Source organism: Actinoplanes sp. NPDC021490, from assembly GCF_055562135.1.
The window spans coordinates 226381-283406 of sequence record NZ_JBVHFW010000009.1 but is presented as its reverse complement, the minus strand read 5'-3'; the positions used below and the strand labels follow the sequence as shown (position 1 = coordinate 283406).

Here is a 57026-nt window from a genome sequence, read left to right as displayed (position 1 = left end):
TGGCCCCGCTGGAGGTGCGGGCCGAACCGGGCACGCTCTTCCACGCGGTCTACCCGCAGCCCACGTTCACGTTGTGGACCGGCATCGTCGCGTTCGAGCTGATCCTCAAGGCCCTGGCCCAGGGCATGCCCGAGCGGCTGCCCGCCTCCAGCGGCGGCGACGTGCCCGGTTTCATGATGGTCGGCGTGCACCCCGACACCGGGGCCATGTTCGCGGTCAGCAACAACGAGCTGGTCGGCTGGGGTGGCACGGCCGATCACGACGGCATGGACGCGGCCACCCACGTGTCCGGCAGCACCGGGCGCGGCACCCCGATCGAGGTGCTGGAGGCCCGCACCGGGATGTTCATGGAGCGGGTCGAGATCCGCACCGACTCGGGCGGCGCCGGCAAGTTCCGCGGCGGCAGCGGCCTCCGGCGGGACATCCGGTTCGTCACCCCGGGCGAGTTCCTCATGGTCATCAAGAAGACCAAGACCCAGCCGTGGGCGCTGGCCGGCGGGCTGCGGCCCGACCCCAACCAGATCATCGCGTTCCCCGGCACCGACCGCGAGGAGCGGATCAGCACCAAGCGACTGACCGTCGAGCCGGGCGACCGGGTCACGCTGCTCACCGCGGGCGGCGGCGGTCACGGCGATCCCGCCGATCGGGACCCGGCCCTGGTGGAGCGGGATGTCGCCGAGGGATACGTCTCGGCGTCGGCCGCGCGGGAGATCTACCGGGCCGGGCGCGATGACTGACGGGGCCACCGTCGAGGTCATCCGCAACCACCTCGTGTCGGCGGCCGAGGAGATGCGGGCGGCGCTGGTCCGCACGGCGTTCAACCCGGTCATCTACGAGGTGCACGACTTCGGCATCTCGATCTACGACCGGTCGTTGCGGCTGATCGCCGAGTCCACCGGCCTGTCCCGGTTCCTGGGGGCCAACGACTACTCGATCCGCAAGGGCGTCGACTACGTCGAGACGCTGGAGAAGGGCGACATCGTCCTCCTCAACTACCCGTACTGGAACGCGGCCCACTCGTACGACGCGACGATGTTCGCGCCCGTGTACGCCGGGGACGAACTGGTGGCGTACCTCTGCATCCGCGCGCACTGGATGGACCTGGGCGCCAAGGATCCCGGCTACGTGCTCGACTCCACCGACATGCACCAGGAAGGCCTGATCTTCCCGGGCACCAAGGTGTACTCGCGCGGCGAGCCGGTGAACGACATCCTCGAGCTGATCCGTTTCAACTCGCGGATGCCCGACCTGGTGCTGGGCGACCTCAACGCCCAGATCGCGGCCCTGCGCACCGGCGAGCGGCGGGTGGCCGAGCTGTTCGTCCGCTACACCGCGCCGGTGGTGGACGAGGTCGTCGACCGGTTCGTCCAGGCCGCGGCCGACTCCGCCGCGGAGGCGGTGGCCCGGCTGCCCCAGGGCAGCTGGACGGCCGAGGACTGGCTGGACGACGACGGCGTCACCGAGGACCCCATCCTCATGCGGGCCACGGTGACCATCCAGGACGGCACCTTCACGGTCGACTTCGCCGGTTCCTCGCCGGCCGTGCCCGGCCCGGTCAACCTGCCGATCGGCTCGACCATCGCCACCTGCCGGGTCGCGTTCAAGGCGATCACCACTCCGGACGAGCAGACCAACGCCGGCCACTTCGCTCCTCTGCGGGTGGAAGCTCAGCCGGGCACGCTCTTTCATGCGGTGTATCCGTCGGCGACGTTCACCCAGTGGACCGGCACGGTCGCGCTCGAACTGATCTACAAGGCCCTGGCTCAGGGGATGCCTTCGCGCCTGCCGGCCAGCAGCGGAGGCGACGTGCCCGGCTTCATGATGGTCGGACTGCACCCCGACACCGGTGCGATGTTCGCGGTCAGCAACAACGACCCGGTCGGCTGGGGCGGCGCACCCGACCACGACGGCATCGGCCCGGCCAACCACCTGTGCCAGACCCAGGCCCGCAACACCCCGGTCGAGGTGCTCGAGGCCCGGACCGGCATGTTCTTCGAACGCGTCGAGGTGCGTACGGACTCGGGCGGCGCCGGGAAGTTCCGGGGCGGCTGCGGGCTGCGCCGCGACATCCGGTTCGTGACCGACGGCGAGTTCCTGTCGGTCATCAAGAAGACGAAGAGCGCGCCGTGGGCGCTCGACGGCGGCCGGCGGCCCGAGCCGAACCAGGTCGTCGTCTTTCCCGGCACCGGCCGCGAGAAGCGGGTCAGCACCAAACGCACCCCCGTGCGCGCCGGTGACCGGGTCACGCTGCTGACCGCCGGTGGCGGCGGGCACGGCGACCCGGGCCTGCGGGACCCGGACGCGGTGCGCCACGACGTTCAGGAGGGCTACGTCTCGCCGGAGGCGGCCCGCAAGGTGTACGGGGTGATCGTGTGAACCAGCTTCTCGGCAACTGCACCGTGGTGGACGCCCGGGTCAACGAGGGCGTGCTCCCGACCAAGGACGCCGGCGTCTGGATCACCGGCGACCGGATCGCCGCGGTCGGCCCGTACGGGGAGATCGCCGCGCGGGCCCGGACGGCCGGACCGGTCGTCGAGCGCGACCTCAACGGCGCGTTCGTGACGCCCGGCCTGGTCAACATGCACACCCACTTCTCGCTGTCCCTGCCCGGCCCGGGCGGCAACGCGGTCAAGGACATGGGCCCGCACGACCTGGCCCTCTACATGGCCGACGGGGCCCGGCGCACCCTGGACTGCGGCGTCACCACCGTGCGCAACGTGGCCGAGAAGGACCACGCCGACTTCGCGCTGCGCCGGGCCATCCAGGCCGGGCGCGTCCCGGGGCCGCGCATGTTCACGGCCGGGCGGGCGCTGGTCTGCACCGGCGGGCACGGGCACGAGAGCGGCGACACGATGGAGTGCGACGGCCCGGTCGGGTTCCGGCACGGCGTCCGCAGCCAGATCAAGGCCGGCGCCGACCTGATCAAGGTGATGATCTCGGGCGGGATCGCCGGCGAGCACGAGGGCATCGCCACGCCGCAGCTGTTCGCCGACGAGATGGCCGCGGTGATCGAGACCGCGCACGCCTGGGGCCGCAAGGTGACCGCGCACGCCGGCCCGGCCGAGGTGATCGGCGCGGCGGTCGAGCTGGGCCTGGACTGCGTCGAGCACGGCTACCAGCTGACCCCGCAGGTCGCGGCGCGGATGGCCGAGAAGGGCACCGCGCTGGTGCCGACCCTGCTCGTCACCCGGTGCAAGGAGTTCTTCGACGAGCTCGGCGTCCCGGAATGGATGCAGTGCCGGTCGCTGGGCGCGGGCCCGCGGCATCTGGAGAGCTTCGCGATGGCCCTGGAGGCCGGCGTGGAGATCCTGCTCGGCAGCGACATGCCCCCGTTCTGGTCGTTCGAGGGCACCAACGCCACCGTACGGGAGCTGGAAAATCTGGCCGACCAGCTGGGGCCGCAGCGGGCGCTGCACGCGGGCACCCGCGGCCCGATCCGCTGGCTCGGCCTCCAGGACGACCTGGGCACGGTCGAGGAGGGCAAGTACGCGGATCTGATCGCCATGGACGCCGACCCGCTCGACGACACCTCGGCCTTCCGGGACGTGCGGTTCGTGATGAAGGGCGGCGTCGTCCGCCGGGAGGAGCAGCGATGAGTTTCGCCGAGATCGGGGCCGCGGCCATCGCGGCCGGCATCGACGACATGTACGCGTCGTTCCTGGCGGGCGACCGCACGGGCTTCGACGCCCACCTGCACGAGGACGTCACCACCTGGGAGACGCACCTGCCGGGCCCGCTGCGCACGCGGCGCGAACTGGACTCCTACCGGGACACCCGGGACGCGGCGGGGGAGCGGCCGGTGCTCGACGTGATGATGGCGACCGACAAGCGGATCGACGTCTGGGGCGACACCGGCGTGGCCCGCTACGTGCTGGTGACGCGGGTCGCGAACGACAGCGAGGAACAGCACACACGGGTCACCGACGTGCTCCGCTGCCTGGACGGCCGCTGGCGCATCGTGCACCACCACGCGGAGCTGGTCCGCCCGTGATCCGGCGGCTGATCGCGACATCGACCGGCGAGCCGCGGGACGTGCTCCGGCTCGCCCCGGTCGCCGACGACCCGCCGCCCGGGCCCGGGCAGGTGCGGCTGGCGGTGCACGCGGTCGGCCTCAACTTCCTCGACGTGTCGCTGTGCCGGGGCGACTATCCGGTGCGGCCCGACCCGCCGATGACCCCGGGCGTCGAAGCGACCGGCCGGGTGGTGGAGGCCGGGCCGGGCGCCTCGGAATGGCTGGGCCGGGAGGTCGTGGCCTGCCCGGCTCTGCCGCACGGCGCGCTCGGCGACACCGTCACCATCGACGCCGGCCTGGTCGTCGAGCGGCCGGCGACGGTGGATCCGATCACGGCGGCGGCGCTGCCGGTGACGTACCAGACCTCGTGGTTCGCCCTGGAGCGGGCGCGCCTCGCCAAGGGCGAGACCGTGCTGGTGCACGCCGGGGCGGGCGGGGTCGGCATCGCCACCATCCAGCTGGCGGTGGCCCGGGGCGCCCGCGTCATCGCCACCGCGGGCTCCGCCGCCAAACTCGACCGGTGCCGGGCCGAGGGAGCTTCGGTGGCGGTCGGCTACGACGACTTCGAGTCGGTGGCCGCGGACGTCGACGTGGTCATCGACCCGGTCGGCGGCGACCTGCTCGGTCGCTCGATCGACTGCCTGGCCTTCGAGGGGCGGCTGGTCAGCGTGGGCATGGCGGCCGGGCCGCCCCCGCCGGTCGACCCGGCCCGGCTGATCGCCCGCAACGCCGACCTGATCGGTGTCTCGTGGGGATCGCGGTACCCGTGGGCCCGCCCGGCCGAGGTGCGGGCCGCCTACGACGAGTTGTTCCGCCGGTGCGCCGCGGGCGAGCTGCGGCCGCCGGTCACCCGGGTCGTGCCGCTGGCCGAGGCGCCCGCCGCGCTGGCCGACCTGGCCGCCCGGCGCACCACCGGCAAGGTCATCGTGCAGGTCAACGGCTTCACCGAGGAGGCATCGTGAGCGAGATGGACATCTACGACCTGCGGGTCAGCGTCGACCGGATCGAGGGCCGGTCGGTGTGCGGCATGAACGTGGGCGACCACTTCGAGCTGACCGACAGCGCGCACCTGAAGATCCCCGAGGGCAAGCACTTCTGCGTGTACGCCCTGGCCTCGGTGCTGCCGTTCCTCGCGGCCAAGCAGCGTGACCTGCCGTCCGGCGACTGGCTGGCCCAGGACTCGCACTTCATCTGCCCCGACCCGGAGGAACGGCTGGTCATGAAGGTCGAGCGCACCTGCCGCCGCACGATGAACTCGGAGGACCTGACCTGATGCGTACGGAGATCGGGCTGGGCCTGCAGAGCGACAAACCGGCCGGCACGTACGCCCGGCTGGCCCGCTCGGCCGAGGCGGCGGGCTTCGACGTGCTGACGGTGTTCGGCGACCTGATGTACCAGCCGCCGATCTTCCCGCTGCTGGAGATGGCCGGCGCGACCACCCGCGTACGGCTGGGCCCGGCCTGTCTCAACCCCTATTCGATGGCGCCGTACGAGATCGCCGGGCAGATCGCCGCCCTCGACCTGGCCTCGCACGGCCGCGCCTATCTCGGGCTGGCCCGGGGCACCTGGCTCGGCGCGGTCGGCCTGCCCCAGCCGCGCCCGCTGACCGCGCTGGCCGAGTCGGCCGAGGTCGTGGCCCGTCTGCTCCGGGGCGACCGCGAGGGCTTCCGCGGCCGCATGTTCACCCTCGAACCGGACACCACCCTGCGGTACGAGCGCCGGCGCCCGTCGGTTCCGCTGCTGATCGGCGCGTGGGGCGAGCAGGGCGCGGCGCTGGCCGGGCGGATCGCCGACGAGATCAAGGTCGGTGGCAGCGCGAACCCCGACATGGTCCCGGTGATCCGCGAGCGGCTGCGGCCGGGCGCCGACAAGGCCGGGCGCGACGCGGACGAGGTCGGCATCGTGCTGGGCGCGGTCACCGTGGTCGACACCGACGGCGAGGCCGCCCGGGCCAAGGCCCGCACCGAGGTGGCCATGTATCTGGCCGTGGTGGCCGATCTCGACCCGACCGTGAGCCTGCCCGACGGCCTGGTGGCCGAGGTCGGCGCCCTGGTCGCCGACGGGCGGGACGCCGACGCGGGCAAGCTCGTCCCGGACGACGTGCTGGACCGGTTCGCGTTCTCCGGCTCCCCGGAACAGGTCGCGGCCCAGGCCCAGAAACTGATCGACGCCGGCGTGCGGCGGGTCGAGTTCGGCACCCCGCACGGCCTCACCGATGACCGCGGTGTCACGCTGCTCGGCAGCGAAGTTCTGCCCCGCTTGTCCCGTTAGGAGCGTGTCCGATGGACGTCCTGCTGGTTCTCGGCCCCGATCTGGTGGCCGACCGCGGCCTGCTCACCTCCCTGGCCGGCACCACGGCCTGGGACCTGGACGCGGGTCTGCAGGTGGTGCCGTCCGCGACCGCCGCCGACCTGGCCGCCCACGACGGGCCGGTCGTCGTCGTGCCGGCCGACCCGGCGCTGATGGCGGCGGCCCCGGCCAACACGGTTTTCTACGACCTGACCGTCGCGGCCGAGCCCGCCTCGCCGCAGCATCTGCACGGCCGGGGCGTGTGGGGCCTGGCCTGGGCGATCAAGCATGCCGTGCACCGGCTCCGGCACCCGGCCGAGCGGGTCGCCTACGGCGCGCACCCGGAGCAGTGGGCCGACGAACGACTTCCGATCCGGGCCGACGCTGTGGCCGGCCAAGACGTCCCGACCGGCGCCTCGGACGCCCCCTCCCAGGCGCCGGTCGGGATCCTCGTCCACGGCGGGTTCTGGCGGTCGATCTGGGCCGCCGACCTGATGGACGCGCTCGCCATCGACCTGGCCACCCGCGGCTGGACCAGCTGGAATCTCGAATACCGCCGCCCCGACCGCCACGGCTGGGCGGCCACCACGGCCGACCTGGCCGCGGGCGTGGCCCAGGCCCGCGAACGCCACCCGGGCGCCCCGATCGTGCTGTTCGGCCACTCCGCCGGTGGTCAGCTCGCGCTGCGCCTGGCCGCCGACGACCCGGGTCTGACGCTGGCCGTGTCGCTGGCCGGCGTGCTCGACCTGCACGAGGGCCAGCGGCGGTTCATGGGCGAGGGGGCGATCACCACCGCGCTCGGTGGCACCCCGGCCGAGCATCCGGAGGTCTACGCGGCGAGCGACCCGATGACCCGGCTGCCGCTGGCCTCGCCCGCGCTGCTGGTGCAGGGCAGCGGCGACGGCCTCGACCTGGTCGACATCAACCGGCGGTTCGCCGCGGCGTCCGGCGTCACGCTGCTGGAGCAACCGGGCGACCACTTCGACGTGATCGCGCCGGCCTCGCCGATCTGGGCCGCGACCATGGCCGAGGTCGAGCGGATTATTTCACGTACGTGAACAGAGTGTTCAGAACAGGCGCGGGGTGACCACCGAGACCACCGTGGTCACGTCGCCGGTGTCGTTGTACATGCTGTGCGGCACCGACGAGCGCAGGTGCACGCTGTCGCCCGGGTGCAGCCGGTGCTCGACGCCGTCGACCTCGTAGAGCAGTTCGCCCGAGATGACGTACGCGAACTCCTCACCGGCGTGCCCGTACGCGTTCTCCCGCCGCCCGCCCGGCGCGATGTGCACGACCATGGGCTCGAGCACCAGGCCCGCCCCGCGATCCGAGAGCATGCGGTAGGTCTGCTGGCCCGACACGTATTGCACGGCCGCGTTCTCGCCCCGGGTCAGCGTGAAGTGCCGGGGCATCGGCACCACGACCGGGTCGCCGGCGCCGGGGGCGGGCGGGGTGTCGAAGAAGTCGGCCACCGAGTGCCCGAGCGCGCTCGCCACGCTGCCCAGCGCGGTCAGCCCGATCGACGAGATGCCCCGCTCGACCTGCGACAGGAACCCGATCGACAGGCCCGAGCGGGCGGCCAGGCTGCGCAGCGTCAGCCCGCGCTGCTTGCGGAACTCGCGAATGCGCGGACCGACCTGCGCGGACGTGGAGTCTTCGATCGGCTCCGTCACGTGCCCTCCCCGTGGACAACCTTCTTGTTCGATCGTACTAAACGCGGGGCGGCGGCGCGATGGGCTGCCAGTCCAGCGGGGTGGCCAGGATCATCGTGCTGGACGGGGTGCCGTAGTTGCCGAGCCGGTCGGTGACCTCCGCGAACGCCTCCATCGAGACCGCCGCCACCTTGAGCACGCAGCAGGTGTCGCCGGTGACCCGGTTGATCTCCAGCACCTCGGGCCAGGTGGCCACCTTGTCGTCGCGCAGCACGCACGTCGGCCCGTAGCAGGACATCCGGATCAGGCCGAGCACGGTGCGCCCGGCCTTGGCCAGGTCGACGTGGGCGTGATAGCCGGTGATCACCCCGGTCTCCTCCAGGCGGCGCACCCGCTCGGCCACCGCGGGCGGGGACAGGTGCACCCGCCGGGACAGCTCGCTGTAGGACAGCCGCGCGTCGCCCTGCAGCTCGCGCAGCAGCGCCCAGTCCATCGCGTCCATCCCCGTCACCTTCCGATCGCAAACCGATTCCGCAAATCTAGCCACCGATCACTTGTTTCCTGAGGTCAGGGCCGTTGATTGGGCATTCCGGCCGGGCCCCCGGCAGCGAAATCATGTACCGGTCCCCAGCCGAGAACCGCAGGCGAGGAGAACTCGTGGATTCCGTGGATACCGCCGTCGTGCGGCCGACCACCGCCGAGGAGCGCGACGCCCGTACGGCGCGCAACGGCGGGGCGCCCACGCTGGAGTTCGGGCGGCGCGTGCCGTACGACTCGTACGTGCACGCCAGCACCCTGCACACCCTGCAGCGCACGCTGAGCGGCGACCCCGGCGAGATGTCGTTCCTGGTCGTCAGCCAGATCATGGAGCTGTACTTCAACCTGATCCGGCACGAGCTGGAGCTGGCCCGCGAGCACGTGGGGTCCGATCGGATCTGGCCCGCGCTGGCTCCGTTACGACGGGCCGCGCTGCACCTGGAGGGTCTCAACGCGGCCTGGCAGACGCTGCGCTGGATGACCCCGGCCGACTTCAACAAGTTCCGGGACCTGCTCGGCGAGGGCTCCGGCTTCCAGTCGGCCATGTACCGCCAGGTCGAGTTCCTGCTCGGGCTCCGCACCAAGTCGCTGATGCGCCCGTTCAAGGGCACCGCCGCGTACGAGGAACTGGAGGCCGCGCTGCACCGGCCGAGCCTGTGGGACGAGGTGATCGCGCTGCTCGCCCGTCAGGGCCACGACATCGCGCCGCACCTGCTGGAACGGGACGTCGCCGACGAGCACGAGGCCGATGCGACGGTCTCGGCCGCTCTCGTGCGCGTCTATCGCGATACGAGCCCGGAGAACCACCTTAGGCTGCTGGGCGAGGCGCTGACCGAGGTGGCCGACCGCTTCGGCGACTGGCGTTATCTGCATCTCAAGGCGGTGCAAAGAACAATGGGGGCCAAGAGTGGCACCGGTGGCTCGAACGGCCTGGCCTTCCTGCAGCGCAGCATGAGCCGGCCGGTGTTCCCGGAGCTGTGGACCTCGCGGACGGAGATGTGATGGAGCTCGATCGGCAGGACCCGGGGCACCGGCACCTGTTCCATATCCCCCCGGCCGAGGGCGGTGACCATCCCGAGGTGGCGTATTTCGCCGGCAACTCGCTCGGGCTCCAGCCTAAAGCCACCCGGGTCGAGCTGAACGAGGACCTCGACGAGTGGGCCCGGCTCGGCGTCGAGGGCCACCTGGACGCGGCCCGGCCCTGGCTGCCCTACCACGAGCTGCTCACCCAGCCCGCGGCCCGGCTGGTCGGCGCGCTGCCGTCCGAGGTCGTGGTGATGAACTCGCTCACCGTCGACCTGCACCTGCTGATGGTGTCGTTCTATCGCCCGGCCGGCGCCCGCACCCGCATCGTCATCGAGGACGCGGCCTTCCCGTCGGACAGCTACGCCGTACGCAGCCAGGCCCGGTTCCACGGCCTCGACCCCGACACCGCGGTCGTCCGCCTGCGGCCGCGCGACGGCGAGGACACGCTGCGCACCGAGGATGTGATCGCCTACCTGGAGAAGGAGGGCGACACGGTGGCGCTGCTGATGCTGGGCGGCGTGAACTACCTGACCGGCGAGCTCCTGGACATGCCGGCGATCACGGCAGCGGGAAAGCGGGCCGGGGCGGTCGTCGGCTGGGATCTCGCGCACGCCGCGGGCAACGTGCCGCTGGCCCTGCACGAGTGGGGCGCCGACTTCGCCGCCTGGTGCTCGTACAAATACCTGAACTCGGGGCCGGGCGCGCTGGCCGGCGTGTTCGTGCACGAGCGCCACCACGGCGCCGGCCTGCCCCGGTTCGAGGGCTGGTGGAGCACCGAGTCCGCCACCCGGTTCGAGATGACCCCCGAGTCGCGGCCGCCGCGCAGCGCCGACGCCTGGCAGGTCTCCAACCCGCCGATCTTCGCGATGGGTCCGGTACGCACGTCGCTGCGCATCTTCGACGAGGTCGGCATGCCCGCCCTGCGCGAGCGCAGCCTGCGCCTGACCGGCTATCTGCGCGAGCTGCTGGACGAGGTGGTGGCCACCCGCCCGCTGTCGGTGATCACGCCGCTCGAGCCCGAACGGCACGGCTGCCAGCTCTCCGTACGGCTGCACGGGGGCAACGCGGGCGCGCTGACCAAGCGGCTGCGCTTCGAGCACGGGGTGATCGCCGACGCGCGCCAGCCCGATATCGTGCGGTTCGCGCCCGTCCCGCTGTACTCCTCCTATGAGGACTGCCGACGGGCGGCCGAGGCTCTCGCCGCCTGTGTAGAGGAGACCAAGTGACACACATCGCCGTCGTCGGCGCCGGGCTCTGCGGCAGCCTGCTCGCCTGCTACCTGGGCCGCCGGGGCTACACGGTCGACCTCTACGAGCGCCGCCCCGACCCGCGCGTCACCGGGGCCGAACGCGGCCGCTCGATCAACCTGGCCCTGTCCGAGCGCGGCCTCGACGCGCTGCGCCGGATCGGCCTCGACGAGCAGGTGCTCGCGGACGCGCTGCCGATGCACGGCCGCATGGTGCACCCGCTCGCCGGCGAGACGAACTTCCAGCCGTACAGCCTCTCGGGCGACCGGGCGATCAACTCGATCGGCCGCGGCACGCTCAACGACGCGCTGCTCGACGCGGCCGGCGCCACCCCGGGCGTGACCCTCCACTTCGACCGCGCGCTGACCTCGCTCGACCCCGCGGTGGGCACGCTCGGGTTCGCCGACGGCAGCCAGGCCAAGGCCGACATCGTGCTCGGCGCCGACGGGGCCGGCTCGGCGACCCGGGGGCTGCTGATGGCGTACGCCGGGGAAAGCTTCACCGAGACGGTCAGCTTCCTCGACTACGGCTACAAGGAGCTGACCATCCCGGCCCGCGACGGCGAGTTCGCGCTCGACCCGGGCGCGCTGCACATCTGGCCGCGCGGCACCTCGATGATGATCGCGCTGCCCAACCCGGACCGCTCGTTCACCGGCACGCTGTTCTGGCCCAACGCGGGCGCCGGCAGCTTCGCCTCGCTGGGCAGCCCGGCCGCGGTCGAACGCCACTTCCGCGAGCAATATCCGGACCTGCTGGAGCTGATCCCCAACCTGGCCGACGACTACCGGCACAACCCGGTCGGCCTGCTCGGCACCGTGAAGTGCGCGCCCTGGCAGATGCTGGGCCGGGTGGCGCTGATCGGCGACGCCGCGCACGCCATCGTCCCGTTCTACGGCCAGGGCGCCAACGCCGCGTTCGAGGACGTCGTCGAGCTGGACCGCTGCCTCGACGCCACCGGCGGCAACTGGGCCGAGGCGCTGCCGCTGTACGAGCGGGGCCGCCGGCAGAACTCCGAGGCGATCGCCGAGATGGCCCTGGCCAACTTCGTCGAGATGCGCGACAAGGTGGCCGACCCGCTGTTCAAGATGGGCCGGAGCGTCGAGCACACCCTGGAACGGCTGCTGCCCGGCCGATACGTGTCGCGCTACGAGCTGGTGTCCTTCTCCACCACCCCGTACGCCGAGGTCCGCCGCCGGGTCCGGCAGCAGCACCAGGTCGTCGGCGCGGTGGCCGGCGTGCTCGGCGCCCTCGGGGTGGCCGCGCTGATCCGCTGGGCGGTGACCCGATGAGCCTCTGGCGCCCGACCGGCGACCCCCCGGTGCTGCGCAATTTCGTGGCCGGCGAGTTCCGTTCCCCCGTCTCCACGTTCGCCAAGGCCTCCCCGGTCAGCGGCGAGACGGTCTTCACGGTCACCGAGTCGCAACGGTCCGACGTGGACGACGCCGTGGCCGCCGCCCGCGCCGCCGTGCGCGGACCCTGGGGCCGCACCACCGAGCAGGAACGGGCCACCGTGCTGCGGCGCATCGCCGACGAGTTCGAGCGCCGCTTCGAAGACCTGGTCACGGCCGAGGTCACCGACACCGGCAAGACCCTGACCCAGGCCCGTACGCTCGACATTCCGCGCGGCGCGGCCAACTTCCGGGCCTTCGCCGACGTCGTGGCCGCGACCGGCACCGAATCGTTCACCACGGCCACCGCCGGCGGCGGGCGCGCGCTCAACTACGCGGTCCGCAAGCCGATGGGCGTCGTCGCGATCATCGTGCCCTGGAACCTGCCGCTGCTGCTGCTCACCTGGAAGGTCGCGCCCGCGCTGGCCTGCGGCAACGCCGTCATCGTCAAGCCCAGCGAGGAGACCCCGGCCTCGGCCACCGTGCTGGCCGAGGTGATGGCCGCGGCCGGAGTGCCCGAGGGCGTCTTCAACCTGGTGCACGGGCACGGCCCGGACGCGGCGGGGGAGTGGCTCACCACCCACCCCGGCGTCGACGCGATCACCTTCACCGGCGAGTCGGCCACCGGCGCGGCCATCATGCGCGCCGCCGCCCCGGGAGTGAAGCCGGTGTCGTTCGAGCTCGGCGGCAAAAACGCCGGGCTGGTCTTCGCCGACGCCGACCTCGACGCCGCGGTGGCCGGCAGCGTCCGGTCCAGCTTCACCAACGGCGGCCAGGTCTGCCTGTGCACCGAGCGGCTGTACGTGCACCGGTCGATCTTCGACGAGTTCGCCGAGCGGCTCGCCGCCCGCGCCCGCGAGCTGACCTTCGGCTGGCCGTCCGACGAGGCCACCGGCACCATGCCGCTGATCTCCAAGGCGCACCGGGACAAGGTGCTCGGCTACTACGACCTGGCCCGGTCCGAGGGCGCGACCGTGCTGGCCGGCGGCGGCGTGCCGCACTTCGGCGACGAGCGCGACGGCGGGTCCTACATCGAGCCCACCGTGATCACCGGGCTCGGCCAGGACGCCCGTACGGTGCGGGAAGAGATCTTCGGACCGATCTGCCACCTCGCGCCGTTCGACGACGAGGACGAGGCGTTCGCGCTGGCCAACGACAGCGCGTACGGGCTGGCCGGCACGGTCTGGACCCGCGACGTGGGCCGGGCGCTGCGGGCCGGCGCGCAACTCGACGTCGGCCTGGTCTGGGTCAACACCTGGTTCCTGCGCGACCTGCGCACCCCGTTCGGCGGGATGCGGGCCAGCGGCGTCGGTCGCGAGGGCGGCCGGCACTCGCTCGACTTCTACTCCGAATACACCAACGTCTGCCTGGACATGTCATGACATCGCTCGCTCTTGCCCTCGACAACGCCCTGACCACGGCCACCGAGCTCCCGGGTGGACAGCACGAGATCACCGACCCGTACGCGGTGCAGCGCGAGCTGGTCGGCCTGCGGCTGGCCCGCGGCGAGACGGTCGCCGGAATCAAGCTGGGGCTGACCAGCAAGGCCAAGATGCGGCAGATGGGGGTCGACTCGGTCATCTGGGGCCGGCTGACCGACGCGATGCGCATCGAGGACGGCGGGGTGCTCGACCTCGGCCCCCGCATCCACCCCAAGGTCGAGCCCGAGGTCGCGTTCCTCGTACGCGACGGGGCGATCGCGGCCGTCGCGCCGGCCCTCGAGGTGATCGACTCGCGGTGGCTCGACTTCAAGTTCACGCTGGACGAGGTCATCGCCGACAACACCTCGGCCGCCGGGTTCGTGGTCGGCGCCTGGCAGCCGGTGCCGGCCTCGATCGACGATCTCGAGGTGCGGTTGCTCCTCGACGATCAGGTGGTCGAGACCGGCTCCACCGCGGACATCCTGGGTGACCCGCGCGAGGCCTTCGCCGAGGCGCTGCGGCTGGCCGGCACCCTAGAGGACGACTGGATCGTGCTCGCCGGGGCGGCCACCGCGGCCGTGCGGGTGGGTCCCGGTCAATCCGTACGGGCCGAAGTGGAAGGTCTTGGAACCGCCTCACTGAAGGCCTCGTCGTGACCGGGCGGCTGGTCGACGGCAAGGCCACCCCGCGCGGCAAGTTCCCGCACGTCAAGGTGGCCAACGGGTTCGCCTTCGTGAGCGGCACGAGCAGCCGCCGGCCGGACAACACGATCGCCGGGGCCGCGGTCGACGCGATGGGCACGGCCACGCTCGACATCGCCGTGCAGACGCGCGAGGTGATCAAGAACATTGCCGACATCCTGGCCTCGGTCGGGGCCGGCCTGGACGACGTCGTGCAGATCACCACCTACCTGGTCAACATGAACGACTTCGGCGGCTACAACCAGGTCTACTCGGAGTTCTTCGACTTCAACGGCCCCAGCCGTACGACCGTGGCCGTGCACCAACTGCCGCATCCCCATCTGCTGATCGAGATCCAAGCCGTCGCCGCACTGCCCGTTCCGTCGTCGAAGGAGACGTCATGACCGACCCGATCAACTTCCCGGGCTGGATCGAGGACAACAAGCACCTGCTCAAGCCGCCGGTCGGCAACAAGCAGATGTTCCCGACCGGCGACGACTTCATCGTCATGGTGGTCGGCGGCCCCAACTCGCGTACGGACTTCCACGTCGACCCGTACGAGGAGTTCTTCTATCAGGTCAAGGGCAACATGCACGTCAAGACCATGACCCCGGACGGGCCGAAGGACGTGCACGTCCGCGAGGGCGAGATGTGGGTGCTGCCCGGCAACACGCCGCACTCGCCGCAGCGTCCCGAGCCCGGCTCGATCGGCCTGGTCGTCGAGCGGGTCCGCGAGGAGGGCACGCTCGAGAAGTTCCAGTGGTACTGCTTCGAGTGCAACGCGCTGGTCCACGAGGTCGAACTGCAGGTGCGCGACATCGTCGAGGACCTGCCGCCCGTCTTCACCGCCTTCTACTCCGACGAGAAGGCCCGCACCTGCGACAACTGCGGCGCGCTGCACCCCGGGAAGGGCTGACGCTTGGCCTCCGTGATCGACGTGCACACCCACGTCGTGCCGAAGGGCTGGCCGGACCTTTCCGTCGCGTGCGGGGGGACCGGCTGGCCCTGGTTGAAGATCGAGTCGGAGCGGGAAGCGATCATCATGATCCGCGACACCGAGTTCCGCCGGGTCGACTCGTCGTGCTGGGACCCGGCGATCCGCCGGGCCGACATGGACGCGGACGGCGTCGCCCGCCAGGTCGTCTCGCCGACGCCGGTCTTCTTCGGCTACGACCGCACGCCCGCCCAGGCGGTGGCGCTGTCGCGGATCTTCAACGATCTGACCTTGGAGATCACCGCCGGCGACGACCGGTTCATCCCGTTCTGCCAGGTGCCGTTGCAGGACCCGGCGGCGGCCTGCGCCGAACTGGACCGTTCGATGGCGGCCGGCCACGCCGGCGTCGAGATCGGCAACCACGTCGGCGACCAGGACCTCGACGCGGCCGGCATCGTCGAGTTCCTGCAGCACTGCGCGGCCGTGGGCGCTCCGGTCTTCGTCCACCCGTGGGACATGCCGGAAGGGCCGCGCCTCGACCGCTGGATGGCCCGCTGGCTCACCGGCATGCCCGCCGAGACCCACCTGTCCGCGCTGGCCCTGATCCTGGGCGGGGTCCTCGACCAGGTGCCATCATCGCTGCGGCTGTGCTTCGCCCACGGCGGGGGGAGCTTCCCGTACTGGCTGGGCCGGGCCGACAACGCCTGGGAGCGCCGGGGCGACCTGGTGCGGGGCCGGTCGACCCGCCCGCCCAGCGCCTATGTGGACCGCATCTTCGTCGACTCGGTGGTCTTCAGCGAGCCCGCCCTGAGGCTGCTGGTCGACACGATGGGCGAGGACCAGGTCGTGGTCGGCAGCGACTACCCGTACCCCCTGGGCGAGCGCCCGGCCGGTCAGGTCGTCCACCAGGCCGCTTTCCTCACCGAGCCGCAGCGCGAGAAGCTGCTGACGTCCAACGCCACCCGGTTCCTGTTCGGCTGATTGTGACGTACGCCATTTTTTGGCCAAGGTGTCGTCCAAGACAGGCCCGATGAGCGTCTGGCCGACGTGAGCTTCAGTCGTGTGCGCGCGTTAATCGTCGTCGGCTTTCTTCTGGTTGCCGCGATCGTCGTTGTGGTGGTCGCCGTGGTCCGTGACACGCAGGCCAACGCCTCGGCCGGCGAGGCCTGCCCGGCCGGCGCTCCCCGGGTCACCCTGGTCCTGCCCGCCGAGGCCGCCGAGGTGAAGTTGCGGGTGCTCAACGGCACCCGCACCCCCGGCGTGGCCGAGCAGGTCACGGAGGAATTCAAGAACCGTGGCTTCGTCATGCAGAAGCCGGCCGACAGCAAGAGCAAGCTGAAGGACATCGCGGTCGTCCGCTACGGCCCCAAGACGGTCGGCGCCGCCCAGTGGATTCGCGCCTACTTCCTGGGCGAGGCCGAGCCGCAGTTCAGCGCCAAGCGCACGAGCGACGTCATCGACATCGTCATCGGCCCCCGGTACCGCCAGCTGGCCACCTACACCGAGGTCAACCAGTCCCTGGCCCAGCTGAGCGTCCCGACCCTGCCGCCGGGCACGTGCGAGGCCCCGCCGGCCCGCTGACGACCATGGACCTCTTCCTGGGCAGTCAAGGCCTGGGCGCGCTGGGCGGCTGGCTCGACAGCCTGGCCCGGCGGCCCCGCCGGGCGGTTCTCGTTCCGACCGCCGGCAACCCGATGCCGGCGATGCCGTGGGTCGACGTGGCCGAGGCGGCGATGGCGGCCGCGGGCCTGACGGTGCGCCGTCTGGACCTCGAACCGGCGTCGCCCGGCGAGGTGTCCGAGGCGCTGGCCGGGGCGGATCTGGTCTTCCTGACCGGCGGCTATCCGATCTTCCTGCTTCAGCACGCGCAGCGAACCGGGTTCCTCGGCATGGTCGCCCGGGGCGTCGCCTCAGGGCGGCTCGCCTACGCCGGAATGTCCTCCGGGGCCGCTCTCGCGGCGCCCGACCTCGCGCGCTACCGCGGCGACGACGACCCGGGCGAGGTGACCGACACGGCGGGGCTGCGGCTCGTGCCCTTCTACCCGCTGTCCCACGCCGACCGCGGGCGCGAGGAACTGTATGCGCGGATCATCGCCGAAGAGGGCGGCCGCTACGACTTCGTCCCCCTCCGCGACGACCAGGCCGTGATCGTCCGGGACGAGGTTCGGCAGATTCTGCCCAGCTGAGGCGCCCATCGGGCGGGCGGCTTGGCTACGGTTCAGCGATGGCGAACTTCGTACTGGTTGCGGGTGCGCGACTCGGGGCGTGGGCGTGGGCCGACGTCGTGCCCCTGCTCCGCGCGGCCGGTCACGGTGCGCATCCGATGACACTGTCCGGGCTGGCCGGCAAGCGGGGTGTGCCGGCCGGGCAGCAGACCCACGTCCGCGACATCGTGCACGAGGTCGAGGGCCGGGACCTGCGCGAGGTCGTCCTGGTCGGCCACAGCTACGCGGGCATCCCGGTGGGTCAGGCCGCGGAACGCATCGGTGACCGGCTGACCCGGGTGGTCTTCGTCGATTCCAGCGTTCCGGCCGACGGGGCCTCGTTCGTGTCCGGCCGGCCCGACGGCGGGGCGGCGGTGCGGGCGTCGATTGCCGCGAACGGAGGTTTCTGGCCGGTCATGCCCGCGGCCCACTACGAGGGCCACGGCCTGACCGACGAGCAGGTCACCCGGATCGTGAACGGCGCGACGCCGCACCCGGGGGCCACGCTGACCGAGCCCGCCGTGCTGGCGCGGCCGCTGGGCGAGCTCCCGGCCACATACATCCATTGCCGGCTCGCCGGTGACGACCCGGCCGGCGACGAGCTGAGCGACGACGTGGCCGAGCTGCTGACCAGCGAGTCCTGGCGGCTGGTCGAGATGGACGCCGGCCACTGGCCGATGTTCTCCCGCCCCCGCGACCTGGCCCGAATCCTTCTCGACGCCGCCGCCACGCCATAAGGACGCCCCCGCCGCGCTGCCGGGTGCCCGGCCGCGCAGCCGTGGACGGCGTGCATCGACGACCAGCGTCGCTGACCACATCACCGGACCCGGCCTTGTGCGGGATGAACCCGGGCCGCTAACGTACCCACCGATATCAATCCCCCTGCCGTGCGGCGATTCTGGCATGCCCAGCAAAAGCGCAGGTCAGGGGGCGACTGACCAACGGGGACAATTTCATGACATCGATGTACCGTGCCCACTGGGCGCGGCCGGTCCTGGCTGCCGGTATCGCGGTGGCCGCTCTGACCGCCACCACTTCGGGGGTCGCGTACGCCGCTCCCGCGCCCGTCCGGGCTGCTCAGGCCGCCGCCGCCGCGGCGGATCAGGCGTCGTACTCGCAGAAGCTCGCCGTCGCCGTGAAGTTCGGCCGCGGTGACGACTTCGCCCTGATCGAGCGGGCCGACCGTGACTTCGTGATCGAGATCTGGAAGCACGTCAAGGACAACTCCGACTACCTCGAGGTGCGGGCCGCCGCCGAGCAGGCCTTCGGCACCGTCTCCGACGAGACCAACCCGGAGGCCTCCGACCTGGCCTCCTACGAATTCATCGTCACCGGCGTGTTTGCCGCGTTCGACCGTGACGTCGAGCGCGAGCGGCACGAGGCCGAGGTCAAGCGGCTCTCCGACCAGGCCCGCGCGGCCGCCGCGGCCAGCATCGACATCGTCGCCGGGACCGACCTGCTGGGCGGCTCCGACGCCGACTTCATCCGGCTGATCTGGGAGCGCGTCGCCGAGGACGACAAGTGGCGCGAGGTCAAGGAGGCCGCGGCCGCCGCCCGCAACGGCACGCCCGAGCAGCAGGCCGAGTTCATCGCCTCCGGCCTGGCCGCCGCGGCCAAGCAGGCCGTCGACCGCCGCATCCGTGAGGACGAGACCCGCACCGAGGCCGAGAAGGCGGCCGCTCTGGCCCGCGCGGCCAAGCAGCTGGCCGCCAACCGCATCGGCCTGGCGGTCACCGAGCAGCTGCTGGCCCTGCCCGACCGCGACTTCGTGACCGAGGTCTGGAACTTCGCCGTCGAGGGCAGCGAGGTCGAGGCGGCCGCCATCTCCACCGCCCGCAGCAACGACCCCGCGGTGTGGAAGGCGTTCATCGACAGCGGCATCCACGAGGCCAAGAACCGCGACATCCAGAAGGCGCTGGCCGCGGCCGAGGCCGCCGACCGGGTGGCCGCCAACGGCGTGCTCACCCGCGCCGAGAAGGCCGCGAACCGCAACCTGGCCCTGGCCGCGCGCAACGCGCTGGCCGGCAACGCTCAGGCGGTCAGCGACTTCCTGCGCATCGGCCAGTACGAGGTGCGGCCCGACCTGCCGCAGCGCCTGCAGGCCGGCCACACCGGTCTGTGCCTCGGCGTCCCCAAGGGCTCGCTCGAGACCAACACCCAGCTCATCCAGTGGCCGTGCAGCGCCGCCAAGGACCAGGGCTGGACGTTCTTCCCGAAGGCCGACGGCACCTACGAGCTGCGTAACGTCAACAGCAACCAGTGCCTGGCCGTCGCCGGCGGCTCGACCGCCGACGAGGCCCGCGTCATCCAGTGGACCTGCAACAACGGCGACGAGCAGTCGTGGGCGCCGCAGCAGGACAGCACCGGCCTGACCCGGCTGAAGAACAAGAAGAGCTCCAAGTGCCTGTCCGTCCTCGACGCGTCGACGGCGAACGGCGGGCTGATCACGCAGCTGGGCTGCTCCACCACCGTGCCGTCGACGGGCTGGAACATCCGGGCCCGTGGCCTGGTCAACATCGAGGCCGTGTCGTTCAACAACGACGCGTACCAGGATCTGATCGCGGTCGAGGTCTCCACCGGCCGGCTGTGGCTCTACCCCGGCACCCGCACCCGGGACGCGTTCGGCGCCCGGGTCATGATCGGCACCAGCGGCTGGAACGGCATGGACAAGCTGTCCACCGGCCGCATCGACGGCGACCAGTACGACGACGTCGCCGCGGTCGAGAAGTCCACCGGCAAGCTGTGGCTGTACCCCGGCACCGCGGCGGGCACCCTGGGCGCCCGCGTCCAGATCGGCAACAGCGGCTGGAACTTCATGGAGAAGCTGGCGTACGGCCGGTTCAACGCCGACGCGTACGAGGACATCACCACGGTGGACTCGCGGGACGGCAAGCTCTACCTCTACCCCGGCACCGCGACCGGCATCCCCGGCGCGCGGGTCGTGCTGCACTCCGGCGGCTGGAGCGGCAACACCGAGCACACCGTGGGCCGTTTCAACCGTGACAACTTCGACGACATCGTCTCGGTCGAGGCCTCCACCGGCAAGCTGTGGTTCTATCCCGGCACGGGCAACGGCACCCTGGGCGCCCGCGTCCAGATCGGCAGCGGCGGCTGGAACGGCATGAGCGAGCTCACGGCCGGCCGTTTCAACGCCGACGAGTACGACGACGTCCTCGCCACCGAGAACGGCTCGGGCAAGCTGTGGGTCTACCCCGGCACCGCCGCGGGCAGCGCCGTCGGCGGCCGCGTCGAGCTCGGCATCGGCGGCTAGCACCGGACACACCGACCGGCCCGCACCCCTTCCGGGGGTGCGGGCCGTTCTGCTTCTTCCGGCCGGGCCGGCCCGGGTGCTCGGGGGAATCGAACCGCGACGCGGCATCTGTCCGTACTCCTCGGCGACCAGCAGCCGCGGCGAAGGGACAGCGATGGACGAGGACACCTATCCGTTTCTGTCCGGGGCGGCCGGCTTCGCCTACCAGGAGGAGCCATCGCCGGCGACCCCCGACGATCAAGCCCTCGCCGGACCGGCGCAGGCCGGATCGGGCCTCGCGGCCGAGGGTGACGAGCCGCCGACCGAGGAGATCGAGCTTCCGCTGCCGCCCGGGCAGCCGGTCACGTACGGGCGGGGAAAACGCCGGCTGCGGGTGGCGGCGATGGTGGTCGGGGCGGCTGTCGTGGCCGGAGGAGGCCTGCTCGTCGTGGCCGGACCCGGAAGCGGCGGCAAGCAACCCACCCCGCCGCAGACCGGCGCCGCGCCGCAGCCCGGCGTCCCGTCGCCGGCTGGCGTTCCACCGCAGGCCGGCGAGTCCCCGCCGGTGTTCGTCGATCCCGGCAGCCCGAGGTTCGCCGCCGGCACCTTCGAGCTGGACGGCGACGTGCCCGAGCTCAATCTGACGCTGGGCCGGCCCGGCGACGACGGCCCGGTCCAGGTCAGCGACGGGCCCGGCCGCGACCGCACCCCGTCGGCCACCGTGGAGGGCACCCGGGTGCGGCTCGCCGCCCAGGCCGGTCCGGGACGGCTCGATGTGCTCCTCGACGAGCGGATCACGTGGACCATCCGGATGAACGGCGGGGTCCGCGTGGCGACGTTCGTGCTGACCGGCGGCACGGTCGACGAGGTCGTGCTGTCCGGCGGGGCCGACTCCGTCTTCCTGGCGCTGCCCCGCACCGACCGGGCGCTGCCCATCCGGATGTCCGGCGGGGTGCGCGAGTGGAGCATCCGCACCGAGGGCGAGGTCCCGGTGCGGGTGCGGGCGCAGTCCGGTGCGGGCGAGGTGAGCCTCTACGGCAAGCGGGAGCGCGGCATCGGCCGCAACACGACGCTCACCGCCGGGGACGGATCCGGCCTGGAAGTGACGGCGGCCGCCGGCTTCGGTCAGCTCGAGGTCAGTGCGTCAGCGTCGTAGCGAGCGGAACTTGCGGGCCCACTCGCGGGCTACGAACGCAGCCTCGCAGGCGGTCGCGGCCCGGGCGCAGAGTTCGGCCGCGTCCGCTTGCAGCTTCCGGGCCCGTGCCATCGCCTGCTGGTTCCCCACCATCAGCCTTCCCCCGGAGCATGTGCGGACAACGCGTTCATCGGGTATTAGAGTAGCTACGAAACGACGCAGAAACCGACGCAACTCACTCAGGTGAGTTGTGAGGATCCCTGGGGGAGGCCGTGACAGTGGAGAAAACGTTGCCGGAAGTCCAGGCCGACGAGATGCTGGAACGACTTTCCCGCGCCGCGCGAAGCCTGCGGGCCGAGGAGCCGTCGGGGCTGACGGCGGTGGTCGAGCACGCCACCAGCACCATTCCGCCCGCCAGCTGGGCGGGCCTGATCGAGCTGCAGAACGCCCAGCTCGTGACCCGGGTCACGCTGGGCAATCCGCCTCGCGTCCTCGACCGCCTTCAGCAGGAACACGGCACCGGCCCCTGCATCGACGCCGCCCGGGAGCAGCGGGTGATGGTCATCGAGGACATGGGCACCGAGACCCGCTGGCCCGCCTTCGCGGCCGCGGCCGTACGGGAAGGTGTCTGCAGCATGTTGTGCGTGCCGCTCTGGGTCGACAACGTCAGGTTCGGCGCCCTCAGCCTCTACGCCGACAAGTCCGGCGCGTTCGGCGAACCCGAGCGGCGGCTCGCCTCGTTCTTCGGCACCCTGGCCGCGCTGGCGCTGGCCGACGGTCAGCGGGTGGCGCAGCTGACGGCCGCGCTCGAGACGCGCGACCTCATCGGCCAGGCCAAGGGCATCCTCATCGAGCGGTACCGGATCACCTCCGACGCCGCCTTCGAGCTGCTGGCCAAGGTCTCGCAGAACACCAACGAAAAGCTGGTGTCGGTGGCCGAGCGGATCGTGCGGACCGGCGAGATCCCCGGCTGACCCCGTCCGCCTCTTGCCATCCGGCTCCGGCTATGTGAGCGTTCACTCTGCGGTGACCGGGAGGGGCGCTAGATGGTTCAGACTCGGTACTCCCGCGACGACACCCTGGTCGTCGCGGCGCGGGGCGGTGACCGGGACGCCCTCGACGAGCTGACGCGCCGGCACCTGCCGCTGGTCCACCACCTCGTCCGGCAGGCCCTGCCCGGCGACGCGCAGGCCGACGACGTGGTGCAGGACATCATGGTGCGCGCCCTGCGGCAGCTCGGCAGTCTCCGGTCGCCGGGCAGCTTCCGGCCCTGGCTGACCGCGATCGCCGTCCACCAGATCGCCACCCATCAGGCCCGCCGCAACCTCGCCGCCGCCCGCGCCGTGCCGCTGGACGAGGCGCTGGACCGCCCGGACGCCTCGGCCGACGTGGAGGGTCCCGCGGTGCTGCGGGCCGAGCTGGCCGGGCAGCGGCTCCAGGTGCGGCAGGCGGCGCGCTGGATGGGCGCGGACGAACGTACGGTGTTCTCGCTGTGGTGGCTGGAACTGATCGGCGAGCTGACCCGGGCCGAGGTCGCCGCCGGGCTGGGCGTCGGGGTGGCCCACGCGGGCGTCCGGGTCCAGCGCATGCGCGAACAGCTCGAGGCCAGCCGGGCCATCGTGGCGGCGTTGGAGGCCCGCCCCGGATGCGACGCTCTCGACGCGGTCGTCACCGAGTGGGACGGCCACCCCAACCCGTTCTGGCGCAAGCGGATCGGCCGGCACGTCCGGTCCTGCCCCGTCTGCGCCCGCGCGACCGGCGAACTGGTGCCGGCCGAGCGGCTGCTGCCCAGCCTGGCGTTGCTGCCGGTGCCGCTCGGGCTCGCCTCCGCCGCCATAGCGAAGATGCTGGCCGCGGCGGGTGGAAGCCCGGTACCGGCGGCCGGGAGTATGGCCGCAGCGGCCGGAAACCAGGCGGCCGGAAGTCACGCCGTGGCCGCCGGGAGCTGGGCCGGGCGGGCCTTCCAGGCCGCGCTCGCGCATCCGCTGGCCACGGCGGTCGGCGCGGCCGTCCTGGTCGCCGGGGTCACGGTGCCCGCCACCGGCTGGGCCACCGCGCCGCAGGCCGCCCCGGCCGTCGCCATCGGGCCACCGCCGCGCCCCGGCCCAGCCGTGCCACAACCCTCGTCGTCGACCGGTCCGCTCGAGGCCGGGCCGGTGTCGCTGGAGTCCACGGCCGTCCCCGGGCGATACGTCGCCGTGACCGCCGACCAGGGCGTGCTCGACACCGCCGCGGCCCGGCAGCGGGCCACCTTCGAGGTCGTCGAGGGTCTGGCCGACACCGCCTGCGTGTCGCTGCGCGCCGCCGACGGCCGCTACCTGCGCCACGAGTCCTTCCGGCTGCGGCTCGACCCGGCCGAGGGCACCGTCCTGTTCCGCCGCGACGCCACATTCTGCAGCCGTACGGGCCTGTCCGGCGGCGGGATCTCGCTGGAGTCGTACAACTACCGCACGTTCTTCCTGCGCCGCGTGGGCGACCAGCTGTGGATCGACCAGTTCGACGGCAGCACCACCTTCCGGGCCGACAGTTCCTTCCTCGTACGCCCACCGCTTGCGTGACGCGGGCGAGCGACCGGGCGTGGATTCCGGTGCCCTCCGCTCGCCTGGCGCGCGCGAACGGCCGGGCGGGGAGCCCGGGCGCCCACCGCTCGCCTGACGCGCCGAAACGGCAAGGCGTGGAACGGGTGCCCACCGCTCGCCTGACATGGCGAACCGCCGGGCGTGGAACAGGTGCCCGGCGGTTCGGTGGGGGAGTGCGTCAGGAAGTGAAACGGAGCCGCCGGCGGCGGAGCAGCAGCAGGACCACGGCGCCCGCGGCGAGCAGGGCCAGGCCGCCGGCCAGGACGGCGCCGGTCGGAGTGCCGGTCACAGGCAGGCCGCCTCCGCTGCCGCCGTCGCCCTCACCCGGTTCCGGAGCGGGAGCGGCGGTGGGGATGGCGGTGGCCGTCGGGCTGGGACCGGCCGACTGGGACGGGGTGGGCAGCGGACCCGCCGGGTTCAACGTGAGTTCGAGGGTCGCGACGGCCTCCGGACCGTAGCCCTCGGCCAGGGTCAGCGGGGTGCCCGCCGTGCGGCCGTCGTCGGCCACGAAGAACTCGCCGGGCGAGATGGCGTGCGGGGCGCGGGCCGTGATGCGGGCGGCGCCGCCCTTCTCCGACCGGACGGCGAAGCCCTCGTAGTTGCGGATCCGGGTGATCGGCTCGACCGAGTCGGGGCGCAGCACGGTGACGTTCTCGGTCTCGAGCGAGATCCAGCCGCCGGGGCCGGAGAAGATCCACGGCGGGGCGTCGGCGTACGGGTACTCGGAGAACTTGATCGTGCGCTGGGGGAAGGGCAGGTCGGTCGACTCCCGGACCAGGTAGTCGTACACCTTCTTGATCACCGTGTACTCGTTCTGGGCGCCCAGGCCCGCGCCCGACCGCCACGGGTTCAGGGTGACCTTGTTGGTGTAGTGCCAGATCGCGGCCTGGGTGCCGAGCTTGAGCAGGTGGTTGAAGGTCGTCTCGGACGTGGCCGCGGGCTTGGTGACGCCGGCGTTGCGGATCAGGTCACCCCGGTCGCCGGACGGGTAGCCCAGCAGCAGAATGCCCGGCACCCGGGTGGCGGCCACCCCGGCCGCGGCGTACGTCGTGTCGTGATAGGCCGCGTCGTCGGGAACGACGCCGCCGAAGGCCAGCGAGAAGACCGGGACCACCGTGCCGCCGGCGACGGTCATCTCGATGCCTCGCACGGCGGTTGCCTTGCCGCCCAGCATCAGCGTGCGGGACGTGCCGTCGGGCCGGGCCACCCCGGTCTGGGGCACGTCACCCGGAGCGGCGGCCATCGCCGGCGCGGCCGATCCCAGTAGCAACCCGGCCGTCGCCAGCAAGGCCGGAAGCAAACGTGTGCGGAACATCAGAACCCCCGTGGTTACGTGTGCGGCGCAATTTACCGGCCGCGCCCGGCCCGGCGGAACCCGGCCCGCGGCGGCGTCGCCGGGTGACGATTCGGTGAAGATGCGGGACCGGAAGCAACAGGAACGGCCCCGGGAAGCGTCTTGCGCTTTATGAGCTTCACGCGCGTACGAGCGTTCCTGGTGGTTGGCCTTCTCACCCTGGCCGCGATCATCGTCGTGGTGGTCGCGATCGTCCGCGACACCCAGGCCGACGCCGCCGCCGGTCAGGACTGCCCGGCCGGCGCGCCCCGGGTGTCGCTCATCCTGCCCGACGAGGCGTCCCAGGTGAAGCTGCGGGTGCTCAACGGCACCAAGAACGCGGGCACGGCCGAGCAGGTCACCCAGGATTTCAAGAACCGCGGCTTCGTGATGCAGAAGTCCGGGAAGAGCAAGAACAAGCTCGCCAAGATCGCGGTCGTGCGCTACGGGCCGAAGACGGTCGGCGCCGCCCACTGGATCCGGGCGTTCTTCCTCGGCGAGGCCGAACCGCAGTACAGCGCGTCCCGGACGAGCGACGTCATCGACATCGTCATCGGTGAGCAATATCGGCAGCTGGCCACCCGCACCGAGGTCAACCAGTCGCTGGCCCAGCTCAGCGTGCCCAAGCTGCCCCCGGGTACCTGCGCCGCGTAGTTCGTGAGGGCACGACTTTAGTCAGAACGTTCGAAAGTTATCAATGAATCGTAAGAAGTTGTTTACTTTGTTTCCGAAGGCGCTTAGCGTCCACGGGCATCGGCAGGAATCGATACCTGCATCCGTCCCTGGAGCGCCTCATGAAGAGTTTGGTGCTGCTGTCCGCCGCCGCCCTGGTCGGCGTCCTCCTCCCCGCGATCCCCACCGCCGCCGGTCCCGCGAGCGCCGCCGTCCCGGCGCAGGAGCCCGGCGTCACCCTCCGCACCTACGACCTGCAGACCTCGCGTGACTCGATCTGCACGCTGAAGCCCGGTCAGACCCCCAACGTCGACAAGCTCCTACCGGTGATCAACTGGACCACCGCGGCCGACTTCGGGCTCGAGGACCGGTTCCAGTCCGAGGTCATCGCCAACGTGAACATCCCCACCGCGGGCGCCTACAGCTTCCGGCTGACCAGCGACGACGGCTCGCGGCTGTACCTCGACAACGCCCTCGTGATCAACAACGACGGGCTGCACGGCGCCGTCGCGGTCGAGGGCAGCGCCACCCTGACGACCGGCTACCACGCGCTGCGCATCGACTTCTTCGAACGCGACAACGGTCAGCAGCTCACGCTGGAGTGGCGACCGCCCGGCCAGTCCGCGTACGCCGTCGTGCCGACCTCCGTGCTCAGCACCGACGCCGGTGTGGTGCGGGTGACCGCCCCCGGCCGCAAGGAGTGCGAGGCCGCCGGGGACAGCCCCGGCGACGGCCTGCCGTTGACCTCCGTGCACCCCGGCTACACGCTGACCAACCTGCGCCCGTCCGGTTTCCAGCCGCAGGTCAGCGCGATGGACTGGATGCCCGACGGCCGCCTGGCCATCGCCACCTGGGGCGGCAGTGACACCGTGGCCGGCGAGGTCTACCTGCTCAGCGGGGTCACCGGCGCCACCTCACCGAGCCAGGTGACGTACAAGAAGATCGCCACCGGGCTGCGCGAGCCGATGGGTCTCAAGGTCGTCGACGGCAAGATCTACGTCTCCCAGAAGCACGAGCTGACCGAGCTCAACGACACCAACGGCGACGGGACGATCGACCAGTACCGCCGGGTCGCGACCTGGCCCTTCGACGGCAACTTCCACGAGTTCGGTTTCGGCCTGCTCTATCAGGACGGCTTCTTCTATCTGAACCTGTCGGTCTCGATCAACCTGGGCGGCGCCACCACCGAGCCGCAGGGTTCGGCCAACCGCGGCACCACCCTGAAGATCAACCGGTCCACCGGCGCGGTGCAGTACGTCGCGGGCGGCCTGCGCACCCCGGACGGCATCGGCTGGGGACCCGAGGGCGACATCTTCGTCACCGACAACCAGGGCGGCTGGCTGCCCGCGTCCAAGCTGGTGCAGATCAAGCAGGACCGGTTCTTCGGCCACTACACCAACCCGGACGGGCCGTTCGACTCGCAGCCGGTGACCCAGCCCGTGCTGTGGCTGCCGCAGAACGAGATCGCCAACTCGCCCAGCACCCCGCTGCTGCTCAACTCGGGACCGTACGCGGGCCAGATGCTCTTCGGTGATGTCACGTACGGCGGCATTCAGCGCGGGTTCCTCGAAAAGGTCAACGGCCAGTATCAGGGCGCGGTGTTCCGCCTGACCCAGGGCCTCGAGATGGGCGTGCTGCGGCTGAGCCAGGGCCCGGACGGCGCGCTCTACGCCGGCGGTCTCGGCGCGGACGGCAACTGGGGTCAGGAGGGCAAGCTCAAGTACGGGCTGCAGAAGCTGACGCCCAACAACGCGAGCGTGTTCGACATCAAGGCCATGCGGGCGATCGCCGGCGGGTTCGAGCTCGAATACACCCAGCCGGTCTCGGCCACCACCGCCGCTTCGCTGGTCGCGCGCTACCAGGCCAAGCAGTGGCGGTACGTCTCCACACCGGCGTACGGCGGTCCCAAGGTCGACGAGGAGCAGCTGCAGGTCAGCTCGGCGACGCTGTCGGCCGACCGGCTCAAGGTGACCCTCAAGCTGGCCGGGCTCAAGCCGGGCCGGGTCGTCCACGTCCGTTCGCCGCGGCCGTTCACGAGCACCACGGGCACGTCGCTGTGGAGCACCGAGGCCTGGTACACGCTGAACAGCCTGTCCGACGGCACCACGCTGCGCACCGACCGGGTCGAGGCCGAGAACTCCGGGCTCAGCGGCGCCGCCGGCGTCGCGACCGACCACACCGGATATCAGGGCTCGGGCTTCGTCGCCGGATACGGCACGGTCGGCGCGGCCACCACCTTCACGGTCAACGTGCCGTCGGCCGGGTCCTACCCGGTGGGTCTGCGCTTCAGCAACGGGCCCAACCCGTCGGCCGGGGCCAAGACCATCAGCCTGTACGTCAACGGCAGCAAGATCCGGCAGGTCAGCCTGGCCGACACCGGCAACTGGGACACCTGGGCCACCAAGACCGACACGGTGACCCTGCGAGCGGGCGGCAACACGATCGCCTACAAGTACGACACCGGCGACGTCGGGAACGTCAACCTGGACAGCCTGACCGTCGGCACCAGCCCGGGCACCGGCACCGCCACCGACAAGACCGGCACCATCACCGGCATCGGCGGCAAGTGCATCGACGTCGACAACGCGGGCACCGCCGACAAGACCAAGATCCAGCTCTACACCTGCAACAACTCGTCCTCGCAGAGCTGGACGCGGATCGGTGACACGCTGCGGGCCCACGGCAAGTGCCTGGACATCGACAACGGCGGCACCGCCAACGGCACGAAGGTGCAGCTCTACACCTGCAACGGCAGCACCGCCCAGGTGTGGCAGCCGCAGGCCAACGGCTCGCTGCTCAACCCGGCGTCGGGCAAGGTGCTCGACGCCGCGGGCGGGGCCACCGCCGACGGCACCCAGATCCAGATCTACGAGTGGGCCGACGTGGCCCAGCAGCGCTGGACCCACAACAACACCAGCCGGGTCACGCTGTTCAACGGCGGCAACTTGAACGCCTTCGCCAACTCCAGCGGCGGCGCGGCGACCTGGCCCGTGGCCGACAGTTCGGCCGAGGTGCTCGGCGGCGATCTGCGGACCAAGCAGACGTACGGGGACTTCAAGCTGCACGTCGAGTTCTGGCTGCCCAACCTGCCGGCCGACGTGACCGGGCAGCAGCGGGCCAACAGCGGCATCTACCTGCAGGACCGGTACGAGGTTCAGGTGCTCGACACGTACGGGAAAGCGGTCCTGGCCAACGACGACAGCGCGGCGATTTATCAGAAGCGCGCGCCCACGGCCAACGCGGGAACGGCGCCCGAGACCTGGCAGACGTACGACATCACCTTCCGGGCGGCCCGCTGGAACGGCTCCACGAAAACCGAGGACGCCCGGGTCACGCTGGTCTGGAACGGCCGGACGGTGCACGACAACGTGACGATCGACGGCCCGACCGGCGCCGGCGCCGCCGAGAGCTCCGCCTTCGGGGCGATCCGCCTGCAGGATCACGGCGACGCCGGAGCGAACGTCCGCTACCGCAACATCTGGATCGAGCCGGCCTGACCGGTCGCATCCTCGCCGGGAGGTGGTGAAACTCCGCCACCTCCCGGCATTTTTCCCCGGTGGTGTCGGATCGGGCGTGAGCCGTTCGTGGTAGGGGTGAGAGGCCGCCCGCGAGGGGCGCGCCGGCCACGCAGGAGCTGATCCGACATGAAGTACTTCGTCTCCGTCCTCCACGACACGCCCAACTCCGGAACGGCGGAGGAGATGGCCGCCATCGACGCGTTCAACGAGAAGCTTGTGGCCGGCGGGCACTGGGTGTTCGCCGGTGGCCTCGGCGGTCCCGACACCGCCACGGTCATCGACGGCCGCGCCGCCGAGACGCTGTTCACCGACGGCCCGTTCGCCGAGACCAAGGAGTTCGTGGCCGGCTTCTGGGTGTGGGAGGCCCCCGACCTCGACGTCGCGCTCAAGCTGGCCGCCGAGGGATCCAAGGCGTGCAACCGCCGCCTCGAGGTCCGTCCGTTCCTGTGAGCGTCGCCGAAGCCGTCGCCCGCGCCCACCGCGAACAGTGGGCGTGGGTCGTCGCCACCCTCTGCAAGCGCTACGGCGACCTCGACATCGCCGAGGAGGCGGCGGCCGAGGCGTTCGCGACCGCCGTCGAGAAGTGGCCGGGCGACGGGGTGCCGCCCAACCCGGGCGCCTGGCTGACCACCACCGCGCACCGCAAGGCCATCGACCGGATCCGGCGCGAGGGCAAACGCGACGACAAGCAGCGGGAGGCCCGGATGCTGTACGACGACGCCCCGCCCGAACCGGCCGGCGTGATCGGTGACGAGCGGCTCCGGTTGTTCTTCACCTGCTGTCACCCCGCCCTCGCCCCGGAAGCCCGGGTGGCCCTGACGCTGCGCATGGTGGGCGGCCTGACCGTGGCCGAGATCGCCCGCGCCTTCCTGGTGCGCGAGACCGCCATGGAACAGCGGATCACCCGGGCCAAAGCCAAGATCAAGGCGAATCGCATCCCCTACCGGGTGCCCGCGGCCGAGGACCTTCCCGTACGCCTCTCCGGCGTGCTCGCCGTCCTGTTCCTGGTCTTCAACGAGGGCTACCTGGCCACCGGCCCCGGCGCCGCCCCGGTGCGCCGCGATCTGACCGCCGAGGCGATCCGGCTCACCCGCCTGATCCGCGTCCTGCTGCCGGAGGACTGCGAGGTCGCCGGTCTGCTCGCGCTGATGCTGATGACCGAGGCCCGGCACGCCGCCCGCATCTCGGCGAGCGGCGAGCTGGTGACGCTGGACGAGCAGGACCGCGGATCGTGGGACACCGCCCTGATCGCCGAGGGCCATCGGCTGGTGCGGGAACGGCTGGCCAGCGGCGTGGCTCCCGGCCGCTACCAGATCCTGGCCGCGATCAACGCCGTGCACACCTCGGCCCGCGACGTGCGCGACACCGACTGGTCGCAGATCGTGGCCCTCTACAACCAGCTCGTACGCCTGGACGCCTCACCGATCGTGGCGCTGAACCGGGCCATCGCGGTGGCCGAGCTGGACGGCCCCGACGTGGCGCTGGCGGCCGTCGACCGGCTGAGCGACAAGCTGGACGCCTATCACGCCTTCCACGCGACCCGGGCCGACCTGCTGCGCCGCCTGGGTCGCAGCGGGGACGCCCGGACGGCGTACGGCCGGGCCATCGACCTGGCCGGAAACACCGCGGAGACCGCCTACCTGAGACGACGTCGCGACCAGCTGGGCTAGACCGGCGCAAGCTTTCGCGCCTCCGGCCCGGCGTTCCCGAACTGTGATCGCATGGAATCACATCTTTTCTGACCAGAAGATCCTGCAGCCCGTGTTGGGAATCCGACTTTGTCCGATCGGACGAAAACTGTGGCCCCGGGCGGCGCGCTGACTCACAGTGAGGAAGGTGAGAGCCAGTAGTGACCCGATGCCGCCGCGGAGGGCCGGACCCCGGCCCCTCAAGCCGCTGCTCGCCGCCGTGGGCGCCTGTGCCGCCATCGTCTTCCTGTTCCTGGCCGGGGTGGCCCTGCAGGAGACCGCCCGCCCCCAGCAGCAGGCGGCGGTGGGGAGCACCCCGTCGCGCACCCCGTCGCCCACCCCGTCCCGGCCGGGGATCGCGGACCGGGTGCGGGACGGCAAGTTCGAGTTCGTGGTGTCCGGAGTCGACTGCTCCCGGACGAGCGTCGGCGTCGAACACCTCGAGCGCACCGCCAAGGGACGCTACTGCGTGGTCAGCCTGACGGTGCGCAACATCGCCGGCCGGGCGCAGTACTTCGTGGGCGGCGCGCAGAAGGCGTTCGACGCGCGCGGGATCGCGTACGGGAACGAGGAGATCGCCGGAATCTATGCCAACCGCCATACCCGGACGTTCCTCAAAAAGGTGCAACCGGGCGAGCGGGTGGCCGGCAAGCTCGTCTTCGACGTGCCGGTCCGCGTGCGGGTGACGGTGCTCGAGCTGCACGATTCGCTGTTGTCGGGCGGCACGAAGGTCCGCCTCAAGTAAATCGGTGGCGGACCGGCGGTTGTTCCGTGACGATGCCGCTGTGCCCGAGGTCAGAACGGCGGCAGGCCGGGTGCGCGGCCGCCAGGAGTCCGAAGTGGCGGTGTTTCGCGGGATCCCGTACGCGGCCCCGCCGCTCGCGTTCGCCGCGCCCCAACCGGCCGAGCCCTGGGACGGCGTACGGCCCGCGGTGTCGTTCGGGCCGGCCGTGCCCCAGATCGACGTCCTCGGCGGTGGCCGGACCGGCGGCGAGGGTGACGAGTGCCTGACCGTCAACGTCTGGACGCCGGTGACCGACCCGGCCGCGAAACTGCCGGTCATGGTGTGGATCCACGGCGGTGGCTACACGATCGGCGCGTCGAGCCGGCCCGAGTTCGACGGCGGCCACCTCGCCCGCGACGGCCAGGTGGTGGTCGTGACCCTCAACTACCGCCTCGCGGCCGAGGGTTTCGGCCACGTTCCCGGCGCGCCGGCCAACCGCGGCCTGCTCGACCAGGTGGCCGCGCTGGAATGGGTGCGTGACAACGTCGCGGGCTTCGGCGGCGACCCGGGCCGGGTGACGATCTTCGGCGAGAGCGCGGGCGGTGGTTGCGTGGCGGCCCTGCTGGCCATGCCCCGCGCGGCCGGGCTGTTCCGCGCCGCGATCGCGCAGAGCATCCCGGGCACCTTCTTCGCCCCGGAGCTCGCCGCCACCGGTGGGAGACCGGCGGCGTACCCGTCGATCGACTTCGCCCCGGTCGTCGACGGCGACGTGCTGCCGTGCACCCCATGGCAGGCCCTGGCGGCCGGCGCGGCCCGCGACCTGCCCCTGATCACCGGTCACACCCGCGACGAGCACCGGCTGTTTACCGTCCTCGGCGGCGGCCCGCCCAGCACCGATCTCGACCTGCTCGCGCCGGGCGGCCTGCAGCGTTATCGCGACGCCTGCCCGGGCGCGGACGACGACGAGCTCAACGAGATCGTCCACTCCGACTGGCTGTTCCGGATGCCGAGCGTCCATCTGGCCGACGCGCAGATCGCGGGCGGTGGCCGGGCCTACCTCTACGAGCTGACCTGGGCCGGTGTCCTGGGCGCGTGCCACGGCCTGGACATTCCGCTGGTGTTCGGCAACCTGACCAGCGGCGAGCCCGCCCTGCTGCTCGGTGACCATCCGGGCGACGAGGTCGCCGGCCTGTCCGCGCGGATGCGGTCGGCGTGGACGGCCTTCGCCACCGGCGGCGACCCCGGCTGGCCCGCCTACACGGCCGACCGGCAGCTCACCCAGATCTTCGACGTTCCGGGCGCGGTCACGGCCTATCCGGAGCAGGCCTCCTACCGCATCTGGCGTGACCACTCCTTCGACGCCCTGACCTCTTGAGGCGCGTTGATGGAGAGACGGTCGCACCACGGCGGCGATGCGTTCGGGCGTCGGGTCAGTCGAGGGTCAGGCGTACGCCGGTCAGGCTGACGTACCAGTCGGAGCCGGTGAAGCCGGGGCCGGTCTCCGGGCCGATGTAGGCGTCGATGTGCCGGTTGCCGCCGAGCCCGGGCGTGAACTCGTCGGTGATCAGCCAGGAGCCGTCACGCAGAGCGGCGCAGGTCGCGGCGGGCGGGGCCGAGCCGTCCTCCTGGCGCCCGCAGGTGGCCAGGGTGAAGCGGGTGCCGTGCGGCAGCACGTCCGGGTCGGCGGCGGCCGAGACGAACGGGGTGAGCCGCCGCCCGTCGGCGCTCCGGGGCGCGGTGTCGAGCCAGAAGCCGATGTCGTACGACCAGTTCAGGTACTTCCCGGCGGTGGTGCGCCCGGTTCCCTCGTCCCGGACCGCCTGCACGAACCCGGCCGGATAACGGCCCAGGTCGTCGTCGCCGTTCGCGCAGTCCAGCTTCGGGCAGCCGGTGACCCCGACCGGCTCGTCGTCGTGGAACTCCTCGACCGCGGTGTAGTAGACGGTCACCTCCCAGCCGTCGCTGACCCGGGCCGGCCGGCTGCCGGGGCCGGATGCGGGGCCGGGTGCGGGACTCGGGCCGGCCGTGACCGACGGCGTGGGCCGGGTGCGCCAGCCGAGCGACCACGGGGGAACCGAGGCGCTGACCGCGGTGACCGGCGGCGGGGGAGCGGGCGGCTCGTCCGGTTCGGTGCCGCAGCCGGCCGCCAGCACGACGACCAGGCTGCCGCACAGCAGCGGGCGGGGACGCATCTCCCGAGCATGTCAGCCGGCCGGAGACCGCAGGCCCGATTCCCCGGCATCGGCCAGCCGCCGCCACAGGTGGGCCAGGGTGGCCGCCCCGTTGACGAGCATGTCGACCAGCACCCGCTCGTCGCTGTCGTGCCACCGGTCCTCGGGCAGCCCCGTCCCGAAGAACAGCACCGGAGCGTCCACCACCCGGGACAGCAGCTCGGCCGGGCCGCCGCCGGCGTTGCCCATCCGCCCGGCCGGCTGGCCGAACCCGTCGGCCATGGCCTGCGAAAGGATCTCCACGGCGGGCAGGTCCCCGGGTGTCTGGTAGGGCTCCTGGGCGATCTCCTCGGCGATGCTCAGGTCGTACTCGGCCCGGCCGCCGAGCGTTTCCGCCACCCACTTGCGCAGCTTGCCGGCGATGTCGGCCGTCTTCTGACCGGGCACCAGGCGGAAACTGAAGTTGGCCGAGGCGACCGCGGGGATCGCCGAGCGGGTCGCGCCGACCGGATCGCCCGCGAGCAGGCCCAGCACCTCGACCGCCGGGCGCGTCCAGAGGCGTTCGAGCACGGTGTAGCCCAGTTCGCCGCCGATGCTGCGGGTCTCCGAGCGGGCCAGCCAGTCGTCGTCGCTGTAGGGCAGGGCGGCCAGTTCGGCCCGCCGCGCCGGCGTCGGCTCGCTCACGTCGTCGTAGAAGCCGGGCACCGTGATCCGGCCCTGGTCGTCGTGCAGCGCGGCGATCAGCTTGGCCAGCTCGACCGCCGAGTTGGGGGCGGGCCCGGAGGCGGCCCCGCTGTGCACGTCGCGCTCCGGCCCGTACACGTCGATCTTGGCGCCGACCATGCCGCGCATGCTCGTGCACACCGCGGGGTGGTCGGCCCGCCACATCAGCGTGTCGGAGAAGACCACCAGGTCGGCCGCGAGCAGGTCACGGTGCTCCTCGAGCAGTTCGGCCAGCCGTCCCGAGCCGGCCTCCTCCTCACCCTCGACGATCAGCTTGAGGTTGACGGCCGGGGCGGTCCGGCCCGAAGCGGCCAGATGCGCCCGTACGCCCCACAGATGGCTGATCACCTGCCCCTTGGCATCCGAGGCGCCCCGCCCGTACACGTACCCGTCCCGCAGCACCGGGTCGAAGGGCGCGGTCTCCTCCCACTGTTTCGCGTCCTTCACGGCCCGTACGTCGTGATGGCTGTAGATCAGAACGGTCGGCGCTTCCGGCTCGGCGCACCACTGAGCGAACACCGCCGGCGCCCCTTCGGCCTTCCACAGCCGTACGTCGGGAAAGCCGGTCGCCCGCAGCGCGCCGGCCAGCCAGTGCGCCGAGCGCAGCAGGTCGGCCGCGCCCTCCTCGACGCCGGCCACCGATCGGAGGCGGATCCAGCCCATCAGCTCGTCGATGAGTTCGTCGCGGTGTGCCGCCAGGAACTCGTGCACGTCGGTAGTCATCGGCCGCGCGGATACCCCGCTTGCTGCGGTTTATCCGTAACGAGGGTTTTCCCTGATTCGCGCATCGACCGGCGTGGATAGCGTCTCCTGTGTCTCGCCCAGAACACCCCCGACGGGCGGGAGAGGAGCACACCGACATGGTGCGAAACCCCCTGATCATCGCTCTGGCGGCCGGAACCGCGGCCGCCTCGGCCCTGGTTGCGGTGTCCGGTCCGGCTGCCGCTCAGCCCACCGCCCCGGCCGTGGACGCGGTCGCGCAGGCGGATGCCGTCGTCGCTTCCCGGCCCGCCGTACTGCGGGCCAGCAAGCACGACACGTTCCAGCGGCGCCAGGTCTACAAGTCGCACGGCCTCACGTACGCGTCGTACGACCGCACGTACAAGGGCCTCCCGGTCAAGGGCGGCGACTTCGTGGTCGTCACCGATGACGCCGGCGCGACGCGGTACACCTCGGTCGCGCAGAGCGGCTCGATCGGCGAGCTGGCCACCGTGGCCAAGGTGTCCGAGGGCGCGGCCGTCGCGACGTCGAAGCAGCAGCTCAAGACGGTCGAGAGCGTCGAGGGCACGCGGCTCGTCGTGGTCGCGTCCGAGGGCCGGGCGGCCCGGCTCGCGTACGAGACCACGGTCAACGGCATCGGCGCCGAGGGCATCAGCCGGCTGACCGTCGACGTGGACGCGGCCACCGGCCAGGTCCTGTCCACCGAGGAGCACGTCACCGAGGCCACCGGAACCGGAACCGGCTGGATCAACGGCACGGTCTCGCTCAACACCACCCAGTCCGGCTCGACGTACTCCCTCAAGGACCCGTCGATCACCAACCTGAGCTGCCAGGACGCGTCCACGCGAGTGACCTTCAGCGGTCCCGACAACGTGTGGGGCAACGGCAACGGCACCAGCAAGGAGACCGGCTGCGTCGACGCGCTCTATGTGGCGCAGAAGCAGAAGGCGATGCTGACGGCGTGGCTGGGCCGCAACGGCCAGAACGGCAGCGGCGGCGCGTGGCCGATCCGCGTCGGGCTCAACCAGCAGAACGCGTACTACGACGGCACCCAGATTCAGATCGGCAAGAACACCGCCGGTCGCTGGATCTCGTCGCTCGACGTGGTCGGCCACGAGCTGGGTCACGGCATCGACGACAAGACGCCGGGCGGCATCTCGAAGGGCGGCACCCAGGAGTTCGTCGCCGACACGATCGGTGCGGCCACCGAGGCGTACGCGGCCAACGCCGGCGACCCGTTCGACTACCAGGTCGGCGAGGAGGTCAACCTGGTCGGCAGCGGTCCGATCCGGTACATGTACAACCCGTCGCTCGCCGGTGACGCCAACTGCTACTCGAGCAGCACCCCGGGCTCCGAGGTGCACTCGGCCGCCGGTCCCGGCAACCACTGGTTCTACCTGCTGGCCCAGGGCAGCGGCGGCAACGGCCAGCCGGCCAGCTCGACCTGCAACGGCACCACGGTCACCGGTGTCGGCATCCAGGCCGCCATGAAGATCATGTATAACGCCATGCTGCTGAAGACCTCCAGCTCCTCGTACGCGAAGTACCGCGTGTGGACGCTGCAGGCGGCGAAGAACCTCACCCCGGGCAGCTGCACCCAGTTCAACGCGGTCAAGGCCGCCTGGAACGCGGTCAGCCTGCCGGCCCAGTCCGGCGAGCCCACCTGCTAGCAGACGTCAGTAGCGCACAAGGTGTCGGTGGCCGGGCTGTCAACGCCCGGCCACCGCTGCGCGACTGATGTCAGGACAAGAGGTCCAGGCGGAAAGCGGCGTCCTGCGCGAGCAGGAATCCGACTATGCCGACGATCCACGCCACGGCGTTGCTGCGGACGATCCAGTCACTCAGCCTGGTCAGCAGCGGGATGACGTGCTGCCCGGCGACTGAGCGAACCAGCAGCAGCACCAACGCGGGGACGATCATCACCAGGCAGTAACCGGCCATGACCAGCACGACGTGCGCTGTGGGCAGCGCCGCCGTGGTGACCATCCCGATCGCGGCGAGGTAGGGCAGCATCGTCGTCACCTCGGCGGCGGCTGCCGTGAGCGCCAGCCCGGCGAGGGCCGCGACGCCGCTGCCATCGGCCAGGGCGCGATCCCGCCAATTGAGCAGCCGGCCGCTACCGGCCGCCGTCTTGCTGCGCTCCAGCCGGAAGCTCCAGAAGAACAGGGCGACCCCGATGACGAGTTGCGCCCACAGCACCGGCCGGGTGTCGAGCAGGCGGCTGATTTGCGGCAGGAAGGCGTCCGCGCCCAGCGCGACGGCCACCCCGACCGCGAAGTAGAAGGCCGCGACCGTGCCCAGGAAGACCAGCATGCGCGCGGCCCGGACCCGGCCGGGATGTATCAGCAGCCAGGCGGGGATCAGCAACGTCCCGAAGCTGGTCGAGTCGATCAGTGCAAGGACCGCCAGTGAACCCAGGAGCGCGAATTCCATACCGCAGACTCTGCGGCGCGGCGGCCAGGCGTCGCGTCGGCCGAAGGATGTCCGGTCTCCGGGCGCGTACAACCTTTGACGGACGCCGTTCGGTGCGGCCCATGGTGGGATGGGCCTGTGGGAACGGCGCAGATGCGACACCGGCTCGTCGGTCAGTGGCGGAGTAGCACCCGGTTCCAGGACGTGATGGCCGCGGCCGGAACGTTCGCCGCCGGACTGGTGTTCAACCTGGTCGGCCTGACCGACGTCTGGTCCTCGATCCAGGTCGGTGGCCTCGCCGGCGTTCCGGGCTGGTGGCACACCGTCTTTCTGGCCGCCGGCTGCCTGGCCATGCTCGGCAAGCGCCGGCACCCGATGCTCGCGCTCGGCGCCGGCACCGTCGCTGCCGGCGCGGACGTGGCGCTCGGCGGGAGCGTCGCACTCGTTCTGGTCATGTTCGACCTGCTGCTGTCGGTCGGCCTGTACGCCTCCGCCCGCGCTCGGGTTGCGGTGACGACCGCGGTGTTCGTCGTCGTCGGCACGGCAAGCGTCGTGGGCGGTCTCGCCGCGGCCCAGTTCCGCATTGCCGTGTTCATCAGCCTGCAGCTGACCACGTTGCTGTTCGTGCCGCTGTGGTGGGCGGCGAACATGCGTCAGCAGCGTTCGCTGGGTGCGCTCGCCGCTGAAAGGACGACCTACGAGGCGGTCCTCGCCGAGCGTGCGGCGATGGCACGGGACCTGCACGACGTCATCGCCGCCCACCTGTCCACAACGGCGATCCACTCGGGCGCGGCCCTGGCGCTGCCGCCCGAGACAGAACGCGACCGGGCGGCGCTGCGCGCGGTCCGCATCAGCAGCCTGGCCGCGCTGGAAGAGATGCGGTCGATGATCCTGCTGTTACGGGCCGAGGACGCCCCGGCGAAGGATCCCACGATGCCCGGCGGCTTGGATCACCTGCCCGGCCTCATCGAGGCGGCCGCGGCCCAGGGTCTGCGGGTCGACGTGCACACCCGCGAGATCCCGCGGATCCCGGTGCTGGTGGCACACGCCATCTACCGGATCGTCCGAGAGGCGCTGACCAATGCGCGCAAACACGCGCCGGCCTCGGAGGTACGCCTCGACGTACGCGAGGCCGGCAACCGGGTGACGGTGACGGTTGTCAACACCCTGACCCGCCCGGAAGACCTCGACCATCACGCGCTGACCGCGGGCACGGGCCTGACATCAATGCGCGAGCGGGCCGCGCTGCTGGGCGGCCGGCTGATCGCGAGCCGGGACGGCGACCACTGGCGTGTCCACGCGACGCTGCCCCTGCATCCCCGGGAACGCCCGTGACGGAACCCCGGATCCGCGTCCTGCTCGCCGACGACCACGCCGCGATCCGCGCCGGCCTGCGCCTGATGCTGGAACAGGCGGCCGACATCGCAGTGGTGGGCGAGGCGGCCGACGGCGCGATCGCTATCCGCCAGGTCACCGCGCTGCGCCCGGACGTGGTGCTGATGGACATCCGCATGCCCGGCATCGACGGCATCACCGCGACCCGCGCGATCACCGCGACCGGCGCGGCCGACGTACTGATCCTCACGACATTCGACATCGACGATTATCTGTTCGGTGCACTGCGTGCGGGCGCGGCGGGCTTCCTGCTGAAATCGGTGGAACCGGCCGCCCTGGTGGATGCCGTGCGCCGGGTCGCGGCGGGGGACGGCGTCGTCGCGCCGGAGGTGACCCGCCGGCTGCTCGCCGCCTTCGCCGCCACCGAGCCGCCACCGGCGACGCCACGCACGCATCCGTCCCTCGACAGCCTGACCGCCCGCGAACAGGACGTGCTGGCAGCGCTCGGCCGTGGCCTGTCCAACGCGGACTTGGCGGCGACCTTCGCGATCACCGAGGCAACCGCGAAGACCCACGTGTCCCGGGTCCTGGCCAAGCTCGGCTGCACCTCCCGGGTGCAGGCCGCCATCCTCGCCAAGGAGGCCGGCATAACCTGACCTCGCGCGCTCACCGGGCCTTTCATCTTGCGGAAACATTGACGACATTCACTGGCCACACTTACAGTTCCAGTCACGTGAGAGCGCTCTCACGGTCTGGTCTGGAGGCGTGATGAGATCGGTCTTGCGGAGACAACTCGGCGTGGCCATAGCCGCGGCCGTCGTAGCCGGGCTCGGCGCGGTGGCCATCAGCGGAACGGCCGGCGCGGCCCCGGTCGGCGCGGGCAGCTACACCGAGACCCTGCCCGCCGGGGCGAGCCTGCCGGTCGGCTGCGGGGACCTGGCCACCAACCCCCGGCAGTTCATGACGGCCAACGCCCCGGCCGGTCCGGTGCCGACCAACGACTGGTGGTCGTCGCTGGTCTTCAAGAAGTTCGACTGCGCCTACAGCGAGAACCTGCAGGCGCACCCCACGAGCTACGACACCACCTCGGGCGGGCTGGGCTTCTCGTACACCACCACGCCGCAGATCAGCGGCTCGGCCACCGGCGTCGGCGAATACCACTACATCTATCAAGAGGACTTCACCGCCGGGGTGGCCGGGCTGAACGCGCCCCGGACCCTGGTCGACGGCTGGACCGACTGGACCGTCACCCCGTACTGGAGTGACGGCACCCGCACCATGAAGGCGACCATCGGCCACGGGCTGCCGTTCGCCTACTTCCAGGTCACCGGCGGCAACGCCCAGATCGCCGCCAAGAACACCCCGACCGTCTGGTCCAACAGCGGTTCCCGGATCGGCTATTCGGTCGCGGGCAAGGACTACGTCGCGTACGCGCCGACCGGGGCCACCTGGACGGTCAGCGGCAACATCATCACCTCCACGCTGGCCGGCAAGGGCTACTTCTCGATCGCCGTGCTGCCCAGCGGCAGCGACCGGATCGCGCTGGCCGACAGCTACGGCCGCTACGCCCACAACCACGTCACCGGCACCCGGGTGTCCTACTCGTACGACCAGAACACCAGCCGGGTCGCCACGACGTACACCTACAACACCACCGCCCGCGAAGGCACCGGCAGCGGAACCGTCATCAGCCTCTATCCCCACCAGTGGCGGGCCCTGACCGGCGCCACCCCGATCACGCCGACCTACGTGAGCGCCCGCGGAGCGATGAAGACCCTCGTCGGCGCGTCGTCGTTCACCACCTCCGCGGTCTACAACGGGGTGCTGCCCGAGGTTCCCGCGGTCGCCACCGGCAGCGGCTCCGACCTGGCCACGCTCAACGGCTACCTCGATCAGGTCAAGGCCAATCCGGTTCCCGTACGCAACAACGACACGTACTGGACCGGCAAGGCGCTCGGCATGGGCGCGCGGATCGCCGAGATCGCCGACCAGCTCGGCCGCACCGACGTTCGCGACACCGCCCTGGCCGCCATCCGCACCCAGCTGACCGACTGGTTCACCGCCTCGTCCGGCAAGACGCAGAAACTCTTCTACTACGACCGCAACTGGGGCACCCTGATCGGCTACCCCGCGTCGTACGGCTCCGACGCCGAACTCAACGACCACCACTTCCACTACGGCTACTACATCGCCGCCGCGGCCACGCTGGCCAAATTCGACCCGGCCTGGGCCACCAGCTCGCGGTACGGCGGCATGGTCGACCTGCTGATCCGCGACGCCAACAACTACGACCGCGGCGACAACCGGTTCCCGTACCTGCGGGACTTCGACATCTTCGCCGGGCACGACTGGGCGGCCGGGCACGGCGCGTTCTTCGCCGGCAACAACCAGGAGTCCTCGTCGGAGGGCATGAACTTCGCCAACGGCCTGATCCAGTGGGGGCAGGCCACCGGCAGCACCGCGATCCGCGACGCCGGCATCTTCCTCTGGACGACCCAGTCGGCCGCGATCAACGAATACTGGTTCGACACCCGCAACGAGAACTTCCCGGCGGCCTTCGCCCACAACACGGTCGGCATGGTCTGGGGCGACGGCGGCGCGTACGCCACCTGGTTCGCCTCGGCCCCCGAGCAGATCCACGGCATCAACATGCTGCCGGTCACCGGCGGGCACTTCTACATGGGCAACGATCCGGCCTACGTGCGGCGCAACTACGCCGAGATGGTCACCAACGCCGGCCACGAACCGGCCCTCTGGCAGGACATCGCCTGGCAGTACCTGGCGCTCGGCGACGGCGACGCGGCGCTGGCCAAGTTCCGGGCCAACAGCGGCTACACCCCCGAGGAGGGCGAGACCAAGGCGCACACGTTCCACTGGATCCGCAACCTCGCGGCGCTCGGCACGACCGATCTCAGCGTCACCGCCAACCATCCGCTCCACCGGGTGTTCAGCAAGAACGGCGCCCGTACGTACGTCGCCTCCAACATCACCAACGCGGCGCTCACCGTGACCTTCTCGGACGGCAAGGTCCTGTCCGTCCCGGCCGGCCGCACGGTCGCCTCCGGCGCGCTGAACTGGTCGGGCGGCAACGCGACCGGTGGCGGGAGCAACCCGTCCACCACGCCCCCGACGACCACCCCGCCCACCACTCCTCCGACGACCCCGCCCACAACGCCGCCGACCACGCCTCCGGCCGGTGGGGGAGCGGTGCGGTATCTCCAGACGGGCGGCGCGCTGGCCGGCGCCGCGGGCACGGCCGGGACGGCGACGGTGGCCAAGTCGTCCGGGGCCAACGACAACCAGCCGCACTCGCCGACCACGTTCACCGCGACCGGCCTCAACCTGACCTACCGCTCGGGCGCCGCCACCGCGTTCGGCATCTCGGTCGACGCCGGCACCTCGGTCGGCAACGCCACCCAGCTCCGGGTCTCCTACGACCTGACCGGCAACGGCAGCTTCGACCGGGTCGAGACCTACCGCTACTTCGCCACCGACCCGGTCACCGGCTGGGAGCGCTACACCGACGCCAGCGGCCAGGTCACCACCACCGGGGCCCTCGGCAATCTGGCCAACGGCACGGTCAAGGTGGAGATCTGGAGCGCCATCGGCTCCGCGCCGAGCACGGTCTCGCTGGGCGCGCTGTCCACGGTGACCCTGCCCTACCAGTAGCACCGGAGCACGCCGGCCCGCGATATCGGTTGACCATCGGTTCGCGGGCCGGTTGACTCCGCGGATGGTGGAGATCCACGAAGTCGACGTGCACGACGATGCGGCCCTCAGAGCGTGGCATGCGGCCGTACGGGAAGGGGAGAGCGCCGGGCGGGTGGCGCCTCTCGTTTTCACGTACGCCTCCCTGGCCGCCTCGTTCCGCGATCCCGGCCCCAACACCCGGCGCCTCCCGGTCGCCGCGGTCGAGGGGACCACCACCGTGGGGGCGCTGCTGATCGACATGCCCCTGCGGGAGGACGTCACCACCGCCGTGGTCGAGATCAACGTCCCGCCCGCGCACCGGGAACGCGGCGTCGGCGAGGCCCTCTGGCGGTGGGCGCGCGACAGGACGGCGGCCGAGGGACGGCCGGTGCTCAGCGTCGAGATCAACATTCCGGCCGGCCGCACCCCCGGAAGCTGGCCGGGATCCCGGTTCGCCGAGCGGCGCGGGTTCCGCAGCGTGCACGTCGAGGACCATTTCGTCCGGTCGCTGCCCGCCGAAGTCCCGGAGGCGCCTCTGCCGGACGGCTACGAACTGATCAGCTGGGCCGGACTGTGCCCGGCCGACCGGCTGACCGACCTCGCCGCCATGCACACGACGATGTCGCAGGACGTGCCGACCGGCGAGGCGACCCACGAGACGGCCGTCTGGGACGCCGACCGGGTGCGGGTCAGCGACGAGCGGCTGGCGGCCGGATACGTCTCCCTGGTCAGCCTGGTGCGCACCACGGACGGCGAACCGGCCGGATACACCCAGATCCTGGTGCCGCGCGAGGACCCGGACAACGCGTTGCAGGAGGACACGTTCGTGGCCCGCGAGCACCGCGGAAAACGGCTCTCCGCGGTGCTCAAGTCGGCCAACCTGACTCAGCTGGCCGGCCATCGCGGGTCACGGCGTTTCCTGCACACCTGGACGGGCGAGGACAACGCGGTCATGCTCAGGGTCAACCGGGCGTACGGGTTCCAGCCGGTCGAGCGGACCCACACGTACGAGCTCAGCCCAGCGTGAGCCGCACGTCGTCGACGTCGAACGCGGTCACGCCCGGATTCGCCGACTCGGAGCCGACAAAGCTGATCGTGGTGGCGCGGTCGGTGGCGCCGGCCGGCCAGGCGCCGGTGGTGTGCTGCGTCCACTCCTTCGGGTGGTCGTAGGCCAGCGAGAGGATCGTCTTGGGCGGCGTGCCCGCCACGGCCAGCCCGATGTTGAGCGAGTCGCCGCGGTTGGTCTCGGTGGTGCTGACCCGCACCCAGTACGACAGCGTCAGCGTGCACCCGGCCGGCACCGTGACCGTCGTGCGCAGCAGGTCGGTGCGTGTCACGTCGAGCCCACCCAGGGCCGCGTAGGCGCGGCCGGTGTGCGCGGGCCGGGCCTGATCCCCCAGCACGACGATGCGCGGCCCGGCCGTCCAGCCGGTGGCGCCCCGCTCGAAGCTGGAGTTCGGCACGACCTGACCCGAGCACGCCGCAGCCGCGGGCGCCTGGGTCCGCGGCTGGTGCCCGTACGACGCGCTGCCCGAGACCAGAAGCAGCGCCCCGGTGGCGGCAGCGGTGATGACAGTCTTCATGAAGCCTCCCCGTGGTTAATAAATCGGAGACTATCGATGGCCGCCACAAGAGCACAACGGCCGGGTCCGACCCCTCAGACGGTTGCCGGCACCTGATCCGCCGGAGTGTCCGCCGCGCTCGGGCGGGCGCGGCGAAGGTCCAGGATCACCAGGGCGAGGTTCGCGGCGGCGGCGGCCCCGGCGATCGCGGTCAGGGGCGCGGTCAACGTCGAGCCGGCGCCGTGGCCGAGCAGGGCTCCGGCGACGGCCGCGATCAGGGTCACCACCAGTGCACTGCGGTGCGGGCGATCGTGCCGGGTCCAGGCCGAGTAGGCGCCCAGGCCGACGGCCGCACTGACGGCGGGCACTACCACGGCGGTGCCCGCCACGAAAGCGTCCAGGCCCAGGGTCCAGACCAGGAGGGTGGCCAGGAACCAGCCGCCGAGCCCGAGCGGGACCGGGGTCAGGATCCTCAGCCACCTTCCGGCCCGCGGCCGGTATCCGCCCCGGCGGGCCCGGCGGGTCATCGCGGCCAGCAGCGCCACGGCGAGCACCGATCCGCCGACGGTGAGACCGACCAGCAGCGTGGCGATCGCCGACATGCTCAGCGGTCCGGGATCGAAGGCGACCGGGCGGGTCCCGAACTTCGAGTCATCGGGCCGGCCACTGTCGTAGAAACTGGTCAGCAGGTGACGGCCGGCCTCGGCGTCGTCCCAGAAGTCGGCGGTGTGGCCGAGCTCGGGCAGGATGACCTGGCGGCCGTTGGGCAGCAGAGGCAGCAGGTCGCCGGTCGCCGTCTCGGCCGGGGTGGAGAAGTCGACCGTGCCGCTGACCAGCAGGGTCTCCACGGTGCTGCGCTGAGGCGTGCGGTACGGCGCGTTGTCCGGGCTGTCCGGCCAGACCGTGGAGAAGCCGGCCGGTCCGCCCCAGAGGAAGTTCGTGCCGTCGCTGCGCAGGACGGAGCCCGGGTCACCGCCGGCCTGATAGAAGGTTTTCGCGGCGGGGGCGTCGAGCATGGCGAACGAGGCGAACTCGCCCCAGACGATCGAGTCGGGCAGCTGCAGCTCGCCGAGCACGGACATGGCCCACAGCGACCCCGGCCCGCTGAGATAGGCATCGATCACCGTGGGCGCGTTCAGCGGCGCCGAACTGCGACCGTTGTGATGCATGCCGAACATGCTGGTGGCCCGCACGGAGCCCGCGTGGATGGCGAACGGGCCCCACCGTTGCGGCCCGTCGGCGGCGTCGCGCATCGAGCCGGCGAGGTCGTCCGTGCGGGCGGAGCATCCGGGGTCGGCGGCGCACAACTGGGCGTACCGGGAAATCTGGTTGTCGGTGATCTTCGGGTCCCAGACCATGTGGCCGGGCGGGTTCACGGAGACCATCGCCGAGCGGAACAGGGAGCCGGGATGACGCCAGGAGTAGACCATCGCGGTGCGGGTTCCCGCACTCGAGCTGAGCAGATTGATCCTCCGATAGCCGAGGGCGGTGCGGGCGGCCTCGAGGTCGTCGACGCGCTGGGCGGCGGAATACCCGGTCAGATCGACACCGCTCGCGGTCAGGCGCCGGGCGCAGGCGCTGAAGGCGAGCGTGGTGGCCTGCTGGGACTCCGCGCCGGTGAGGTCGCCCTGGGCGTGCCTCATGCCGGTGACCTCGGGGCAGTCGAGCCTCCGTGAGCCGTCGACGCCCCGATAGCCGACCAGAACCACATCGTGGTCGGCGGTGAGCCGGCTCGCCTGCGGGAAGGTCATGTTCGTGCTGCCGGGGCCGCCGCCCAGCCGGAAGACGGGTTCGCGAGGTTCCGGCGCGGCGGCGCGGATCCGGATGACCGGCAGGGCGATCAGGTCGGACGCCCCGTCCCGCCGGTTCTCCGGCACGACGAGGGTGCCGCACTCGGCCCGTACGGTGCCCGCCTCGGTCTTGTAGTCGCATTTGCCCATCGACAACTCACCGGCCCTCGCGCCGTCCGGCACAGCCAGGGTGCCCGGCGACCACACGTTCAGAAAGGCCAGCGCGATGATGACTCCCGCGGTGACGAGCAGGGCGAGCATCCGGGGCAGGGAACGGCGGCGGGGGCCGATGTCTTCCATGGCAGCCGAAGGTAGGTGTTCCCGTCGCTCGTAACCTCCCTCACGCGGGGGAGGCGCGGAAGGCGGAGACCGGTCATGATCATCCGGTGAGTCGTTCCGACCGGGCACGCCGCTTCCTGGCCGGCCAGGCCCTGCTGGTGGCGGGCGCGTGTGTGGTCATCGACGTGCTGGCCTTCGTGGTGCAGGGCCTTCCGTCGGCCGGCACCGTCGCGGGGCTCGTGTCGCTGCTCGCCATCATCGCGGCCGACGCGCTGCTCGCCACGCGGACGCGGTGGTCCGGGTGGGTCGCCGCGGTCGCGGTGGCGGTCAACGCGGGGTGTGGCCTGCTGCTGGGCGGGCCGCCGAGCCTGCGGCTCAACGAGGCCGGCGTGCTCGTCGCCACCTATCGTGCGGGCGCGTGGTTGCGGGGCGTACCCGCCGTCGCCTCCCTCGTGGTGGTGATCGGCGGTCTGGTGCCGGCGTTCCTCGCCCGCGGACACCCGCTGGACTGGACTCTGGTCATCGCCGCCGTCAAGACCGGTCTGGTCTCCTGGATGGTGGGCCGTTACACCACCGCCCGGCGTGAGTTCCTCGACGAGTTGCGACGGCGGACCGAGCAGGAGGAACGGGACGCTCTCGAGGCGGTGAGCCGGGCCATCGCCGCGGACCGCGCCGGAATCGCGCGGGACCTGCACGACGTGGTCACCCATCACGTCAGCGCGATCAGCGTGCACGCCGGCGCCGCCCGGATGCGGCTGGCCAGGTCGAACGCCGACCCGTCGGCGCTCACGTCGCTGAGGTCGGTGGAGGACGCCAGCCGTTCCGCGCTCGGCGACCTGCGCAACATGCTCGACCTGCTGCACGGTGAACGCCGCGCCGAACAGTGCGGGCTGGCCGACATCGACAACCTGCTGCACGGCTTCCGGGCGGCCTCGATCCCGGTCCGGCTGGACATCCGCGGTGAACGGTTCGCCCTGCCACCGGCCGTTGACACCGCGCTCTACCGCGTCGTTCAGGAGATGCTGACCAACGCGCTGCGCCACGGCGACGGCGGCGTCATCACCGTCACCGTCCGCTACGGCGAATCCACGGTCGAGGTCGAAACGCTCAACCCGTACTCGCCGTCACGTCCGGTGAGCGGCGGAGGCCGGGGGCTCCTCGGCATCCGCTACCGCGTCCACGCCCTCGGTGGCCGTCTGCTGGCCGGGCCTGGCGCCGGTGCTCACATGTGGAGCACCGCGGTCTCCTTCGATCGCCCGGCGCCGGCATGACGATCTCGGTGGTGATCGCCGACGACCACGAGGGCTTCCGGTCCGGATTCCGGGCGATCCTCGAAACCCAGGACGACATCGTCTGCGTGGCCGAGGCGGGCGACGGCGAACAGGCCGTCATGGACGTCCAGCGACTGCGGCCGGACGTGGCCGTCCTCGACATCCGCATGCCGCGCCGCGACGGTCTGGGCGCGGCCAAGGCCATCCTGGCGCTGCCCGGCCACCGTACGCAGGTCGTCGTCCTGACCACCCACGACACCGACGAGTACGTGCACCGGGCCGTCAACGCCGGCGCTCGCGGCTTCCTGCTCAAATCGATGCCGCCGGAGGAACTCATCGCGGCCATCCGGATCGCCGCCCGCGGCGACGTCCTGATCGATCCCTCGATCGTGCGCCGGCACCTCACCCGCTTCGCCGAGGCCCTGGACCCGGTGACCCTGCCCGTGGAACTGACCCGGCTGACCGAGCGCGAGCGTCAGGTGCTGCAATCGTTGTCGCGGGCCCACAGCAACGCGGAGATAGCCCGCCACCTGCACATCGGCGAGCAGACCGTGAAGACCCACATCTCGAACATCCTGCGCAAGCTGAACCTGCGCGACCGAACCCACGCGGTCGCCTACGCCCACCTGACCGGTTTCGCCGAGCGCTGACCGGCCGACTCACCAGATATCCGAACCGCAGGTGATCTGTCGGTATCGTGCCGGCGCCCGCGCCGAGGGAGCCCGTATCGGCGCACCGGACGCAGTCCAGCTCGCCGACGGGAGGCGCGGAGAACGCCTCTCCACACTTCGCGTGCCAGAACCTGAAGTCAGCGCCAAGCACAATGAATGCAGCGTCGGCCAGCTCCGGACTCAGCGCAGGCCGCCTCGAACTGAGCGCAGGTCGCCTCGAACTGAGCGCAGGTCGCCTCGAACTGAGCGCAGGCCGCCCAGAACTGAGCGCAGGCCGTCCCGAACTCAGCGCCGGGCGGCCCCGAACCAGCGCCGGCCGCCCCGCTCCGGCCCGGGAGCCGGCCGGGCCGGGGCGGCCGGGAGTGCCTGTGTCCGAACGCCGCACCGGGCGCCCGGCTTGCGGGCCGGTCCGGGTTTGGCCGAGGTGGCGGCGCCGTCAGGACGACCGTGCTGGTGCGGCGGGCGCTGCGTCTCGGCCCGTGACGCCGACCGTGAAACGGCGGCCCGGGTTGGGGCCCGGCGTGGCGGTGATGCGCAGCGGCCGGTCCGGCCGGGTGGGGGTGATCGTCAGGTGGCGGAGCACCAGCGCCATGGTGGCGACCGACAACACCTCGGTCATGCCCGCGCCCAGGCAGGTGTGGCTGCCGACCGAGAACGGGGCGTAGACCGAGGCCTTGCGGGCGGCGGCGAAATCGCGGTCGATGTCGAAACGGGCGGGCTCGGGGAAGTGCTCGGGCAGTTGGTGCGGCACCGAGGTGGCGACCAGCACCCGGCGGCCCGCGTCGATGCGGTAGCCCTCGAAGTCGAAGTCTTGAGTCACCGTGCGGGCGGAGCCGGGCGCCGGTGGGTACACGCGGAGCGTTTCCATGGTCAGGCCCTGCAGTGCGGGCATGTGACGCAGCCGTTCGAAGGTGAGTGGGCCGTCGTCGGCCTCGGCGGTCACGCGCGCGAGCACGCCGGGGTTTCGCAGCAGCGCGTGCAGCATGAAGCTGTAGAGGTAGGCCAGCGTGTTGATGCCCGCGAAATAGCCCTGCAGCGCCATCCCGGCCCGCACGTCGAGGGGATACGGCTCGCCGTTCTCGTCGACCGCGTCGAGGGCCCGGTCGAGCAGGTCGCGCGGGCCGCCCGGGCGGGGCGACGCCGCTCGCTCCTGCAACGCGGACCGGGCGAAGGCCAGGATCTCGGCGCGGGCCCGGCGATAGGCGGGCCACCGCAGCGTCGCGGCCGGCCACTTGCCTGCGATCGTCACGTCGAGAACCAGCTCGAACGCCGACCGCAGCGTCTCGAAGCGGGCCGCGGAACTCTCCCCGGTCAGCGCGATCGACAGCTGGGCCGCGGCCAGCCGCTGGAACCGGTCGACCACCGGCAGCGCCGGCTGCCCCCGCCACTCGCCGATCAGGCGCTCGGTCTCGGCCGTCACCTCGGGCCACCGCGCGGCCAGCAGATCCCTCGACAGGCCGGTGGCCAGCACCTTGCGCAGATGCCGGTGCGGACGGCCGCGCAGCACGTGCACCCGCATGCCGAACTCGCGGTTGAGCCCGCCGAAGCTCTGCTCGCTGGAGAACACCTCGTCGCCGTGCTCGAGCAGGAACCGGTTGGCCCGCTCGCCGGCCATGATGACGAACGCCTGATTGAGCGCGCGCACCCGATAGACCGGACCCATCTCGTGATAGGTATCCACGAAGAACTGCTGGACGTCGCCCATCATCCGAAGAGCGTTTCCCAGTACGGGAATCCCGGGCGCGGCCGGCGGTGAGGTCATGCGTACATTCTGGACCGGGCGCGCTAGTCGAGCCAGGTTACGTCAGGACCACCCTCGGCGCCCAGCCGTTCCCGGGCCGCGGGCCGGTCCCGGTCGCCGCGCCCGATGACGTCCACCCCGGCCGGCGTGACCAGCGACCGCTCGAAGGCCAGCACGACCAGTTCCCGGTCGTCGCTGACGTGGGTCACCCGCCACCGGCTGCTCAGCACCCCGAGCACGCCGTTCCCCCGCCAGGTGAAGAGCCCGCCCGCGGCATCGAACCGGTCGACACCGGCGATCCTCCGGGTCGCGCCCGACCGCGTCCGATAGCTCACCACGTCGCGCAGGGCGAGCGGGGAGCCGGGCAGTTCCTCGTACGAGAAAAGGGGTCGTAGCCGCCGCCCGGACAGCCACATCGGGAAGGTCGTCGCCAGGACCCGCCACTCGCCGGGCAGGGTCGCGCGCAGCAGCGCCTCATCAGCCATCGCTCGCTTCTATGCGACCTGGTCGTCGAGGTCAAGACCTGAGGGCCTCCGTCGGGGTCAGACGCGACGCGTGCACCGCCGGATACACGCCGGCGACCAGGCCGACCAGCGCCGAACCGCCGAGGCCGGCGAGCGTGGCGGGCAGCGGCACGACGATCGGCCAGCCCTGGTGGTGGGCGTAGGCGGCGGTCAGCAGCACCCCGAGCGCCGCCCCGGCCACCCCGCCCAGAATGGACAGCACGGCCGCCTCGGTGAGGAACTGGGCCCGGATCTGACCACGGGTGCTGCCCAGCGCGCGGCGCAGACCGATCTCGGCGCGGCGCTCGAGCACCGAGACCACCATCGTGTTGGCGACGCCGACCCCGCCCACCAGCAACGCCACGGCGCCCAGGCCGAGCAGGAGGACCGAGAACGCCGCCTCGGTGGCGCGCTTGGCCGCCAGGGCGTCCGACGGGCGGGTGACCCGGACGTTGTCCGGCGCGGCCGGGTCGACCGTCGCCGGAAGCACCCCGCGCACAGCCTCGATCAAAGACTCCTGAGCCCGTACGTACATGGTGGTGGGACGGTCGTCGAAGCCGAGCGCCTGCCGCGCCACCGACCAGCCGACCAGCACCGAGCGGTCGACGTCGGGGGCCAGCGGGATCGGGTCGAGCACGCCCGTCACGGTGAACCAGCGCTTGCCGATGATCACTTGCGGGGCGGGACCGGAGGCCGGGATCGCGTCGAAACCGAGCCTGGTCGCGGCCACGGCGCCCAGCACCACGGCCGGGAACGCCTGCTCGGCCGGGGTGAGCCAGTGCCCGCTGCGGACCCGGGCGTCGAGCACGGCGAGCAGGTCCGGCCGGGTGGCCCGGACGGTCAGGCCGGAGCCGTCGCGGGGGTCGGTGCGGTCGGAGCGCCGCACCACCGCCCCGGTGCTCGCGGTCGCGGTGACCTCGGTGACCGGCGCGATCCGTTCCACCATGGCGACCGACCCGGCGGGCAACCCTCCCGCCGCACCGTCGCGCTGAGCCGGGACGACCTCGAGCAGGTCGGCGCCGAGCGCGGCCAGTTGCCGGTCCAGCGCGGCCTGGCTGGAGGCGGGAATGCCGGTGACCACGACCATGGTGGCCAGACCGATCGCGATGCCGAGGGCGGACAGGGCCGCGCGGGTGCGCCGCGTGCGGAGGCCGGACACACCCAGCTCGAGCCAGTCGAGCGGGCTCACCGGCCGGTCACCGGACGGCCGTCGAGGATCATGCTGACGTCCCGTACGGCGGGCACCGGGGTCACGAGGTCGTCACCACCCGGGTGCCCTCGGCCAGACCGGTGCCGCTGATCTCGACCAGGCCGCCGGCGAACATGCCCGTCTCGACGGCGACCATCCCCGCCCCCTCGACCTGCACCGCGTATCCGCCTTCGGCCAGCGCGAGCAGGGCGCCGACCGGAGCCACGAGCACGTCCCGGCGGGTCTCGGCGGGGAACTCCACCTCGACGGGCGCGGCGTCGAGGCGCGCCACCGCGGCCGGCTTGCCGAGGGCGATCGTCACGGTGACGGTCGGCGGGGATCCGTCGTCGCCCGCCCGCACGGTTGCGGCGACGCCACCGACCTGGCCGGGCACGGCGCGTTCGTCCGGCAGCCGTACGGTGACCCGGTCGCCGCGGCGGATCGAGCCGGCCTCGCCCAGTTCGGCCTGCACGGTGACGACCTTGGCGGTCGGCGTGACGGTCATCAGCGGGGCCTCGGCGGCATCGCCGGTCAGCGCGGCCAGCGACTCGACCCGGACCGCGCCGGTGAGCACGGCGACATCCCCGGCGCCGATCGTGCCGGTGACCGGCAGGCCGACGTCGTCCTGCCAGCGCTTGACCGCGGCGATCAGGTCCGGGGTCAGCACGTCCTCGCCGGCGCGCACCACGGCCCGGGCCTCCCGCGCGGGCTTCGCGGCGGTCGGCCGAAGCCGTTCGTCCGGCGCAGGCTCGGCCGCGGGCAACCGGACCCGTTCGCCCTTCGAGTAGCGGCGGCCGACGGAGTAGCCGAGCGCTTTGAGGTTCTGCCGGACGACCCGGACGTCGCGGCCGATCATGTTGGGCTGCGAGAGCGGCCGGAACAGCGGGAGCCCGCCATAGAACAGCGGCACGGGCTTGTCGTCGACGCGGTACAACGCCTTGCCCCGTGAGACCACTGTGCCCGGCGCCGGCAGCCACGTGACCACCCCGGCCCGGCCACCCTTGACCGGCCTCGCCGTGCCGTACCCCAGCTGCCCGGTCAGCGCGACGCTCGACGTCAGGTCCTGCCGGGACAGCGCCGCGGTGGCCGCTTTCACGGGCGCGGGGGCCGGTTCGACGTCCGGGCTCCGCGCGAACCACACCGCGGCGGCCAGCCCCACCACGAGCGCCGGAACGGCCCGCACCACGGGCCGGGATTTCAGCATGTGGCGGATTGTGGCCGAACATATTTAGGAACCTGTTAGCGCGGCCCGGGAAAGGGACGGCGGCCCCTATAGTCGTCGCCGTGCGCGCGTATTTGCTGATTGCCGAGGACGATCCCGCCCAGGCCGAGGGGATGCGCCGCTATCTGGTCGCCGACGGCCACGAAACCGTCGTGGTGCACGACGGCCGGGCCGCACTTCAGCAGGTGAGGCTGCGTCCCCCCGATCTGCTGGTGCTCGATGTGATGATGCCCGGGCTGGACGGGATCAACCTGAGCCGGATACTGCGGGCCGAATCCGATATTCCCATCCTGATGCTGACGGCCCGCTCCGGAGAGGACGATTTGCTGACCGGATTCGACGGCGGGGCCGACGATTACCTGACGAAGCCGTATTCGCCCCGGGAATTGGTCGCGCGGATCCGGGCCCTGCTGCGCCGCAGCCACGGACGGGGCGAGGCGACCACCACGCTGACCGTGGGCGACCTCGTCGTCGACCCCGGCCGGCACGAGGTCCGCATCGACGGCGTCGCGGTCGACTGCACACCCGGCGAGTTCGCCCTGCTGGCCGCGATGGCCGCCGGGCCCGAGCGGGTCTTCACCCGAGCCCAGCTGCTCAAGTACACCAACGGCGTCGAGCGGGACTCGGTCGAACGCAGCATCGACGTGCACGTCCTCAACCTCCGCCGCAAGATCGAACCCGACCCCCGCCGGCCGTCCCGGCTGGTCACCGTCTACGGCATCGGCTACAAGCTCACCGCCGGGCCGGCCTGATGGACGCCCCGCGGGTGCCGCCGTACCAGAGCCTGACCTTCCGCCTGCTCGCCACCTCGCTGGCCATCGCCGCGGTGGCCGTGCTGGCCACGGCCTGGCTGGCCTCGCAGTCCACCTCGCAGGCCATCAAGCAGCAGCTGGGCCGGTCGCTGAGCGAGGACAAGGGCGTCTACGACGAACTGCTGACGTACGCGGCCACCCACCGCGACTGGTCGGCCGTGCAACCTCTGGTCGCCGCGCGGGCTACCAAGCTCAACCGGCGGATCACGCTGATGACCGGGAACCGGCAGACCATCGCCGACTCGGCCACCGGCCCCTCGCTGGCCACCGCCCGCCCGTCCGCGACCGTCGACCCGCTCTCGGTCGACCTGGGCCTGACCGGGCGCACCGACCGCATCGATCCGCGCGTCGTCGGCCCCTACCGGCTGACGACGGCCGAGCAGCGGACGATGCGCGCCGAGCTGGCGGCCGCGCGGCAGTGCCTGGACGGCTTCGGCAGCACGGGCCAGATCGTCGCCGGCCCGCACGCCCGTCCCAAGGTGGTCGTCACCCAGCTGGGCAAGCAGACGGACACCTGTGCCCTGGTCCCGTCGACGGCCAGGACCGAGGAGCGCCCGCTGGCGGCCTTGCGGAAGCTCGTCGCCACTTGCGCCGGCGAGAAGGACCCGGAGCAGGTGGGTCTCGCGCCCGACCTGACTGTCTTCATCTCCGATCCGGCCACCGGACTGAACGACCCCGATCGCATGGCGCGCGCGGCCGGATGCGTCGACAAGGCCCGGCGGACCCAGCTCGAGCCGTACGTCGCCCCGCCCGCGCTGCTGTTCGTCACCGACCCGGCCGACCCCCTGTTTCCGCTCTCCCGGGAAAATGTCGTCCGCACCGGGACGGTCACCGCCGTCGTGCTGCTCCTGGCCGTGCTCGTCACCGTGCTCGTCGGCCGGCGCCTGGTCCGGCCCCTGCGCGCCCTCACCGAGGCGGCCCGGCGGCCCGGCGCCTACCAGCGGGTCCCGGTCACCGGCCGGGACGAGATCGGCTATCTGGCGGCCGCGCTCAACGAGCTGGCCGACCGTCGCGAGCAGTCCGAGCAGCAGCGCCAGGCCATGGTCAACGACGTCGCGCACGAGCTGCGCAATCCGCTGACCAACCTCCGGACCTGGCTCGAGGCCGTACGCGACGGGCTGGCCACCGTGGACGGGCCGGTGCTCACGCTCCTGCAGGATCAGACCGCGCAGCTCCAGCACCTCGTCGACGACCTGCGCGACCTCGCCGCGGCCGACGCGGGCACGCTGCGCATGCACCCCGAGCCGACCTTCATCAACGACACCGTGGCCCAGGTGACCGACGCCCACCTGCCCAACGCCACCACCGCCGAGGTGCGCCTGCTCACCGAGCACGACGGCGACCCCGAGGTGGTGGTGGACCCGGTGCGGCTGAGCCAGCTGATCGGCAACCTGCTCTCCAACGCGATCCGCCACAGCCGGCCCGGCGGCACGGTGACCGTCCGCACCGGCGTCGCCGGCGGCCACCTGACGGTCGCGGTGGCCGACACCGGCGTGGGCATCGCCCCGGGCGACCTGCCCAAGGTCTTCGACCGGTTCTGGCGGGCCGACGAATCCCGCTCGCGCAGCACCGGCGGCAGCGGCCTCGGCCTGCCGATCGCCCGCCAGATAGCCGCGGCCCACGGCGGCGACCTCACCGTCGAAAGCGAACCCGGCCGGGGAACCACGTTCACCGCCCGGCTGCCGGCCCAACCGGTTCCTGACATCAGTATGTGAATCTCCCGGCCATGTCACAGAAAATGCTTGCTTCCATGGTCGTCGGCCTAGTCGTTCTCCTCGCCGGATGTTCGAGCGGCCGGACCGGAGAAACCACCGGAGTCGCCACCCTGCAGTCGGCGGCGCCGGCCGCGTCGTCCGGAGCCGGCGATCAGCGGCCGGTGTTCCCGTTGGACGCGGGCGACGACGACCGGCGGGCGATGGCCCAGCCCTGGGAGGACTGCCTGGTGCGCAAGGGCGGCGCTAAGTTCAAGGGCAACGCCGAGGTGCTGGTCGTCAAGGGCGGCGTCCACACCGAGGACGCGCGGGAGAAGGCGGTGTTCCAGGCCTGCGAAGCCCAGCAGCCCGAATCGTTCGAGCAGCACCAGCAACGTACGGACCTGACCGCCTTCAAGGACAACCAGCGCGAGTGGTACCGCTGCGCCCAGGACGCGGGCTACAAGCTGACCCCGCCCGACCCGGCCACCGGCCAGTTCGGCCTCACCGAGGTCGGCCCGAACGGCGACGCCGGCTCCCCGAAGATGGAGGCCTGCCGGCGCGAGGCTTTCGCGAGCTGACCGCCGGTCCGGTCGTGGTCACGGCGCCAGGTCGATCCGGATGTCGTCGGAGATGTCGGGCAGGACCGTCACAGTGCAGGTGCCGGGATCCCAGTGGCCCGGCACCAGCAGCCACCGGTCGGCGGTGTGAGCCAGGACGCGAAGGCCGCTGTAGCGGTAGGCGTATTTGGAGCCGGCGCCGGACAGCTGCTCGACCGCGACGCCGGGGCCGGTGATGAAGAGGCGTTCGTGACTGTAGACGACCGCTCGGGCCTGCAGGGGCAGCGAGAGCTCGAACGCCTCGGCGGCCTCCCGGCCCCGTTGGTGGGCGTAGGTGGCGACGGCCCAGAAGACGGCCACCAGCAGCGCCGCGGTCAGCAGCAGGATCCGGACCG

52 protein-coding genes (2 of these 52 only partly in view) are annotated in these 57026 nt (G+C 71.8%); 39 read left to right on the top strand and 13 right to left on the bottom strand.

Translation table 11 applies throughout. The features are described 5' to 3' along the window. The 8 genes in view from ACZ3I4_RS24555 to ACZ3I4_RS24520 are tightly spaced (at most 11 nt apart) and all read left to right on the top strand, a layout consistent with a single transcriptional unit that may run on beyond the window. Positions 1–737 carry the 3' end of a hydantoinase B/oxoprolinase family protein gene (locus ACZ3I4_RS24555; protein WP_465384339.1) on the top strand. Its footprint begins 931 nt before the window's first position, so 737 of the gene's 1668 nt are visible here — the last part of the coding sequence; its start codon lies off the left edge, out of view; it ends in the stop codon at positions 735–737. After that, on the top strand, positions 730–2376 hold the full coding sequence (locus ACZ3I4_RS24550) for a hydantoinase B/oxoprolinase family protein (protein WP_465384338.1): 1647 nt from the start codon (positions 730–732) through the stop codon (positions 2374–2376). Before ACZ3I4_RS24555 ends, ACZ3I4_RS24550 begins: the two co-directional genes overlap by 8 nt. Beyond that, positions 2373–3596: an amidohydrolase family protein gene (locus ACZ3I4_RS24545; RefSeq protein ID WP_465384337.1), complete on the top strand. Its 1224-nt coding sequence runs from the start codon at positions 2373–2375 to the stop codon at positions 3594–3596. The genes ACZ3I4_RS24550 and ACZ3I4_RS24545 overlap by 4 nt, the downstream gene beginning before the upstream one ends. Continuing rightward, positions 3593–3991, top strand: coding sequence for a nuclear transport factor 2 family protein (locus ACZ3I4_RS24540; RefSeq protein ID WP_465384336.1), 399 nt, complete (start codon positions 3593–3595; stop codon positions 3989–3991). The genes ACZ3I4_RS24545 and ACZ3I4_RS24540 overlap by 4 nt, the downstream gene beginning before the upstream one ends. Beyond that, positions 3988–4974, top strand: a complete 987-nt coding sequence (locus ACZ3I4_RS24535) for an NADPH:quinone oxidoreductase family protein (RefSeq protein WP_465384335.1) — start codon at positions 3988–3990, stop codon at positions 4972–4974. The genes ACZ3I4_RS24540 and ACZ3I4_RS24535 overlap by 4 nt, the downstream gene beginning before the upstream one ends. A 5-nt stretch (positions 4975–4979) precedes the next feature. Then, positions 4980–5285 carry a TIGR04076 family protein gene (locus ACZ3I4_RS24530; protein WP_465384423.1) on the top strand — a complete coding sequence of 102 codons (306 nt, stop codon included), beginning with the start codon at positions 4980–4982 and terminating at the stop codon, positions 5283–5285. After that, positions 5285–6283 carry an LLM class flavin-dependent oxidoreductase gene (locus tag ACZ3I4_RS24525; protein WP_465384334.1) on the top strand — a complete coding sequence of 333 codons (999 nt, stop codon included), beginning with the start codon at positions 5285–5287 and terminating at the stop codon, positions 6281–6283. Before ACZ3I4_RS24530 ends, ACZ3I4_RS24525 begins: the two co-directional genes overlap by 1 nt. An 11-nt stretch (positions 6284–6294) precedes the next feature. Next, positions 6295–7359, top strand: coding sequence for an alpha/beta hydrolase family protein (locus ACZ3I4_RS24520; protein ID WP_465384333.1), 1065 nt, complete (start codon positions 6295–6297; stop codon positions 7357–7359). 9 nt (positions 7360–7368) lie between these two features. On the opposite strand, the gene ACZ3I4_RS24515 is transcribed toward ACZ3I4_RS24520, so the two are convergent. Then, positions 7369–7974 (bottom strand): helix-turn-helix domain-containing protein, encoded by a 606-nt coding sequence (locus ACZ3I4_RS24515; RefSeq protein ID WP_465384332.1) that lies wholly within the window; start codon positions 7972–7974, stop codon positions 7369–7371. Positions 7975–8011: 37 nt separating this feature from the next. After that, positions 8012–8455 (bottom strand): Lrp/AsnC family transcriptional regulator, encoded by a 444-nt coding sequence (locus ACZ3I4_RS24510; protein ID WP_465384331.1) that lies wholly within the window; start codon positions 8453–8455, stop codon positions 8012–8014. 155 nt (positions 8456–8610) lie between these two features. Here ACZ3I4_RS24510 and ACZ3I4_RS24505 point away from each other — a divergent pair, with 155 nt between their 5' ends. The 15 genes from ACZ3I4_RS24505 (at position 8611) to ACZ3I4_RS24435 (ending at position 24333) form a co-directional block, all read left to right on the top strand. After that, positions 8611–9492: a tryptophan 2,3-dioxygenase gene (locus ACZ3I4_RS24505; RefSeq protein WP_465384330.1), complete on the top strand. Its 882-nt coding sequence runs from the start codon at positions 8611–8613 to the stop codon at positions 9490–9492. After that, a complete protein-coding gene (gene kynU / locus ACZ3I4_RS24500) occupies positions 9492–10742 on the top strand; it encodes a kynureninase (RefSeq protein WP_465384329.1) in 1251 nt (416 codons plus the stop codon). The genes ACZ3I4_RS24505 and kynU overlap by 1 nt, the downstream gene beginning before the upstream one ends. After that, the gene (locus ACZ3I4_RS24495; protein WP_465384328.1) at positions 10739–12052 is read left to right on the top strand and encodes an FAD-dependent oxidoreductase; all 1314 of its coding nucleotides are present in this window, start codon (positions 10739–10741) and stop codon (positions 12050–12052) included. The genes kynU and ACZ3I4_RS24495 overlap by 4 nt, the downstream gene beginning before the upstream one ends. Continuing rightward, entirely contained in the window at positions 12049–13533 is a 1485-nt protein-coding gene (locus tag ACZ3I4_RS24490; protein ID WP_465384327.1) for a 2-hydroxymuconic semialdehyde dehydrogenase, read from the top strand. The genes ACZ3I4_RS24495 and ACZ3I4_RS24490 overlap by 4 nt, the downstream gene beginning before the upstream one ends. Further along, on the top strand, positions 13515–14228 hold the full coding sequence (locus ACZ3I4_RS24485; RefSeq protein ID WP_465384422.1) for a 2-keto-4-pentenoate hydratase: 714 nt from the start codon (positions 13515–13517) through the stop codon (positions 14226–14228). Before ACZ3I4_RS24490 ends, ACZ3I4_RS24485 begins: the two co-directional genes overlap by 19 nt. Further along, a complete protein-coding gene (locus tag ACZ3I4_RS24480; RefSeq protein WP_465384326.1) occupies positions 14225–14656 on the top strand; it encodes a RidA family protein in 432 nt (143 codons plus the stop codon). The genes ACZ3I4_RS24485 and ACZ3I4_RS24480 overlap by 4 nt, the downstream gene beginning before the upstream one ends. Further along, positions 14653–15168: a 3-hydroxyanthranilate 3,4-dioxygenase gene (locus ACZ3I4_RS24475; protein WP_465384325.1), complete on the top strand. Its 516-nt coding sequence runs from the start codon at positions 14653–14655 to the stop codon at positions 15166–15168. Before ACZ3I4_RS24480 ends, ACZ3I4_RS24475 begins: the two co-directional genes overlap by 4 nt. Before the next feature lie 3 nt (positions 15169–15171). After that, a complete protein-coding gene (locus ACZ3I4_RS24470) occupies positions 15172–16167 on the top strand; it encodes an amidohydrolase family protein (RefSeq protein WP_465384324.1) in 996 nt (331 codons plus the stop codon). 66 nt (positions 16168–16233) lie between these two features. Continuing rightward, a complete protein-coding gene (locus tag ACZ3I4_RS24465; RefSeq protein ID WP_465384323.1) occupies positions 16234–16767 on the top strand; it encodes a LytR C-terminal domain-containing protein in 534 nt (177 codons plus the stop codon). Positions 16768–16772: 5 nt separating this feature from the next. Further along, positions 16773–17372: a Type 1 glutamine amidotransferase-like domain-containing protein gene (locus tag ACZ3I4_RS24460; RefSeq protein ID WP_465384322.1), complete on the top strand. Its 600-nt coding sequence runs from the start codon at positions 16773–16775 to the stop codon at positions 17370–17372. Positions 17373–17410: 38 nt separating this feature from the next. Further along, positions 17411–18127 (top strand): alpha/beta fold hydrolase, encoded by a 717-nt coding sequence (locus ACZ3I4_RS24455; protein ID WP_465384321.1) that lies wholly within the window; start codon positions 17411–17413, stop codon positions 18125–18127. 218 nt (positions 18128–18345) lie between these two features. Then, positions 18346–20661 carry an RICIN domain-containing protein gene (locus ACZ3I4_RS24450; protein ID WP_465384320.1) on the top strand — a complete coding sequence of 772 codons (2316 nt, stop codon included), beginning with the start codon at positions 18346–18348 and terminating at the stop codon, positions 20659–20661. 154 nt (positions 20662–20815) lie between these two features. Beyond that, on the top strand, positions 20816–21796 hold the full coding sequence (locus ACZ3I4_RS24445) for a hypothetical protein (protein ID WP_465384319.1): 981 nt from the start codon (positions 20816–20818) through the stop codon (positions 21794–21796). Between the two features lie 251 nt (positions 21797–22047). Further along, the gene (locus ACZ3I4_RS24440; protein ID WP_465384318.1) at positions 22048–22749 is read left to right on the top strand and encodes an ANTAR domain-containing protein; all 702 of its coding nucleotides are present in this window, start codon (positions 22048–22050) and stop codon (positions 22747–22749) included. A gap of 72 nt (positions 22750–22821) precedes the next feature. Further along, entirely contained in the window at positions 22822–24333 is a 1512-nt protein-coding gene (locus tag ACZ3I4_RS24435; protein WP_465384317.1) for a sigma-70 family RNA polymerase sigma factor, read from the top strand. Between the two features lie 199 nt (positions 24334–24532). On the opposite strand, the gene ACZ3I4_RS24430 is transcribed toward ACZ3I4_RS24435, so the two are convergent. Next, complete coding sequence (locus tag ACZ3I4_RS24430; protein WP_465384316.1) at positions 24533–25669, bottom strand: thioester domain-containing protein; 1137 nt, start codon at positions 25667–25669, stop codon at positions 24533–24535. Positions 25670–25819: 150 nt separating this feature from the next. Here ACZ3I4_RS24430 and ACZ3I4_RS24425 point away from each other — a divergent pair, with 150 nt between their 5' ends. From ACZ3I4_RS24425 to ACZ3I4_RS24400, 6 genes are all read left to right on the top strand, one after another. Beyond that, positions 25820–26341, top strand: coding sequence for a LytR C-terminal domain-containing protein (locus tag ACZ3I4_RS24425; protein ID WP_465384315.1), 522 nt, complete (start codon positions 25820–25822; stop codon positions 26339–26341). A gap of 140 nt (positions 26342–26481) precedes the next feature. Continuing rightward, positions 26482–29856: a 3-keto-alpha-glucoside-1,2-lyase-like domain-containing protein gene (locus ACZ3I4_RS24420; RefSeq protein WP_465384314.1), complete on the top strand. Its 3375-nt coding sequence runs from the start codon at positions 26482–26484 to the stop codon at positions 29854–29856. 147 nt (positions 29857–30003) lie between these two features. Next, positions 30004–30327: a YciI family protein gene (locus tag ACZ3I4_RS24415; RefSeq protein ID WP_465384313.1), complete on the top strand. Its 324-nt coding sequence runs from the start codon at positions 30004–30006 to the stop codon at positions 30325–30327. Then, the gene (locus ACZ3I4_RS24410) at positions 30324–31547 is read left to right on the top strand and encodes an RNA polymerase sigma factor (RefSeq protein ID WP_465384312.1); all 1224 of its coding nucleotides are present in this window, start codon (positions 30324–30326) and stop codon (positions 31545–31547) included. Before ACZ3I4_RS24415 ends, ACZ3I4_RS24410 begins: the two co-directional genes overlap by 4 nt. Before the next feature lie 166 nt (positions 31548–31713). Then, positions 31714–32310 carry a DUF4352 domain-containing protein gene (locus ACZ3I4_RS24405; RefSeq protein ID WP_465384311.1) on the top strand — a complete coding sequence of 199 codons (597 nt, stop codon included), beginning with the start codon at positions 31714–31716 and terminating at the stop codon, positions 32308–32310. 40 nt (positions 32311–32350) lie between these two features. Beyond that, positions 32351–33664: a carboxylesterase/lipase family protein gene (locus ACZ3I4_RS24400; protein ID WP_465384310.1), complete on the top strand. Its 1314-nt coding sequence runs from the start codon at positions 32351–32353 to the stop codon at positions 33662–33664. 55 nt (positions 33665–33719) lie between these two features. Here the strand turns inward: ACZ3I4_RS24400 and ACZ3I4_RS24395 are convergent, their stop codons facing one another. Both ACZ3I4_RS24395 and ACZ3I4_RS24390 read right to left on the bottom strand, forming a co-directional pair. After that, the gene (locus ACZ3I4_RS24395; RefSeq protein ID WP_465384309.1) at positions 33720–34481 is read right to left on the bottom strand and encodes an RlpA-like double-psi beta-barrel domain-containing protein; all 762 of its coding nucleotides are present in this window, start codon (positions 34479–34481) and stop codon (positions 33720–33722) included. A gap of 12 nt (positions 34482–34493) precedes the next feature. Continuing rightward, entirely contained in the window at positions 34494–35906 is a 1413-nt protein-coding gene (locus tag ACZ3I4_RS24390) for a M20/M25/M40 family metallo-hydrolase (protein WP_465384308.1), read from the bottom strand. A 137-nt stretch (positions 35907–36043) separates the two neighbouring features. Between ACZ3I4_RS24390 and ACZ3I4_RS24385 the strand changes: the two genes are divergently transcribed. After that, a complete protein-coding gene (locus ACZ3I4_RS24385) occupies positions 36044–37573 on the top strand; it encodes a M4 family metallopeptidase (RefSeq protein WP_465384307.1) in 1530 nt (509 codons plus the stop codon). A gap of 70 nt (positions 37574–37643) precedes the next feature. Here the strand turns inward: ACZ3I4_RS24385 and ACZ3I4_RS24380 are convergent, their stop codons facing one another. Beyond that, positions 37644–38336: a GAP family protein gene (locus ACZ3I4_RS24380; protein WP_465384306.1), complete on the bottom strand. Its 693-nt coding sequence runs from the start codon at positions 38334–38336 to the stop codon at positions 37644–37646. Between the two features lie 132 nt (positions 38337–38468). Here ACZ3I4_RS24380 and ACZ3I4_RS24375 point away from each other — a divergent pair, with 132 nt between their 5' ends. From ACZ3I4_RS24375 to ACZ3I4_RS24360, 4 genes are all read left to right on the top strand, one after another. Further along, entirely contained in the window at positions 38469–39650 is a 1182-nt protein-coding gene (locus ACZ3I4_RS24375; RefSeq protein ID WP_465384305.1) for a sensor histidine kinase, read from the top strand. Continuing rightward, positions 39647–40306 (top strand): response regulator, encoded by a 660-nt coding sequence (locus tag ACZ3I4_RS24370; RefSeq protein WP_465384304.1) that lies wholly within the window; start codon positions 39647–39649, stop codon positions 40304–40306. The genes ACZ3I4_RS24375 and ACZ3I4_RS24370 overlap by 4 nt, the downstream gene beginning before the upstream one ends. Before the next feature lie 112 nt (positions 40307–40418). Next, the gene (locus ACZ3I4_RS24365; protein ID WP_465384303.1) at positions 40419–43319 is read left to right on the top strand and encodes a glycosyl hydrolase; all 2901 of its coding nucleotides are present in this window, start codon (positions 40419–40421) and stop codon (positions 43317–43319) included. Positions 43320–43383: 64 nt separating this feature from the next. Beyond that, positions 43384–44367, top strand: coding sequence for a GNAT family N-acetyltransferase (locus ACZ3I4_RS24360; protein WP_465384302.1), 984 nt, complete (start codon positions 43384–43386; stop codon positions 44365–44367). Here ACZ3I4_RS24360 and ACZ3I4_RS24355 read toward each other — a convergent pair. Both ACZ3I4_RS24355 and ACZ3I4_RS24350 read right to left on the bottom strand, forming a co-directional pair. Then, a complete protein-coding gene (locus tag ACZ3I4_RS24355) occupies positions 44354–44923 on the bottom strand; it encodes a hypothetical protein (protein ID WP_465384301.1) in 570 nt (189 codons plus the stop codon). The genes ACZ3I4_RS24360 and ACZ3I4_RS24355 overlap by 14 nt on opposite strands. 74 nt (positions 44924–44997) lie before the next feature. Continuing rightward, entirely contained in the window at positions 44998–46992 is a 1995-nt protein-coding gene (locus ACZ3I4_RS24350) for an alpha/beta fold hydrolase (RefSeq protein ID WP_465384300.1), read from the bottom strand. A gap of 86 nt (positions 46993–47078) precedes the next feature. On the opposite strand from ACZ3I4_RS24350, the gene ACZ3I4_RS24345 reads away from it, so the two are divergent. Further along, positions 47079–48242 (top strand): sensor histidine kinase, encoded by a 1164-nt coding sequence (locus ACZ3I4_RS24345; RefSeq protein WP_465384299.1) that lies wholly within the window; start codon positions 47079–47081, stop codon positions 48240–48242. Then, positions 48239–48892: a response regulator gene (locus ACZ3I4_RS24340; RefSeq protein WP_465384298.1), complete on the top strand. Its 654-nt coding sequence runs from the start codon at positions 48239–48241 to the stop codon at positions 48890–48892. The genes ACZ3I4_RS24345 and ACZ3I4_RS24340 overlap by 4 nt, the downstream gene beginning before the upstream one ends. 457 nt (positions 48893–49349) lie before the next feature. On the opposite strand, the gene ACZ3I4_RS24335 is transcribed toward ACZ3I4_RS24340, so the two are convergent. From ACZ3I4_RS24335 to ACZ3I4_RS24320, 4 genes are all read right to left on the bottom strand, one after another. Further along, on the bottom strand, positions 49350–50675 hold the full coding sequence (locus tag ACZ3I4_RS24335) for a cytochrome P450 (protein WP_465384297.1): 1326 nt from the start codon (positions 50673–50675) through the stop codon (positions 49350–49352). A 23-nt stretch (positions 50676–50698) separates the two neighbouring features. Further along, complete coding sequence (locus ACZ3I4_RS24330) at positions 50699–51139, bottom strand: hypothetical protein (protein WP_465384296.1); 441 nt, start codon at positions 51137–51139, stop codon at positions 50699–50701. Positions 51140–51170: 31 nt separating this feature from the next. Then, positions 51171–52346 carry an ABC transporter permease gene (locus ACZ3I4_RS24325; protein ID WP_465384295.1) on the bottom strand — a complete coding sequence of 392 codons (1176 nt, stop codon included), beginning with the start codon at positions 52344–52346 and terminating at the stop codon, positions 51171–51173. Between the two features lie 61 nt (positions 52347–52407). Then, positions 52408–53550 carry an efflux RND transporter periplasmic adaptor subunit gene (locus tag ACZ3I4_RS24320; RefSeq protein WP_465384294.1) on the bottom strand — a complete coding sequence of 381 codons (1143 nt, stop codon included), beginning with the start codon at positions 53548–53550 and terminating at the stop codon, positions 52408–52410. 80 nt (positions 53551–53630) lie between these two features. Between ACZ3I4_RS24320 and ACZ3I4_RS24315 the strand changes: the two genes are divergently transcribed. From ACZ3I4_RS24315 to ACZ3I4_RS24305, 3 genes are read left to right on the top strand one after another with little or no spacing between them, the layout of a single operon-like run. Continuing rightward, positions 53631–54320 carry a response regulator gene (locus ACZ3I4_RS24315; protein ID WP_465384293.1) on the top strand — a complete coding sequence of 230 codons (690 nt, stop codon included), beginning with the start codon at positions 53631–53633 and terminating at the stop codon, positions 54318–54320. Beyond that, positions 54320–56095: a sensor histidine kinase gene (locus ACZ3I4_RS24310; protein ID WP_465384292.1), complete on the top strand. Its 1776-nt coding sequence runs from the start codon at positions 54320–54322 to the stop codon at positions 56093–56095. Before ACZ3I4_RS24315 ends, ACZ3I4_RS24310 begins: the two co-directional genes overlap by 1 nt. A 35-nt stretch (positions 56096–56130) precedes the next feature. Next, positions 56131–56652 carry a hypothetical protein gene (locus tag ACZ3I4_RS24305; protein WP_465384291.1) on the top strand — a complete coding sequence of 174 codons (522 nt, stop codon included), beginning with the start codon at positions 56131–56133 and terminating at the stop codon, positions 56650–56652. Positions 56653–56670: 18 nt separating this feature from the next. On the opposite strand, the gene ACZ3I4_RS24300 is transcribed toward ACZ3I4_RS24305, so the two are convergent. Beyond that, positions 56671–57026: the 3' portion of a hypothetical protein gene (locus ACZ3I4_RS24300; protein ID WP_465384290.1), read on the bottom strand. The gene runs 511 nt beyond the window's last position; only the last 356 of its 867 coding nucleotides appear in the window; its start codon lies off the right edge, out of view; it ends in the stop codon at positions 56671–56673.

Bases quoted from the DNA above. Each gene is read 5' to 3' on its own strand.
- ACZ3I4_RS24525 (WP_465384334.1), top strand. From the start codon at position 5,285: ATGCGTACGGAGATCGGGCTGGGCCTGCAGAGCGACAAACCGGCCGGC.
- ACZ3I4_RS24435 (WP_465384317.1), top strand. From the start codon at position 22,822: ATGGTTCAGACTCGGTACTCCCGCGACGACACCCTGGTCGTCGCGGCG.
- ACZ3I4_RS24310 (WP_465384292.1), top strand. From the start codon at position 54,320: ATGGACGCCCCGCGGGTGCCGCCGTACCAGAGCCTGACCTTCCGCCTG.
- ACZ3I4_RS24390 (WP_465384308.1), bottom strand. From the start codon at position 35,906: ATGACTACCGACGTGCACGAGTTCCTGGCGGCACACCGCGACGAACTC.
- ACZ3I4_RS24305 (WP_465384291.1), top strand. From the start codon at position 56,131: ATGGTCGTCGGCCTAGTCGTTCTCCTCGCCGGATGTTCGAGCGGCCGG.
- ACZ3I4_RS24425 (WP_465384315.1), top strand. From the start codon at position 25,820: ATGAGCTTCACGCGCGTACGAGCGTTCCTGGTGGTTGGCCTTCTCACC.
- ACZ3I4_RS24385 (WP_465384307.1), top strand. From the start codon at position 36,044: ATGGTGCGAAACCCCCTGATCATCGCTCTGGCGGCCGGAACCGCGGCC.
- ACZ3I4_RS24445 (WP_465384319.1), top strand. From the start codon at position 20,816: ATGGACGAGGACACCTATCCGTTTCTGTCCGGGGCGGCCGGCTTCGCC.
- ACZ3I4_RS24510 (WP_465384331.1), bottom strand. From the start codon at position 8,455: ATGGACGCGATGGACTGGGCGCTGCTGCGCGAGCTGCAGGGCGACGCG.
- ACZ3I4_RS24365 (WP_465384303.1), top strand. From the start codon at position 40,419: ATGAGATCGGTCTTGCGGAGACAACTCGGCGTGGCCATAGCCGCGGCC.
- ACZ3I4_RS24460 (WP_465384322.1), top strand. From the start codon at position 16,773: ATGGACCTCTTCCTGGGCAGTCAAGGCCTGGGCGCGCTGGGCGGCTGG.
- ACZ3I4_RS24375 (WP_465384305.1), top strand. From the start codon at position 38,469: ATGCGACACCGGCTCGTCGGTCAGTGGCGGAGTAGCACCCGGTTCCAG.
- kynU (WP_465384329.1), top strand. From the start codon at position 9,492: ATGGAGCTCGATCGGCAGGACCCGGGGCACCGGCACCTGTTCCATATC.
- ACZ3I4_RS24415 (WP_465384313.1), top strand. From the start codon at position 30,004: ATGAAGTACTTCGTCTCCGTCCTCCACGACACGCCCAACTCCGGAACG.
- ACZ3I4_RS24320 (WP_465384294.1), bottom strand. From the start codon at position 53,550: ATGCTGAAATCCCGGCCCGTGGTGCGGGCCGTTCCGGCGCTCGTGGTG.
- ACZ3I4_RS24330 (WP_465384296.1), bottom strand. From the start codon at position 51,139: ATGGCTGATGAGGCGCTGCTGCGCGCGACCCTGCCCGGCGAGTGGCGG.
- ACZ3I4_RS24430 (WP_465384316.1), bottom strand. From the start codon at position 25,669: ATGTTCCGCACACGTTTGCTTCCGGCCTTGCTGGCGACGGCCGGGTTG.
- ACZ3I4_RS24530 (WP_465384423.1), top strand. From the start codon at position 4,980: ATGGACATCTACGACCTGCGGGTCAGCGTCGACCGGATCGAGGGCCGG.
- ACZ3I4_RS24335 (WP_465384297.1), bottom strand. From the start codon at position 50,675: ATGACCTCACCGCCGGCCGCGCCCGGGATTCCCGTACTGGGAAACGCT.
- ACZ3I4_RS24360 (WP_465384302.1), top strand. From the start codon at position 43,384: ATGGTGGAGATCCACGAAGTCGACGTGCACGACGATGCGGCCCTCAGA.
- ACZ3I4_RS24420 (WP_465384314.1), top strand. From the start codon at position 26,482: ATGAAGAGTTTGGTGCTGCTGTCCGCCGCCGCCCTGGTCGGCGTCCTC.
- ACZ3I4_RS24475 (WP_465384325.1), top strand. From the start codon at position 14,653: ATGACCGACCCGATCAACTTCCCGGGCTGGATCGAGGACAACAAGCAC.
- ACZ3I4_RS24540 (WP_465384336.1), top strand. From the start codon at position 3,593: ATGAGTTTCGCCGAGATCGGGGCCGCGGCCATCGCGGCCGGCATCGAC.
- ACZ3I4_RS24450 (WP_465384320.1), top strand. From the start codon at position 18,346: ATGACATCGATGTACCGTGCCCACTGGGCGCGGCCGGTCCTGGCTGCC.
- ACZ3I4_RS24455 (WP_465384321.1), top strand. From the start codon at position 17,411: ATGGCGAACTTCGTACTGGTTGCGGGTGCGCGACTCGGGGCGTGGGCG.
- ACZ3I4_RS24520 (WP_465384333.1), top strand. From the start codon at position 6,295: ATGGACGTCCTGCTGGTTCTCGGCCCCGATCTGGTGGCCGACCGCGGC.
- ACZ3I4_RS24355 (WP_465384301.1), bottom strand. From the start codon at position 44,923: ATGAAGACTGTCATCACCGCTGCCGCCACCGGGGCGCTGCTTCTGGTC.
- ACZ3I4_RS24490 (WP_465384327.1), top strand. From the start codon at position 12,049: ATGAGCCTCTGGCGCCCGACCGGCGACCCCCCGGTGCTGCGCAATTTC.
- ACZ3I4_RS24340 (WP_465384298.1), top strand. From the start codon at position 48,239: ATGACGATCTCGGTGGTGATCGCCGACGACCACGAGGGCTTCCGGTCC.
- ACZ3I4_RS24350 (WP_465384300.1), bottom strand. From the start codon at position 46,992: ATGGAAGACATCGGCCCCCGCCGCCGTTCCCTGCCCCGGATGCTCGCC.
- ACZ3I4_RS24550 (WP_465384338.1), top strand. From the start codon at position 730: ATGACTGACGGGGCCACCGTCGAGGTCATCCGCAACCACCTCGTGTCG.
- ACZ3I4_RS24395 (WP_465384309.1), bottom strand. From the start codon at position 34,481: ATGCGTCCCCGCCCGCTGCTGTGCGGCAGCCTGGTCGTCGTGCTGGCG.
- ACZ3I4_RS24380 (WP_465384306.1), bottom strand. From the start codon at position 38,336: ATGGAATTCGCGCTCCTGGGTTCACTGGCGGTCCTTGCACTGATCGAC.